Consider the following 50,438-nt stretch of genomic DNA (forward strand, 5'->3'; position numbering starts at 1 on the left):
AATCCGCCCTTTTTAAGGACAACTTATGAATACGAGCGAACGCTTTGCAAGTAGCGAAGATGCATATATCACGCTTCCAAGAAAAGCTTCTAGGGTTAACTATTTGTTTCCAGTACCGAGAACGAACACACGTGGTCAAGGAGAAGATCCTAAGGTTAGCGAGTGAACTATAGCTAAGGAACTCTGCAAATTCATCCCGTAAGTTCGCGAGAAGGGATGCTCAATGTAAAAGTTGAGCCGCAGTGAAGAACGAGGGGGGACTGTTTAACTAAAACACAGCTCTATGCTAAATCGCAAGATGATGTATATGGGGTGACACCTGCCCAGTGCTGGAAGGTTAAAGAAGGGTGTTAGAGCAATCGAAGCTCCCGACTGAAGCCCCAGTGAACGGCGGCCGTAACTATAACGGTCCTAAGGTAGCGAAATTCCTTGTCGGGTAAATTCCGTCCCGCTTGAATGGTGTAACCATCTCTTGACTGTCTCGGCTATAGACTCGGTGAAATCCAGGTACGGGTGAAGACACCCGTTAGGCGCAACGGGACGGAAAGACCCCATGAAGCTTTACTGTAACTTAATATTGGGCAGAGTTTAGACATATAGAGAATAGGTGGGAGACTTTGAAGCAACTTCGCTAGGAGTTGTGGAGTCACCAGTGGAATACCACCTTTGTTTACATTCTTCTCTAACTAGTTGCTGTTATCCAGCAATAGGACAGTGTTAGGCGGGCAGTTTGACTGGGGCGGTCGCCTCCCAAAAGGTAACGGAGGCGTGCAAAGGTACCCTCAGCACGGTTGGAAATCGTGTTAAGAGTGTAATGGTATAAGGGTGCTTGACTGTGAGACTAACAGGTCGAACAGGTAAGAAATTAGGTCATAGTGATCCGGTGGTTCAGTATGGAATGGCCATCGCTCAACGGATAAAAGCTACTCTGGGGATAACAGGCTGATACTGCCCAAGAGTTCACATCGACGGCAGTGTTTGGCACCTCGATGTCGACTCATCTCATCCTCGAGCTGAAGCAGGTTCGAAGGGTTCGGCTGTTCGCCGATTAAAGAGATACGTGAGTTGGGTTCAAACCGTCGCGAGACAGGTTGGTCCCTATCTATTGTGCCCGCAGGAAGATTGAAAAGATTTACTCTTAGTACGAGAGGACCGGAGTGAAGACACCTCTTGTGCTCCAGTTGTAGTGCCAACTGCACCGCTGGGTAGCAACGTGTCGAACGGATAAACGCTGAAAGCATCTAAGTGTGAAACCGACTTTAAGAATAATCTTCCCTTCCAGCAATGGAGTAAGAATCGTTGTAGACTACGACGTTGATAGGCTAAAGGTGTAAGTGCCGCGAGGTATTTAGCTGATTAGTACTAATAATTCGAGGACTTAGATTTGATCAAAAAACATTAGTTGTTTTTTATCTAAAATGATTTGTTGTATTTAGTTTTTCAAAGAGCAATGGTGTGTGTGATATCGATATCGTGATGGAAACACCTGGTCCCATTCCGAACCCAGAAGTTAAGCATCATGGAGCCGAAGGTAGCGCAAGCAAGAATAGGAAAATATCACGCAAACAAAATAATAACACCAGATTCAAACTGGTGTTATTTTTTTATTTTTATCTACGAATTCTACGTTTATTTTTCTTGGTTAATTTCACAATTCCATAGCTTGTTCCTATTATCAGCGCTAATGATATTAATGAAACACTGACAATAAAAATGATTAAGTTTTTCTTATCTTTTAAATCAAAACTAATATTTGTTGCTTTTTTATTATTAATCTGCTCGTTTTGTTGGTTCTTGGATTCTTTTTCATTATTTGTTGATCTTTGGTTATTAGAATTATTTCTTATAATTTCTTCTCTAGAAATATCGCTTTCATCTTCATCTAGTGAAGTAGTAGAAGTGTTAATTAGTTGAATTTCATTAGATGGGTTAGCAATATCAAAGTTGTCTCAAGAGCGAATTACAAAGTTATATTTATTAATCTCGTTCTTAATTAATTCAGTTATCTTATCTTTTGAATTAAGTACAGGAGCAAGATTTAATTGATCAGGATTTAATAATTTTATTAGGATTTTATTGTCAGATATATTGATTTGATAATCTAGATTAAAAATTAAATTATTATTAAATTTACCGTTGATTTTTAAGATATTATTATTTTCTTTTTCAATACTTAAATCAAAATTTGTTATAGGATTAAAAGCAGTTTTTTCAACCTTATCTAACGAATATAAAGTAAAGTTAAGTTGATTAGCTCGTTCATTAACTTGGATTGAATTGTTAAGAATTTTTAACCCTCTAGTTGCTAAAACAGGTTCGATTGCTCTAACTAATTTATTTGCATCATCTTGAGAAATTGAATATTCTTGATTAATCTTTAAATTAATTGTTTGATCAGACAAAAGATTGTTTTCATAATCAGTTAATAATCTAATGCCAAAATTGTTATCTAAATAATTCAGTTTTATCTCTGGAACAATTTCGTGCTCAAAACTTATTCGAGACTTATTAATATCTATTACTTTATTAAATGCTTTAAATTTTACGAGATAGAATTTAGCTTTAATATTTTCGTCATTTTTAAAGAAATAAAGTTTATCAGGAATAAGTTCTGGTTCAGCTTCAGTACCTGGAATAGCAAAATCATTACCATTTAAAACTCTGATTATAGATCAAAACTCACCTGTCACATTATTCGGATCGAAATTAAGATTATATCGATCTGATAGTGCTGGCATTATATTTAGATCATTACCCGTTCATACACTTTGATCAGGTGAGTAAACGCCATCTTGATTAATATAAATACTATTCGAATTCAAGTATATTGATTTATAAGCATCAATTAAGATATCACTAATCTCAATAGATCTATCAACACCGATCTTGTGATTAAAATCACTCGCGTATAGCGGTTCAAATGTTCTGACATTAAAATCGTTCAACTCAGCAATCGAATTTTTATACTTTATGTTTAAAAAATCATAACGATAATTTAGATTTAATCTAATTGAAACTTCGTCTAATTTGAATACTGAGTTTTCATTTTGTATAGTTTGAAAAGTATTGATTTTACCGTTAAAACTATCAATTTCTTCACTATAGAATCGTAAATTATTAACGGTTAATTGAAGTAAATTTCTGTTTAAATCTAACTGCGGTGTTCTATTTCTAATTTCTTCAGAATTAATATCAATTCGTGGTGTTTCATTATTAGCTATTAATACTCGATCAGAAATTTTATTACTTCCAATGTAAATATCTCCAATTAATTTTGTTTGTTGATTAAATTGATCAAAAAGCTCAGGCAAAGCCATTATAAAATCATATTGATAATCATTAATTTCACTTGTAGTTATTCCTAAAAAATAAAACAACTCTCTTTGAAAGTTACTTACATAATTTCGCCCTTTTGCTTGAATTAAATTATTAAAAAATTCAATAGAATTATTTCTTTGTAAACTTACAACGTCAGCATAATCAATTGACAGATTTTTATATTTATTTTGATTCGAATTTACCGTGTATTTTTTAATTTTTCTAATATGATCAATAAGTTTTATAAACTGATCATTATATCAAAATCAAAACGTCAAATTCGTATCAATTTTTGAATAAACATAATTATCTCTTAGCTGAATAGAATCAGATTCGATTTTAATGTTGTTTATGAATAAATTTATTAAATTTCTATAGCCGTTAAATGCAGTTCTATTAGTAATATTAAAATTAATTGTTTTGTAAGTAAAATTATCAGGAAGTACAAAATAGTCGGCAAAAATATCATATTTTGCACTAATCAGTTCAGATCTATTATCAACGTTTATGCTTAAAGTTTTTGGTGAATCCTTAAGTTCATAAAGTTTATTAAAGTATGTTGGATTAGCTTTAATTACTCTATATGATGATGTATCAAATCAATTGTTCATTAAATTTACTAAAACTCTATTATTAATAATGCGCCATTTACCAGAAGGTGATTTTCAGAAATACAGTTTAATCTTGTCAAACTCAACTCTATTATTGCTATCTACTAATATTTCTGCATTTGGAACAATATTAAATTTATCGTATGTAGCTGCACTAACAGGATGAACTTTTCATCTTAAATACTTTACACTCGTAAGATTATTTCTTTTTTCTCTGTTATTGTTTAGTTCATATAACGTTGGATATCATCCAGTGTGCTTCTTTTCTCTAACAGTAAATTTATTACTACCAATATCCACGTTTGTTAAAGCATAATATTGATTGTTTGTATTTGGTATGCGATCAAATATTCCGTGTAAAGAGGTGTCTTTCTTATATTTAATAAAACCGTATTCCAATTGTTTATCAGCTAGAGGTAAATCAAAAACATCATATCTAGGAATTTCGCGTTTCTTTATTACATGGCTATAAGAATGAATAAACTCTACATAATCTTTGTAAATTGGGTCGTAATTACCAGCAAAATTATAGTTAGCACTTGAGTGATTAGAATACGTCCCAAAATCAGTTATTTCACCATAATTAGGTCGAGATATGTTAGTTCGTTCATCTACTGATTTATTTAAGGTTGCATTATCTAAAAGCTGTTGAAACTCAACATCCTGATTAACTGATCAGTAGATATTTTGCTGAACATATTCAACCGAATCAATTCTATAGAGGTCTTTGAATCTCTCCTTAAATTCATCAACTCATCCTTGAACCTCTTGAACATAGTTGTTGAAATGAGTGTCAGCAACTTTAATGATCTGGTTTTTCACAGACTCAACCGTATTTTTAGATCAATCACGGTTTAAAACAAATGTTAGATTAACAGAAGGTGAATCTGTAGATAGACTAACAATTGAGTTGTTAACATGGTTAACTAAAACAGCTTCATTTATTGTGGCTCTGTTAGTAACTCCGCCTTGGAAGCTTGTTGATAGCAGTGTTAGTGCGTTTATTATTGCGTATGCCTTTTTCATCTTATTCAAGATATGTAAAAAGATTGTCAAAAGGCAAAAAATTAAAGAAAATAATTTTTAATATAATAAAAAAGCTATTATTTACAAATAATTATGTCTAGAAAACTTAACGATCAGGAATTAGTTCGTTTAAATAAATTAAACCGTTTAATTGAATCTAAACAAAACCCATACGAAGTAACAAAAGTTGTTAACACGCACAACAGCAAGAGTTTGAAAAAGCAATACGATCAATTTACAAAAGAAGAATTGGCAGCAATTAAATTAGAAAAACAAATTACTGTTAGTGGTCGTGTAGTAGGAATTAGAAGAACTTTTATTTTAATTCAGGACTTCGATTCTCAATTACAACTATATATAAATAAAAACAACCAACCTGAAGTTTTTAATTATTTTCAAGAATATTTAGATTTGGGTGATATTGTAACTGCAACTGGTAAGCCAATGAAGACTAACACTAATGAACTTTCATTAGATATTGATTCATTAAAAATTATTAGTAAATCATTAAGAATTCCACCTGAAAAATTCCATGGAATTGCTGACGAAGAAATTCGCTCACGTAAGCGCTATCTAGACTTAATTCATAATGATGAATCTAAAAAAAGATTCATTTATCGTTCAAAAATTATTACTGCAATGCGCCAATACTTCAATGAAAAAGGTTTTCTAGAAGTAGAAACACCATTTTTACATGCACAAATTGGTGGTGCTGCAGCTAAACCGTTTGCCACACACTACAATGCATTAGATCGAGATTACTATCTAAGAATAGCACCAGAATTGCCACTTAAAAAAATAATTGTAGGTAGTTTTGATAAGATTTATGAAATTGGTAAGTGTTTTAGAAATGAAGGAATGGATTCAACCCATAACCCTGAGTTTACCAGCATGGAGACTTATGTAGCTTATGCTGATTACAATTACATGATCGAGTTAACTGAAGCAATCATTAAATATATTGCTAAAGCAATCAATGTAAATGAAAGTAGCATGAAAGATCAAAAGGTTGATTGAACCAAACCTTTCAAGCGAATTAAAATGACCGATCTAATTAAGGAAGAAACCGGAATTGATTTTACCCAAATTAAGAATTTAGATCAGGCATTAGAGCTAACTAAAAGACATAAAGTTCACGTTAAAGAACACGAAAAAACAATCGGACATATTATTAATCTCTTTTTTGAAGAGTTCTGTGAAAAGAAATTAATTGAACCTACGTTTGTAACACATCACCCAGTAGAGATCTCGCCATTAGCAAAATTAGATTACTCTGATCCAAGATATACTGAAAGATTTGAGCTGTTTGCATTTGGTAAAGAAGTTGCTAATGGTTTCAGTGAGTTGAACGATCCGATTGATCAGCGGCAACGGTTTGAAAAACAATTAGAAGAAAAACAAAAAGGTAATGATGAAGCTTCAGAAATGGATGAAGACTTTTTAGAAGCTTTAGAAAACGGCTTGCCACCTACAGGTGGATTAGGTATTGGGATTGATCGTTTAGTGATGATGTTAACAGGGACAACATCAATAAGAGATGTGTTGTTTTTCCCACATGTACGTGAAGAATAAGAAAGATTGGATAGTTGCTTATAATTAATGTATAAAACACAAAAAACCAGAGGTGGTGAGTGAAAGAACAAAATTATTATGAAATATTAGGTGTTAGTGTTAAGGCTTCGTCTAGTGAAATTAAAAAAGCGTTCCGTAAACTTGCAAAAAAATACCACCCTGATGTCAATAGTGATCCAAAATCGATTGAACTCTTCCAAAAGATTAATGAAGCTTATGAAGTCCTAAGTGATGAAGCGTCACGTAAGGATTATGATGAGTTTGAACTTGATCTTTATGACGACGATGACGACGATGATGACTCAACTGAATTTGTTGATACTAAAGATGTCTTTAGTAAAATTTTCACCAACATCAAAAGCGGTCAACAGAACAATCAAGCAAATAATAAGCAATCTTCAAGTGCACAAACAGGTGCGCAACAACAAGCAGCTGCAAGCAAAACTGCAGTCAAACCCGATCCTTATGCACCCAAAAATCTTTACACGATTTTAGGAGCAAATAAGAAAACCAGTTTGGATGAATTGAAAAGGTTATATAGCGTTTTAAAGTTAAAATACTCAACCGATCCAAAAACTGAAGCAAATGAATGATTAAAGAAAGAAATCAAATGTGCTTATACAGTTTTATCTAATCACGAAAGTAAAACAAAATACGATAAAACTGGCATCTTTACTTTTGAAGGTGTAAGTCATCTTGGTGGTGTTTTTTCACGTACAAGACACTTACAAGAATTAGAAAAACGCAGTAAAAAATCTAAAGCAACTCAAACTCAAACAACAAGCGATCGGAAAGTTAATAATAAGAAAAGTCAAACACCCAACGTACCGTTTACTAACGCTAAAAATCAAGCCGGTTATTCTAAATTTAACCAAGCTCAGGGGCAACAAAAACAAGGTTGGCGACCCGCTGATATGGATATCAACATTGATGATTACATCAACAATCTTGACGTTCCAGAAGAAGAGCTAAGACTGCTACGTAAAGAAGTTTTAGATCAAAAACGAAAAAACAAAGAAGACAGCGACGACTCTAATGCTAAGAAGCAAAATCCAATTACTCGATTTAGAAACAAACACCCAGTTTTAAGTTCGGTAATTACCGGTTTATTTATAGCTGTCGTTTTAACGATTATTATCGTTGTTATTATTGCTAAAATTGGTATAACTAAGTAAAAAAAGTTAACCAATGTATGAATAAACAAGATATTATCGAACACGTAAATTACGATCATCTAGACATTTTAAATATCATTTATCGTCATTACGTTAAAAATGAACCTGTCTAGTCAATCAAATTGCTTGATTTGGATCTAGAAAAGATGACGGTTTTAGTTAACAATAAAACCGTCAATATTCCTTTTGAAAGACAAGCTAAAGATTTAGGCGATATTAAATACGTAATGATTGAGATGCACGAACGAGCACAATATTTACTTAATATGGATAGCGTTCAAGAAGAATACAATGAGTTTTTTAAATATAACTTTAGAAGTATTCATTTAGCAACAAAAAATAAGGATAACGAATTATTATGTAGCACTACCGTGCTTTATCGTAAGAATGATCGTTTGTATGTTTATTTAGCCAAGGTTGCACAGCACTATGAAAACATCATGTACAATAATAAAAATCAAGGTGTTTTATTGATTGAAGTCGGTGCTGTGGACAAACCAGAATATTTAAGAAAAACAGCGCAAAATGTTACAGATTTTGAACAAATTAATGATCAAAATCTAGTTAACGAATTACTAGATAACTTAGCCAAAAATCCGGTTGAAAGTCGAATTGCTAATATGCTTAAAAAATTTCATGGATTTGTGCTACTTGAAGTTAAGTTAAAAAAGGGTAGAACCAATTCAGGTTTTGGCAAAGCTTATGATGTAATAGATCATAAACTGGTGCCAATTAAGATGAAAGAAGAACACAAGATTGTTTATTAGCAATCGATTTGTGTGAGAAATATCTCCAAAAATTTTTGGAGATATTTTTTGTTTTATTGATAAAAAACAGAGATAAATTCAATAAGAAATATCATTTTTTTATAAAAACCAGCCGATTTTGCATGCAATCCAACATCAGTTTATTTAAAATTTTTATAAATAAGCATAATAATTGTGTATAATTTTTTTGTTAGGATTAATCAATAATCGAATGAACAGAATATTTATTTCGCCACAAGCAGTAGGCGATAACATAAACTTGGCAATCTTTATTAATTTATTAATATATGTTGTTTTTTTATTAACAGTTCCAACCATATTAATCTTGTGTTTAACTTTTATTAAGCCAAAGTTAAAACAAAATCAATTATTTAATCTTTACGCGTTTTCATCAGCGTTATTATTAAGTATTGGAACGTTGGGATTATTATTTGAAGCAACGGATGGTGTGACTGGTTTTGTAAGTAGTGCGCTAGCTGCTTACAGTGAAACTAATCAAACATTAATTAAGATCGCCATTATAGTTGGTGGAGCCATCTTAGGATTAACATTAGTAATCTCATTTAGATTTTTATACATTCATTTTACTAAGCAAGATCACTGTAACCACACGCATGATCACTCATTGCACATTATGAATGAAGGTGAAGATGTGCAACATAAAATAAAAGAACACAAACCTAATCTAAAAGCAGCTTGATTAGTAATCATCTTGTTATTATCTCACCGAACTATTGATGGTTTTATTCTAGGGGGAACAGTTTCGTTATTAACTCTAGATCCAGCTCAAATCAATATCGGATTTATTGTTACATTCAACATTCACATTCTTGTTGAAGTTCTAATTATTCATTATCGTCAAATCCAGTATGGAGAAAGACGTTTTAAAGCTGCACTATATAATTTTTATACAACTCTTTTAATCGTTCCCGTAATGATCGTAGGGGCTTACTTAAACCGATTCTTAAGAAACGTTGGATGAATCATCCCGTTAGTTAACGCAAGTGGTGGTGTGATTATCACCTTCTTAGCAGTGATTGAACTAGTTCCTGAGTTTATTCACAACCGATCAATGAAAACAGCTGATTGATACAAAGTGTTAATCTCATTCGCAGTCGGCTTAGTTTTTGCGATCCTAATTTTATCAGTACACAACGCATCACACGCAGAACATGATCATGGTACAACAATGACGCCAAACGACGGCCATGTTCATGATCATACTCACGATCATACCCATGATCATTTACATGTGATGCAGTTGGTTCGGCAAGTTAAAGATTTATTTGTTTACCAATTTAAATAGTTGCTTATATTTGGTAGTTAGTTTATAAAAAGTTAATGGATTTTTATTCATTATTCTAAAAAAGGACATCTTACGATTTATCTCAAATCGTAAGTTTCTTTTTACTATACGTTTGACAAACTCTAAGTTGTTTTCAAAATAATATAAAAGATACTCTTGCTTATTGTTATCAATCATCTTATTTAAAAAAGCAATATTCTGATCTTCAAGATCAGTTTTATATCTTCTTAAGTTCATGTCGAACAATTCAGGTTCGTTAACAGAAGTTAATTCTTTAAGATATTGATAACCATTATCATTATTTAAGTGTTGAAACAATAAATCAAAATAAGCTAATTCACCATGATATGAAACACTTAAAGGTTGAAGATCTTTTTTATAAAAAATGGTGTTGATAAAATCTAGGTTCTCACAAATGAGATTTTTAAACTTAGTTGGTTTGTAAACTTGATCATATCTTTTGATATTTCAAAAATATAACTTCTTATAGACTAAGTTTTGCTTTAATGAACTAATTAAGTGCTCATTCAATTGATTACGCACATCAACAATATAATAAAAATCTGTCGTAATTAAATTGTGTTTAAAAAGATAATTTAATGCGTTTGAGATGTTATCAAACTTTTGTTTATGAACGATCGTTTTATCTAGATTGTTTTGAGCAACTATATCATTTGTTAAATCAACAGATTGATCGAGCAAAACGATTATTTTCTCATTTTTTAAGTAATTTAATGTGCGTTGTAAATTGTTTGCGCAATTTCTTAAATACAAAACTGTTGTTAGTGTCATTTATATTAGTTCATTTTTGATTATTTTAGCTTAAAATATAATAAAAAAATATAATACTAATATTAATTAAATAATAGATTTTGATATGAAAAAATACGAAGGTATTGGTGCTTCTAACGGAGTAGCGATAGCTAAAGCTTACGTGCTTAAGGCTCCTGTTTTTGATTTTGATAACAACAAGATTAAAGAAAGTGAAGTAGAAAGCACAATTAGTAAAATTAAGCAGGCTTTTGATAAAAGTTCTGAGCAATTAAGAGAATTAAGAGCAATTGCTCTTAAGAATTTGGGTGAAGATATTGCGATCGTTTTTGATGGTCACATTAATATTGTTAACGACCCAATGTTATTTGATCAAATCTCACAAGAAGTAAAAGGAAATTTAGCAAACGCACCAACCGCGATTTCTAAAGTTTATGATCAAACTAAAGCGATGTTTGAAGCAATTGAAGATGCTTATCTTAAAGAACGTGCTTCAGATATTGGTGACGTGAAAAAACGCATTTTATCTAACCTTTTAAATGTTCCGTTACCAGATTTATTAGCAATCAATCACGAAGTGATTATTATTGCTGATGACTTAACACCATCTGAAACTTCGTTATTAGATAAGAAATACGTTAAGGGATTTGCTACTAACATCGGGGGAAGAACATCTCACTCTGCGATCATGGCAAGAACACTTGAAATTCCCGCAGTATTAAGCTTAAAAGATGTTACTGAAACAATTAAACACGATCAATTAATTTGTATTGATGGAATTAAAGGTGTTTTATACAGCGATTTAAGCGAAAGTGATGTTTCAGTTCTTAAGCAAGAACAAACTAAATACGAAGAAAGTCAAGCTAAACTTAAGAAATACTTGCCGCCAAAGGCTGTTACACTTGATGGTCATGAAGTAATTGTTGCAGTTAATATTGGTAAACCAATCGACCTACTAAAAGGTAATGAATATGGTGCTAAAGGTGTAGGTTTATTTAGAACTGAGTTCTTGTACATGGACTCACCAAACTGGCCAGATGAAGAAACCCAATTTGATGCTTATAAGCAAGCATTAGATTATGCGAACAACGAAACAGTTGTAATTCGTACTTTAGATATTGGTGGTGATAAGAAATTAAATTATTACCAATTCCCACATGAAATGAATCCGTTCCTAGGATTTAGAGCAATTCGTTTTACTAATCAACACCCCGATATTTTCAAGGCGCAATTAAGAGCATTATTGCGTGCATCTAAATTTGGTAGTTTAGGTATCATGTTCCCTATGATTGCTAACCTTGAAGAATTATTTAAGGCTAAAGAAATTTTAGAAGAAGCTAGACGAGAATTAGACGAACGTAAAGTTGAATACGGTAAACCACTAGTTGGTATTATGATCGAAATTCCTTCAGCAGCAATTATGAGTGATGTATTAGCTAAATACGTTGATTTCTTCTCAATTGGAACGAATGATATGATTCAATACTCATTTGCAGTTGACCGTATGTCTAAAGATGTTAACTACTTATACCAACCACTTAACCCGGCTTTATTAAGAATTGTTAAGATGACTATTGATGGTGGTTTAAAACACAAAGTTTGAACTGGTATGTGTGGTGAAATGGCGGGTGAACCATTAGCAATTCCAATCTTATTAGGTATGGGCTTAAAAGAGTTTTCAATGTCAGCTTCATCAATGCTTAAGGCAAAAGAACTGATAAACAACTTAAAATATTCTGATTGTAAAGAACTGGTTAACCAAGTAATTAACTTAGAAAACCAAGATCAAGTAATTCAAAAAGTTAAGGAATTTTTAACTAAAAACAAACTATCAGTTTCTTAATAAAATCTAGATCAAAACTAGAGAACTACAAAACTTAGAATTAATCATAATTAACTTGTTAGTTTAGCAGGTAATTATGATTAATTTATTCGATATAAACAAAGTATTAGATAAATATTATTGATACGCATTCAAAGTAGCTTCTAAAGTTTTTTATAACTACTACTCTAGTTTGCCGTTTGAATCATCTGATTTACATCAGATCTCAGCATTAGCAATCATTGATGGTTATAACCGATTCGATTCTAAGAAAAATGATAATTTCGATGGTTACATCAAGAAATATGTTTCTCTATATATTATTAGTATCTTCAAAAAAGAAACTACAAATAAAAGAAAGATCTTAAATCATAGTACAGAAAAAGAAAACTCCGCTCCAGTTTGCCATAAAACACCAGAGTATTATTTAAAACTAGATGAGTTTAGAGAAGAGATTAAAAAAGTTTTAAAGAAATTTCAACCCAAGCAGCGGAAGATCATTATTGAGTTTTTACAAGGTAGTCGGATTTGTGATATCGTTAAGGAATTAAGAATCAACAAGCATAAAGTAAGCTACGTGATCACCAAGTTTAAAAATGAAATCATTAATAATGATTTAATAAACAACAGCTTAAATTTTTAATTATCTCGATTACAATAAAAATGATCTATGAAAACTAGCGATAATTAGTTTTTGTTGACTAATGGGTAATAAAATTATTGATGATCAATAGTTATTATCTAGTTCTTAATAAAGAGCAAATTTACCAAAAACGGTTTTTGTATAATTATTAATCAATTAATAAGCAATTGTTGAATCCATTAATAAATAATAAAAGCCGATTAGATTAATAAACCTAGTTATTTAAGGTTATAGTAGATTATCTTAATTGATCAATTAATCCGGGGTCTTTGGTCAGCTGAGATCATTAAAAAGATACTTTTTATTAATAAAAATAGGGGTGTGTTCCCTATTTTTACTTTTATGAGCTATTTTTTAGCAGATAGAATAACTTGCAAAAGTAATTCTTGTGGTATAATTTTAATGATGTTCTCAATATCATACTAATTTTTTCGGAGTAATAAATGGCATTATCAAAAGATAAAAAGACTGAAATCATCAAGAAATTCCAAAAAAATGACGCAGATGTTGGCAGTGTTTTTGTTCAAGTAGCTGTTTTAACAGAAGAAATTAAGTTATTAACTGAACACCTACTTAAAAACAAAAAAGACTTCATTTCAAAGCGCGGTCTTTACACTAAAGTATCAAAGCGTAAGAACTTATTAAATTATTTAAAAGAAAACGATTTGAATGCTTATAGAAACTTGATTTCAGAACTAGAATTAAGACATTCTTAATTTGCTAAAAAGAAATAAAGCACACAAATTTGTGTGCCTTTTTTGTTTTTATTGATATATTCATATTAATTATTAACAAATATGGCTAAGATTAATTTTTTCACTCTAGGCGGTCAAGATGAACAGGGAAAGAACTGTTCAGTACTTGAAGTCAATGATGATATTTACTTATTTAATGCAGGGAGCTTAGTACCAATCAACAGCTTATTAGGTGTTGAACAGCTTATCCCTGATTATTCATATATTGCCAATCACAAAAAGAAGGTGAAAGGCTTATTTATTGGTTACCCTTCACAATCTAACTTAGGTTCACTACTATACTTATTAAAGTCGTTGAAACCTGAAGTTTTAACTGTTTATACTTCATTAGTTGGAAAAACAATTATTGAAAGTATTATGGATAAACAACGTGATTTTGAGCCATATAAAAAATACGTAAATATCGTTGTTTTAAACCCATTAAAAGAATTCAAGATTAACGAACACGTAAGCGTGATTCCTTTTAGGGTATTTTCATCAATTCCTTACAGTTATGGTTTTTGTTTATCAACTCAAGATGGGATGATCGTGCATATTGACGATTTTATTTTGGTCAATGATAAGAATAAAACCTTTAGTTCAGATCTAATGGATCTGAGAATGTTAATTAATAATAAAAAGGTTTTACTATTAATTGTTGGTGCAGGGCAAGTTGGTAAAAACATTAGTAATACCAGTCCAAATCATCGCTCAAAACAAGCAATTGAAAAGTTTATGAACGACTGCAAAGGTCGTAGCATTATTGCTTGTTATGATGACAATGTTTATGCAATGTTTACCGCGGCTACAATTGCAAGAAAGCAACAAAAGCCATTCATCGTATACAGTCAAGCATCAATTAACTTATTTAATACAATTATCAAAAAAAACATGTTCAATTCACGTGATTTGCAAACAATGCCTATCAGTGAAATGAACAACGTTAAAGATGCAATTATCGTTGTAAGTAACACGCCACACAACCTGTATAATCAGTTAGCAAAAATAGCAACTGGAGAAGATAAGCGTCTAAAACTAGAGCCTCAAGATCGTTTTATCTTATTGACTCCTAAGATTGCTGGGTTTGAAAGCTATGAAGCTAAGATCTTGGATGAAATCGCACGTTGCGATGTGATTTACAAGCGGCTTAACTCAGAAGTCTTACCAATCAAGGCTTCAAATGAAGATCACAAATTCTTAGTAAACTTACTAAAACCTCAATACGCAATTCCAACTCAAGGTTTATATAAGGAATTTGTTAAACACCTTGAAGTAGTTAACCAAACTGGTAATTTCAAAGAACACCAAAAACCAATTTTACTTTACAATGGTGAGATCTTAAGTTTTATCAACGGCAAACTAACTAACAAGCACGAAGAACTACACCTAAATTCTAAGTGTATTGATACTGCAGGTGTTCAAGATGTTAAGTCAATGATCTTATCAGAGCGTTTTCAAATGGGATGCAATGGTGTTGTAGTATTATCAATGTACTTCTCAACCAAAAAGATGGAATTCTTAGATGCGATTGACATTGAAACTCACGGTGTTAGTGATGAAGTTCAAAAGCTAAACGAAGCTATTGAAAAATGTAAGAGCCAAATTAAAACCGTGCAGATTACTTTTATTTCAGATATCAAAAATCTAATTGAAAAGAATATGAAAAAACGGATCACAATTAGTGATTACAGTCAGTTCAAAAAAACAATTCGTAAATTGATAGGTAAGATCTTTGAGAAGACCTTATTTAAAAACGCAGCGGTAATAACAAGTGTTGTTGAATTAGAAAACTAAAAACAATATGAATGCTGAATTAAAAAATAAAAAAACTAATCTAAAACTAGTGTTATCTGATAAGAGTTATGTTATCAGACTAACAATAGTTTTATTTTTAATTCTAACTTTAATCTTAAGTTTTTTAAGAGCTCCCTACTTTGGAGAATTCTTAGATGGTCTAGTGCTAGATTTAATGTTCTTTGGTACTGCTAAGTACATTTTTTATCTAGCGAGTTTTATTGTCTTAATTATCTTGGTTTTTCCCCAACCAGTCGTTTTTAAGATTCATAGATCCAAAATATTTTGATTATTCATTTTGCTGATTGACATTTTTATCTTATTGATTTTTGGTTTAGTTCATTATTCAATTTATCTAAAAAATATAAGTCAGATCACTTTAACTAATTACGTTGATGATTTTTTTGCAAAATGAAGAAGTTCGTTGTGAATTCATGGTAAGTGATTATGACAAAATACTTCACCACTATTAATTTCGGGTGGATTAATTAACAGTTTGTTTATCGCGGTTAATGCGTTTTTCCCTGTACTTATCGCGGTTGAATTAGCTTTAATAATCTTAACGATCATAATTTTATTCATTGGAATTTATTACAACGTTAAGGGTTTTGTTAAGTTTAAAAATAAATTAATTATGTTGCTTGGAGGAATGATTAATAAAAACTTCATTCCATTTTATGAACGATGAAGAAATAATAATAATTCAGTAGCAATCACGAATAAAGTTGAAGATAATAAAGAAAACTTCGTAAAACAAAAACAGATCGATGATCTGTATTATGGAAACCAAAATCTTCAAACAAACCAAGAAGGATTTTCAAATTCAAATAAAGCAAATTATCACGATCAAAAACTTCCTGAAATCAGACAACAATCAGTTAATGAGCGCAAGTTAAATCAATCTTTATTAGAAGTGATCGTTGAAAAACTTGAGCAACTATTTAAAGATCAAAAATTAGATGTTCAGTTAATCGATAAAAAGTGCGGACCTACTGAAGTTTGTCTTGCTTATGAATTTAGTGATCGCAAGCAAATTAAAAAGATCAAGAATTTGGATAAACAATTTGTTGATATATTTGAAAGTAACATCGTTAGCATTAATCAAAAAGGTAATGTAGTTTATTTTTATACCAAAGCATTTAATGAAAGTAAGATTTCATTAGTTGATGTAATGATTAAACCAGATGAAACTACAAAAAACCAACTAAACTGCGCCATTGGGATTGATGAAGATTTTAACCCAATTAATTTTGACCTTAAAAAAGAACGTAGTTTATTATTTATTGGTGGTTTAGGTTCAGGTAAACTAGCTTGTACGGTTTCAACGATCATTTCATTAGCAATTAGCAAATTGCCTAGTGATTTACAATTAACGATTATCGATCTACCAGATTCAAAACTGTCTAAATTAGATTTGCTAAGTCATCTAATTCATCCACCAGTAAATTCTATTGAGGGAGCTAATGCTTTCTTTGAAAAGATCATGACCGAACTAAAATATCGCAACAAGATTTTAGAAGAGAATAAAGTGGATTCAATTGATCAATACAATGCTAAAAATCCAAATAAAAAGATTAAAGATTTAGTGATTTGTATCAATGATTTAAATGATCTTTTAGACCATGATTTTTCAAATATATTTAAAATTATTTCGTATATTTATAAAGTAGCTAATAAGATTAACGTTTACTTAATTCTGGTAGCTAACCAAATAACCAAAGGTCTAGTTGATGAAGAACTATTGACTTATTATGGTAAGATTATCAACCTTAAGGTTGATACTCCAGAAGAGTCTGTTTTATTAGTTAATAATAAACAATTACACAAACTTTATAAGAATGGTGATTTCTATATCGTTGATCCGAAATCGATAGAGATAGTTAACCGAGGTTTATCTTGCTTTGTTGAAGATTACGTATTAGAAGATCTAAGAAGACATTACATTAATTATGAAAAGCATTAGTTTAAAAGAATTAGAACAGCTAATTCAAACAAACAATAAACCAATTTTTGTGCGATTTAGTTGGGCTGATTGTGGGGTTTGTAAGATGAATGCACCAATTATTGATAAGGTAGCAAACCAACGCAAAAACCAATATGATTGATACGAAATTGATGTGGACAAAGAACAGATCTGAGCTGAAGATGATCCCAACCACCAATGAGCAATTAAGATCGTACCAGTTTATATGATCTTTAAGAATAAACAAAAGGTTTTTGAACATGTTAACTTTTTAGCAGAAGATAAATTAAACACAGAACTTGATAAGCACATATAGGTAACTAGATGGACTTAATGAATGGATTTTTTAGTTTCGAACACGAGCCGGTTTTTTTTCAAATCCATTACCTTTTTTATTACACATGAACTAAAGAAGGCTTAAAAAAACTCGAAGAAATTAATCAAATTTCTTTTCACGAATACGACAAGATCCAGATCCAAGAAGACAAGGCTAATTCGTGATATCAACTGTTTTTAATCCTTAATAAAACTAATAAACCAATTTCGGGACAAGTATATTTAGATGGTCTAAAATACTTATCGAACAAAACGGCTTTTTCTAAGAAAAAAGCAAAACTTTTAGTTGTTAATGTTCACCAAGATGATTATGAAGAGTTTTTAAGAAGTAATAAAAATATTATTACAACACTATTTAATAACTTTTATAATGGTCTGTTGATTAAAGATGTTAAAGAGAAGTTTGTTAGCAGATGAAAATCTAAATTTAGTTTTCATAAAAAAGTTTTAGCAGACCGATTGTTTGATGCTTTTGTTGAAAAAAACAACAAGTTTTTAGAATTACAAAAAAGTATCAAACTGTATAATGATCAGTTTTATAATGCTAAAGACATTAACTTAAGTCACTTTAATTTATTAAAACGTAACTATGATGAATTAGTTGATTCATTAACTAATTACGACGAAGATTTTAAAGCAATCAACGAAAAAAACGTTGAGCTGATTAATGCTAAGAAAACTTCAGAGCATATCTCAAATATTTATTTTGTTCAAGAACAGATTAAAAACTTAAAGGACCGTATTTTTAATTTAAAAATCAATAAAAAATACGGACCTTATTCTGTAGAACAGTTAGCAGAGATCAAAAGAGTTAATGCTGAAATTAAGCAATTAGTTAGTCAGAACAAGAAACAAAGAAGTGATCTTAATAATATTTTAAAAAGTTATATCAAGGGCTTAAAAAAGCAGTTTACTTTTAATAAATCTAGAACATTTATTGAGTTTAATTACGCGGATAAGATTTATTATCTTGTTGAATGATTTAAAGCTAAAGAATTAGCCAAAGTAATTAAAAAAATCCGTTGAATCAGATATCTTGATATTAATAATATCAATAACTTTATCAATAAAGTTAAAAAGATTATTAATAAAAAAACAGAACACATTAATGATTTTCAAAGAGTTATTAATTTAAAAGAAAAAAAACAAATAACTTTTTTATATTCAGATTTAAGGTATAAATTTAAGAAAATTGCCAAAATTTCCTTACATAAAAGTGATCAAGAAATTAATAATTTAATCGTTGATTTAGTTGAAAAAAACAAATTAAATTACGGAAGATATTTGAATGAACTATTCGAAAAAAGATTGTATCTTTCTCGATTAAAACTTAATTTTAAAGAATCAATCAAGTTGTATCGATCACAGCTAAGCGGGTATGATTTTTATAAGTTGTTTGATAACAAATATCAAGCTAAAGTTTTTGCTAATGATACAAAAAAATCATTTAATAAAAATGTTTTAGAAAAGATTTATAAATTATCGATTAACAGTTATCAAAAACTGTATCATTATTATTTCAACTTATCTAAAACTTCACGCAACGATATTCAAGCAACGATCTTTTATATTAACGCGTTTAGTTTCAAACTAACTTTAGCTTTCATGCGATCTTATCAAATGAATCCATTAGTAAGTTTTTATAGCAACTTAATGAATATTCACTGAGCAACAAGATTGATTTGAAACCAAACTAAACATTTTATTGACGAAATTGAGATTGAAACAGATAGCTTAACTAATTTCCCTAAAATTAACTTTGACATTAAAAAATATAGCCAAACCTTAAAAGCAAGGTTCGAATTACAATATAAAAACTATTTAGATAACAACAACAAAATTAACACAACAATCAATTCTCGTTATGATGAATATATTGTTCAACATTCAACCGATGTTAAACATGATTTAAATACTGATGCTTACATTAAATTTAATTCAGAATCTTACAAAAAAGACGTCGAACAAAAAATTAATGAAATTAAAGAACTAATCAGAATAAATAAAGCTAGACAAGAGCAATACAAAGCCGATTACTTATTGCATAATGCAATCGATGAAGAACGATTGCATTTTGATCGGTTTAACAAGTTAAAAAACACGATTAAAACGTTATATTGTAACTTAAAATTAGTTAATAAGATCTTATATAAAAAGAAGTTATTAAAAACTAAGAACGCGATTGATATTCGCACGATTAGTTCAAAACTAAATTATTATTTAGCGATTATCAATCGTTGGGAATGTTTATATAACTTGTTTATGGATTGAAAACCAATTAAATATCGATCAAAAAAACTAAGGAAGATTTTAACCGAATTGTATTTATACCGATCTTATAAAGATGTAGGAATTAGCGAAGAGATTAACTATAGTTATCTTTCATTCTTATCAGGCTCAGATGCAATTACAGTATATTTATTATCTAAGTTTGCCAAATCACCCAAGTTATTATTTGTCGAACAATTTAACTTGAAAAATAAACATGAATATAATGTCTTTAAGGGGTTGTTATTAAAATACCAAAACCAATCACAAACAGCGATCATTCTTAATGATTCTGACAATAAACTAATGAACGATTTAGGGATTAAGAAATTCTAATGAAAAAATTAAAAAAAGATTCAACTAACTACATAAGCATCGTTGGTGCTAGACAAAACAACCTAAAAAATATTAGTATAGATATTCCCAAAAACCAACTAGTGGTAATCACCGGTTTATCTGGTAGTGGAAAATCATCTTTGGCGTTTAAAACAATTTATGCCGAAGGTCAAAGAAGATATCTAGAATCATTATCACCTTATGCGCGTCAGTTCTTAGGGAATAATGACAAACCTGATGTAGATTCAATTGAAGGTTTATCACCTTCAATTTCGATCGATCAAAAATCGACATCACACAACCCAAGATCGACCGTGGGTACGGTTACAGAAGTTTATGACTTTTTAAGATTATTGTGATCTCGTGTTGGTGATGCTTATTGTATTAATGGTCACGGAAAGATTAAAACCACAACGATTAAACAGATCATCGATCAAGTTTTAGAACTTGATGAGAATAGCAAACTACAAGTGTTAGCTCCCGTAATTAAGTTACAAAAAGGAACATTTAAAAACGAGTTTGAAAAGTTTCACAAACAAGGGTTTATGCGCGTGTTAGTTGATGGGGTGATCTATAGTTTGGATGATAAGATTGAACTAGACAAGAACCAAAAACATAATATTAGTATCGTAATTGACCGATTGATTTTAAATAAGGATAACCAAACCAAATTAAGAATTACCGATGCGATTGAAACCGCATTAACAGTAAGTAATGGTTTGATACAGATCATTGCTAATGATGACCAAACTTATGAGTTTTCTTTAAACCACTCATGTGATCAATGTGGATTTTTTATTCCCGAATTAGAACCAAGATTATTTTCATTTAATAGCCCAATTGGTGCTTGTGATTATTGTAAAGGTTTAGGGTTTACTTTTGAACCTGATGTGGATAAGATTATCCCTAATAAAGACTTAACGATTAATGAAGGTGGTATCGATTATTTTAAAAATCGAATCGGCACATCATCTCAAGATTGACAAAGATTTTATTCAATTATCAGACACTATAACATTGATCTAGATACCCCGATTAAAAACTTATCTAAGAAAGAGATCAATTATTTACTAGAAGGTTCAGATGAACCGATTGAGATTGTGATTGAATCTGCCAATCGCAACGGAATTAGCTCACGCCTTGATTATGTTGAAGGGATTGCTAAATTAATCCAAAGACGTCATTTAGAAACTAAGAGTTCGGCTGCACGTGATAACTATTCAAAATACACATCTGAACAAAAGTGTAAAACGTGTGATGGGAAAAAGCTATCACCAGCAGCACTTAGTGTTAAGATCGGTGTACTTGATATTATCGAATTTACCAATTTAAATGTTAATAAAGCTTTAGATTTTATCTTAGGACTGGAATTTAATGAAGAAAAAACTAAGATTGCTAAATTCGTTTTAAAAGAGATTTTAGATCGTTTAAACTTCTTGGTTAATGTGGGATTAGAATATTTAACCTTATCAAGAAATGCATCAACGCTATCGGGTGGGGAATCACAAAGAATTAGATTAGCCACCCAAATCGGATCACGATTATCTGGGGTATTATATGTTTTAGATGAACCTTCAATCGGTTTACACCAAAAAGATAATGATAAGTTGATCAAAACCTTATTATCAATGCGCGATCTTGGTAATAGTTTAATCGTTGTTGAACACGATGAAGAAACAATGATGTCAGCTGATTATCTAATTGATATTGGACCTGGTGCGGGTACATATGGTGGTAAGGTTGTAGCCGCTGGTACAGTTGAAGAAGTGATGAAAAACCCCGCATCACTTACAGGTCAGTATTTATCAAAAAAACAACAGATCGAATTACCTAAAAAACTTCATCCAGGAAACGGTCAAAAGATCATTTTAAAAGGTGCAAGCGCAAACAATTTAAAAAATATTAATGTTGAATTTCCGCTTAATAAATTAGTCGTTGTTACTGGTGTTTCTGGTAGTGGAAAATCCACATTAATTAACCAAACATTGGTTAATGGAATTGAGAAAGCTTTATTCAATAAGCACGTCGAAGTTGGTAAATACAAATCACTAATCGGAATTAATAATATCGATAAAGTGATCAAGGTTTCTCAAGATCCCATCGGTCGAACTCCAAGATCAAACCCGGCAACTTATGTAAGTGTATTTGATGATATTCGCGAAGTTTTTGCTAACGTTTTTGAAGCAAAAGCGCGTGGATATACCAAGTCACGTTTCTCGTTTAACGTTTCTGGTGGTCGTTGTGATGATTGTCAAGGTGATGGAGTGAAATGTATTGAAATGCACTTTTTACCAGACGTATATGTGAAGTGTTCAAGTTGTAATGGTAAGAAGTACAATGAAGCAACTCTTGAGATTAAATATAAAAACAAGTCAATTTATGATGTATTAGAGATGTCTTGTGAAGAAGCACTTGAATTTTTTAAAGTGATTCCCGCAATCAATCGTAAGTTGCAACTGATGTGTGATGTTGGTCTTGGTTATATGAAATTATCAACTAATGCTACTGAACTATCAGGTGGTGAAGCGCAAAGAATTAAGTTAGCAAAATATCTTCAAAGAAAAGCAACTGGTAACACAATCTACGTACTAGATGAACCAACAACCGGATTACATGCTCACGATATCAAGAAATTATTATCTGTGCTTAATCGATTAGTTGATAATGGAGATTCAGTTATCGTAATCGAACATAACCTTGAATTGATCAAGGTTGCCGACCACATTATTGACTTAGGTCCAAATGGTGGAGATGATGGTGGTTATTTAATCTGTGCTGGCACGCCTAAAGAGTTGGTAGAAAACTACACAAACAGTTCATACACAGCACGTTATTTAGCAAAAATAATAAAGAACTAAACTACATAAAAAGTAAATAAAATGGTATAATACATAATTGAAAATATGGCATCAATTACAGAATTAATTAAACAATTAAGAGCTAGTACTCAAGCTGGCTTCATGGATTGTAAAAAAGCTCTAGAAGCAACAAATAACGACATTGATCAAGCGATTAAATGATTAAGAGAAAACGGAATTGCAAAAGCAGCTAAAAAAGTTGACAACGTTGCATCTGAAGGAATCATTAAATTAAAATTAGCTGATCAAAAAGCAACTATTTTAGAAATTAACTCACAAACAGACTTCGTTACTAAAAACGATCAATTCATCGCTTTTTCTAACGAATTAGTAGATTTAGTTCATAAGAACCAAATCGATGATGTTGCTAAGATCGAACAACTTAAATTAGCAAGTGGTTCAACAGTAGCTGAAACCCAAATTCATTTAACAGCAATTATTGGTGAAAAGATCTCATTAAGAAGAGTGGCTTTTGCTAAAGAAGATGCAAACAGTTCATTAGCAACTTACTTACACTCAAACAGCCGCATCGGGGTAATTGTTAAGACATCAAAAACTGATGATAAAGAATTCTTAAAACACGTTGCAATGCACATTGCTGCATCTAACCCGAAATTCTTATCTCAAAAAGATGTATCAGCTGAATTCATCGCTAAAGAAAGAGAAATTGCAGCTGCTCAAGCTCTATCTGAAAACAAACCTAAAGATTTTATTGATCGTATTGTTGATGGAAGAATCAACAAGATTCTTGAAGAAGTTTGTCTAGTTAACCAAAAATTCTTAGTAAACCAAGAGCAAACTGTATTACAAGCTGCTCAAGCTAAGAAGGTTGAAATCTTAAGCTTTATTAGATTCGAAGTTGGTGAAGGTATTGAAAAACAAGTAACTAACTTTGCTGATGAAGTTAAAGCTCAAATGAAATAAAGTACATAAGGTTAAACAAGATGCAAAAGCCAAATATTATCATCAAAATTAGTGGTGCTTCATTACAAGAAAAGAATAGCAACGATTGCTATTCTTATCAAAAAATTAATAATTTGGCCGAACAACTAAAGACCTTATCAAAAAAATACAACATTGGATTAATTGTTGGTGGAGGAAATATCTTCCGTGGTAAGTTAGCCAAGGATTTTGGTGTTGAAATTAATAAAGCTGATTACATTGGAATGTTAGCCACCGTAATTAATTCAACCCTTTTAGAGTCTAAACTGCAATCGTTAGGATTAAAAACTAAAGTTTTATCAGCCTTAGAAGTAAAAGGTCTAACCAACGAAATTAACCCCAAGAGCTTAAGTGAAGTTTTTAATGATTGCCAAGTTGCTTTCTTTTCAGGAGGAACAGGTAACTCACACTTTACTACAGATACAGCAACCGTATTAAGAGCAATTCAGATTAATGCTCAATTAGTATTAATTGGTAAAGATGGTGTTGATGGGGTATATACTGATGATCCTAATAAGAATAAGAAGGCTAAATTTATTGAAAAAATTACCTACCAACAAGCTTTAACTGATCAGTTGCGCGTGATGGATCTAACCGCATTTAGTTTAGCAATGGATCATAATTTAAAACTGTTAATTTTTAATATTGAAGCTGATAAATCAATTATTAAAACAATTGAAGATAAAAACAAACACACAAAAATAACCAATTAATTAAACGATTATGGAATTTAAAACCTATTCAGATTTTTTTGAAAAAAATAGCGATCCAATTATTAGCTGATTTGAAAGCGAATTAGCTAAGGTTAGAAGTGGAAGAGCTAACCTTAAGATCTTAGATGATGTTCGCGCAGAATATTATGGTGAACAAACACCATTAATTGAAATGGCCAGCTTATCAATTCCTGAACCTAGAGAAATTTTAATTAAGCCATATGAAAAATCATCTGTAAATCCGATCCAAGCAGCTTTATTAAAGGCTAACTTAAACCTAACTCCAGTTGTTGATGGAGATAAGATTCGTATTAAGTTACCTCAACTAACTGAAGAAAACCGTAAAGAAAATGTTAAAAAAGTTAAAGCTATCGGTGAAAAAGCTAAGCAAGAAGTGCGTTTTATTCGTCGCGACACTTTAAACAAGATTAAATCAGATAAGATTGCTGATAAAGACTTAAATAAGTATTTTGAAGAACAAGTTGATAAGATTACAAAAAAATATATTGATCAGATCGACAGTATTCTAGCCAAAAAAGAGAAGGATTTATTAAGCCTATAATGCAAATAGGAATACAATCAAAAGATAAACAACCAACTAACAAGAATGATCGATTAGTATCAACTATTGTAATAGTTGGTGTTTATCTTTTATTGTTTGTTTTTAATTTTTTATCAGATTTTAGCAATAATTGATCACCGCTAAAACCCAAATTTAATCAAGGTGTGTTAACAGACACGATCGTTAATGCAAGTGTTAGAACGTTGTTTAGTGTGATCGTATTGATTATTGTTTCAACCGTTTTTTTCTTAGGATTAAAAGAGATTGCTCGTTTATTTTTCAATCTTAAAAAATGAACCAGATGAAGATTTATTTCTTTTAATTTAATCTATTTTTTTGGTAGTAGTTTAGCAAACACAGTAGTTGTTCAGTTTGGAATTATCAAACCTGAAATCAATCTTTTTGGTAATGCTGAAAAATGACCACCTAACATCATTTTTTTAATTGTTATTAGCGCAATGATAGCTTTAAATTTAATATTAAACCTAATTTATTTAAAGTTAAATAACCGCTTAAATAAAAAAGACTTCACACATCTATCTGGTTTATTATTTATCTTTGCCTTAGGTTTTTATGGCATAAACTATGTTTTATTAAACAAAAGTTGAACAACTTTTTTATATTTAATTGCAATTATCGTGATGACCGATTCGTTTGCTTATATTTTTGGTAAGCGATTTGGTAAAACTAAAATGGTTCCTCAAATCAGCCCAAATAAAACTTGAGCTGGAGCAATCTATGGGATTATTACCACGATTGTTTCGATGTTAATAATTACCGTTCTTTATGCAATTCCAATTTTTATTGGAATAACAAATAAAAGCACGCAACCACTTGATCTGATTGATCCGCATAACTTATTAGTTAATATTTATTACATTACTTTTTATCAAACAACGAATAATTTTATTATTTTCTGATGATTCTTCTGTGGGTTTTCAATTCTGGTATTAGCAACAATTGCCATCTTAGGAGATCTGTACTTTTCATACGTGAAAAGACAGTACCAAATTAAAGACTATTCAAATATCTTAAGAGGTCACGGTGGAATCTTAGATCGCTTTGATGCTTTTTGTTTTGTTTTTATAGCGTTTACTGTTTATCAAGTAATTATTAGTTCAGTTAGATAACTTTATGAAAGTTTTAGTACTCGGAGCCACAGGGTCAATTGGCAAGCAGGCAATAGATGTCATCTGTCAATTAAATTACCAATTGGTAGGTTTTTCTTATAATCAAAACCACAAAGAAGCCAAAAACATTATCAATCAATTAAATCCCAACTATGTTTTATGCCATAGTGATCCTAAATACAATAAAAACATTAGTAGTGACCTAATCGAATTAATTGATAAGACCAAACCTAAAGTAATTATTAATGCGATTAATGGTTATCACGGGATAGAGGCTTCTTTAATTAGTTTAAGCAAGAAAAAAGATCTTTTATTAGCTAATAAAGAATCATTGGTAATCGCAGGTTCGCAATTAGAATCGATTAGAAAAAACACCAAAACGCAAATCTATCCAATCGATTCAGAACACAGCGCACTTTATGATTTGTTAAAAGATAAACCTAAAAAACAAATTAAACAGTTGATTATTACAGCTTCTGGTGCTGGTTATTTTAATAAGGATAAAAACGAGTTAAAAAAATTAACATACAATGATCTATTAAACCACCCGAATTGAAAAATGGGAGCAGAGATATCAATCAATTCAGCTACGTTCATAAACAAAGTTTATGAAATCGTGGAAGCTTACCATCTATTCAAAATTAAAGATATAATCCCAGTTGTTGAAAAAACCTCAACAATACACGCAGGGGTGATCTACCAGGATAACTCAGTTCATTTTCATGCAACAACCAATGATATGCGTTGAGCAATACAATCAGCGCTTAGTAAATTTGATAACAAATCAAATGTTATTCAAACACTTGATATTTATCAAAAAACAATTCAATTTGAAAAAATAGATTTTGAACAATATCCAATATTTAAAATTGCTTATGATATATTAAAAAATCCGAACAGTACAAGAGGGGCTGTGCTTACTTGTATTAATGAATATGTCATTAAGTTGTTTAAAAAACAAGAAATTAATTTTTTACAGATAACTGAGTTAATTAATGATTTTTATTGAAGTTATCCCCATAAAAAAATTGATGATATCTGACAAATTAATGATTTAATATTTAAAATTAAAACAGCGATATCAACTAAATATGCGCATTTAGATAAATAACAATGATCTCTTATTACGGCAATCTAACTCTGTTAATCCTCATATTAGTATTTTCAATTATAACGACCTTAACCGTTCACGAGTTTGGTCATTATATTTTTGCACGGATTTACAAGGTGCATGTTAAGGAATTTTCAATCGGGATAGGACCAACTCTGTTCTCATTTTATTTACATAAAAAGAAAATGATTGTTAGTTTCCGAGCAATTTTAGCAGGAGCGTTTGTGATGCTTGAAAGCACCAAACTACGTCAGGTTTATATTGATGAACCTAATGCAAAGAATTATAACTTTTATCTGATGCCAAAACCGAAGGATACGCACGCTTTAGAACAAGTTGGGTATTTGAAACAGATGTTGATCATGATTGGTGGGATTTTAGCCAATTTTATTGCCTTTGGGATCTTTTTAGGAATCTATGCTGGGGTTTATTCAAATACGGTTATTGATTTATCAAGATTTTTCAAAGACATATTTGTTAATTTAGGTAAAGGATTTGTTTTATACGAAGCATGAAGACCCAAAGGCATGGGCGGTGGTGGAGGCGGTGGTGGAGTTAAATTCGCCTCAAGAGTTGCTTCAATTCAGCAACTACTAATTACGTTAATTTCAATCAATGGAGCTACGGCAATCTTTAACTTTATTCCGATAGCGCCATTAGATGGTTCTAAGATCGTTCAATATACATATGAACGTATAACTAAAAAACAGATTAACGAAAAGTTATGAACATGGACGACAATTATTGGTGTTGTTTTAGTATTGTGAGTTTCACTTGGCAGTGTAATTAATACAATAATTATCGGTTAGATAAAATTTAAAAAAGGGGAATAGAATGAATAAAAAAGAAATAAAAAGTTTTTTAGACAATCTTAATGACAAATTAGCTATTCCCCCTTCTTTACTAACGTTTTTAAGAAAAAGCGTTGTAAGCACGATAAAAAAGTTTGGTAAGAATAAAAAAACGTTAGAAATCAGTTTTATTCTTAACCAACCTTTATCTATTAAGTTGCATGAAACTTACCTTAATTTTGTTAAGCAGTTTAAAAACAAAAGTAAAGAACCTTATTTTAAGTTTAATTTTGTAGTTGAAGATTCGTTATGAAAAAACGAGTTGATTAGCAACTCAATTCAAGAGATTTATAAAAAAGATAAAAACTCTGTTTTTTATGCTGAAGCTATTGAACTAGTAAACGACAAGTTTTATCAGATGGTTTTTAGTAACCAAGATAATAAAGATCAATTTGATCAAGAGCTAAGTTGGTTAGCAAACCGGTTAGAAAGTCTTGGTTTTTATCATATTAATTTAACTAGCAAATTAGACTTAAATTTAGTTAGTGTTACTAGTATCAAGCAAGAAGCAAAAAGAACAAAACCAAAAGCTAATAAAGTTGCTAAAGAAGAAGGTTTAGGTTTAGAAGAATGTAAAGAAGAAAATAAGATTTTATCATCATCTCAGATAACAGAAATCAAAGATTTTGATCCTAATAAAACTACTTCTTTAACAACTTTATGAGCTAAGATTTATCATTTTGATTACAAGAAAAATGGAACAAACAAAATCTTAAAAATAGGTTTAGCAGATAAAGACAACGCTGTTACGATTATTAGTTGGATCTCAAGAGCTAAACATTTAACTAGTGAATACTTAGAAGGTTTCAAGATTGGTAATTGAATTAAGATTCAATTAAGAATTACCTCTGGTAAAGAAGATCGAAAATATATTGAGATCTTAAGAATGGATCGTGCTGATCAACCAGAATGACTAAAACCAAGCCCAGAAGATTTTTTAAATCGCCACGAATTCTTTTTTCACACCAAGATGAGTATTCACGATGGACTTAATGTTGTCGATGATTTAAAAGCATTTTGTGAACAAAACAAGATTAAAAATATTGCAATCACTGATACTGGTGTGGTTCAAGCGTTTGCTGATCTATCTTCATGGAAAGCCAAAACTGATAGTGAATCAAAAGTTCATTATGGTTTAGAAGTAGATCTTTTTGATGATCGTGATTTTATTGTTAAAAACAATAAAGATTTGCGATTGGATCAATTATCTTTTGTTGTGTTCGATATTGAAACAACCGGTCTTAATGCTTATTATGAACAAATTATTGAAATTGGAGCAATTCGCATAAAAGCAGAACTTAACCAAACCAATAACCAATTAGAATTTGTTCAAATTGATAAGTTTGAAAAGTTTATCAAAAATGAAAAACCATTATCAGAATTTACTAAAAAGTTAACCGGAATTAAGGACAGCGACCTAAAAGACGCTCAAGATGAAAAAACTGTATTAACAGAATTCGCTAACTTTATTAAAGATGATGATGTCTTAGTTGCGCATAACGGGATTGATTTCGACTTCATCTGAATTAATACCAAATTAGATAAATACAAACTAAAAAAACTTAATAATCCGATGTTGGATACTTTAAGATTGGCTTACCAACTTTATTTAATGAAAAGCTATACTTTGAAAAAAGTATCAGATAAACTTGGGTATGATTATGATGATAATTTAGCTCACCGTGCTACTTATGATGCTGAACTTTTAGCTAAATGTTTGATGAAAATGTTATCGCAAGTTTACGCTAAAAAATGAAGATCATTATTAGATCTAAATGATCAAGAAAAGTTGTTAAATGATTTAAGCGAAAAACAAAGAAAAAATGCGGCAAATTTAGATAAAAATGATGAAGAAGCAAACGAAAATTTAACACTATTTAACGAAAATTTATTCAACCGTATTCGATTAAGAAAAGCGCTTGTTTATGCAAGAAATTCTAAAGGTTTAAAAGCGCTGTATAAGCTTGTAAGTTTATCTTCAACTGAACAGTTTTATGGATCACCAAAGTTGTTTTGAAGCGATCTTGAAAAGTATAAAGATGATATTTTAGTATCTTCTCACCCGCTTAATGGGCAAATTGTACATGCTGCTAAGTATGATACAAATGATAATTTAAGAAAAATCATTAAAAAACACAATTTTGTTTTAGTTCCACTACCTTCATTATTTAAACAAGATATTTATAAGAAAAACATCGAAATAAGTCACGTTCACGACATTGTTAATCGAATTATTTCGATCTGTGAACAAGAAGGTGTTTTATATACTTTTAGTTCAGCTGCACATTACTTAAAAAAAGAACAAAAGCGTTTTTACGAATGTTTAATTACTGCTGAAATAACCGGTAAAAAGCTACATCACTTTTATGATCGTGACCTTTCAACAAACCAATGCGTTCCAGATTTACACATACGTAAAAATAATGAAGTCTATAGCGATTTTGGTTTTATAAAAGATTCGGAAATTTTAGCAAAACTAACCTATCGTAATGGTGAAGAAATTGCTAAGCTGTTTGATGATGAAGGGCTATTGCCTTTTCCCAAAAAATTACATCCGCCAAAAATTGAAGGTTCAGATGATAAACTCGTTGAATTAGTATGAAATAGAGCTAATGAATTATTTGGTGATGAGATCGACCCAATTATTAAATCAAGAATAGAATACGAACTAGATGCGATTATTAAAAACGGTTATGGAATCGTTTATTGATTGGCGCACTTATTAGTTAAGAAATCTAATGATGATGGTTATATTGTAGGATCAAGAGGTTCTGTAGGTTCGTCTGTAGTTGCTTTACTAGCAGGAATTTCAGAGGTTAACCCCTTAGAACCGTATTATTACTGTAATAAGTGTAAGAAAACTAAATTTGTTGATAATATCGATGACGGACACGATTTAGTTAATAAGCCATGTGAGTTTACACCATGTGATGGTGAAATGAAGGGTGAAGGTCATAATATTCCGTTTGCTTCATTTATGGGATTCAAAGGTGAAAAAACGCCAGATATTGATTTAAATTTCTCAAGTTTTTATCAATCTAAAGCCCATGATTATGTTCGTGAATTATTTGGCGAATCACACACAACTAGATGTGGAACGATCACAACGATGCAAGATAAAACCGCATTTCGAATTGCTAAAGATTATCTTGAACAAAGTCTAGGTGAAGAAGCTTCTGAACGTTTAGCAGGGTGATATGCTTCTGAAATGAGCGAAATTAAAAGAACAACAGGGCAACACCCTGGTGGAATTTTGGTATTCCCTAAAGATAAAGAAATCGAAGATTTCTGCCCTGTAAACTACCCCGCAGATGATAAAACATCAAAGTGAAAAACTTCTCACTTTAAGTTTGAATACCTACATGATACTTTATTAAAACTAGATATTCTAGCCCAAGAAGATCCGACTATCTTAAAGTATCTTTATGAAACAACTAATGTTAAACCTGAAGATATTCCTAATAATGATCGAGATGTTTTATCGTTGTTTAATATCGATCACTGTCTTGAAAGCGTTAATAAAAACCCAATTCTTAAAGGAGCTACAGGAGCATTAGGAATTCCTGAATTTGGTACAAAAACCACCCGTGATATTTTAAAAATTGCTCAACCCGCTTCAGTTGCAGACTTAATCCGTGTTTCAGGATTAAGTCATGGGACTGACGTATGAAGTAATAATGCGGCTGATTTGATTGTAGATAAGAACTACAAACTAAATGAAGTGATTGCTTGTCGTGATGATATCATGACCTATTTAAGCTCAATAGGGATTGAGAAACAAATTGCATTTAACATTATGGAAGATGTAAGAAAAGGCAAAAAACTAAAGCCTGAGTACGAAAAGATTATGAATGAATTTAATGTTTCTCAAGACTATATTGATTCATGTAATAAAATTAAATACATGTTCCCCAAAGCTCATGCAACCGCTTACGTTTTAATGGCTTGAAAAATTGCTTGATTTAAAGTACATTATCCTCAAGCATTTTATGCTGCTATCTTTTCTTTCAAAGCGAAAGAACATGATATTGAAACTTGTATTAACGGCGGAATTGAAGCCATTACCAGACGTTATAACGATATCAAAAGTTTAATTAACAAATCCAAGTATTCAAAAACTAAAACTGAACAAGCATTATCTAAAAAAGATGAAGACCTTATCCCGACATACGAACTTTATTTAGAGATGTTAGAACGCGGAATAAAGTTAGAACAAGTTAGTCTTGAACACTCAGACGCACTACACTTTGTTGTTAAAAACAACAAGATCTATCCACCATTTAATGCGATTAATGGTTTAGGGGATGAAATTGCAAAATTAATCGTGAAAAAACGTAATGAGGAAGGATTTAGATCTCAAGCAGATTTAAAACTAAAATGTAAGCTTAACAAGAATATTTGAAACTACTTTACCACTTATAAAGTGTTTGGTGATTTGAAGGCAGATGAAAAAATTCGCTTATACTAAAATATATAAAGTACATAATTTATGGCTAACGATTGAACTTGATTAAAAAACCGGTTAATTAATAATAAAACCCAATCTAACACCTTTTGAATCCGTACTAGAGGAAGCTCTGTAATGGATATAGGTTTACTGTTAAAGATGACTTCAAACATCTTTGATTTATCAATCAAAGGGATTTTATCTTACTTTAATAGTAATGATACTTTAGAGTTAGATTTAAGAAAATTACGCGAATTAAGCGATCTTGAAGCTTTTAATCTTTTTGGAATAGAAACTGCTAAGGAACTTTATAAAGAATACACTGATCAGTTTAGTAAGATTTATTCAAAATTAATCAAGCAAGAACATGAAACAGGGGATACTTCTTTATTTATAGGTCTACCAATAATTGAAGGTTGTAACCAATGAGGGGATAGTTACCGAGCACCACTTTTATATGTTGAAGTCGTTTTATATCCGGTTAATCAGTATCAAAAAATCGTTTTTAAAATCAACCGTTCAGAGTTTTCGATTAACACCACAATTTTAGCTGTAGAAGCAAGTAAACGTGGAATTTTATTTGAAAATAAATACGATAGTTCAAAATTAGATTTTGATAAAGCGTTAGAAATCTTTAGAACATTTGACATTGGGTTTAAAAAACCACCGACAAATGAATTAATCAAATTTGAAGAAATGACTAAAAAAGTTTTTCTTGAAAAATGAGAACAGAATGGTGGTATCAACAGCATAGTTAACAATGTTGTGTTGGGAAACTTTGATATTAAAGGCGATAAATTATTAAAGGACTTTACAGAAATTTTAGATAAAGATCCTGATATGGTTGATGAAGTCTTTAATAATAAGAAAGACTTATTATTCAATTACGAAAAGTTTGCTAACGAATATTCTCTAAGTGATATTTATCTAACTTCACATTTAGATTTTTTTCAACAACTTGCTGTTAAACACGCTCTTGAAGGAGATGTGGTAATCGAGGGACCACCAGGGACTGGTAAGTCTGAGACGATTCTTAACATTTTGATCAACGTTGCACTTAAAGGCAAAACCGCTTTATTCGTAAGTGAAAAAGCCACTGCAACCGAAGTAGTGTACAACCGCCTAGGTAAATTCAAACACCTAGCACTATACATCCCAAGTTTAAACAAAGAACCAGGGAAGTTCTATCGTCAATTCTCAGATTACGAGAATTATTTTAGTCAAAACTACTATGATCAAGTTCACAAAACACCAAATGCGACTTTTGATCCTGACTATTTAAAACAATATTTAGAACAATCTTATATCATCCATAAGATCTACAACTACGAAATCACTTCTGGTGAGAATATATATTCATTTTTAAACTTGATTCTTAATTACAAACCAATGGATGTAGATCATATTAATATTGATGATTACACACGGTTTGACGAATGATTAAAGATCTATACAAACCAAGATTGGATGGCTAAACACCAAGAGTATATTGCTTTATTTAATGAAATTGATACGAAATGAAAAGCAAGTACTTTTGCTACTTTTTTAAAGATCTATCGAAACGATCCGAATGATGTTAAGACATTATTATATGCAATTCATTTATATGCTAAAAAAGGAATCGTTAAAGATGAATATCGTGTTCCGTTCTTTTTCAGACCACATGAAAAAGTTATCGAATCAGCTAAACTAGTTACTCAACAGATTAACAAGTTTATTGAATTAGAGCAATACAAATCTGAGACCAAAAAGCGCACAATTTTAAAAAACTTAGAGACTGATATCAAGCGATATCACAAACAATACTTTAATTCATGGTTTGTGCAAAACCACTCTGGTGCATTCTTAAGTAAATTAAATAATGCGCAAAGTGCGTTAGATAATCTAACTGATAATTATTGTTCGGATGTGGATGTTTATATCCAATCATGTAAACGTAATCTAAAAGCAGAAATCATTAAAAATTTCTACGAACTTTATCGACAAGATAAAAGAGGTTTATTAGACGTTTGTCGTCAGGGGCGCAACAAATCATTTAAGAATATCGCATGATGGTTTAAACTTAATCGAGAGATCATTAAAAAGATGTTTAAGATCCACATTATGTCTTTTGAAACCGCATCTATCTTATTAGAAAATAAGAAAGATCTTTATGATTATGTAATTGTGGATGAAGCTAGCCAAGTATTTTTAGAACGTGCGATTCCAGCGCTTTACCGTGCTAAAAAATACATTATTGCAGGTGATACTAAACAGTTACAACCTTCTAGTTTTTTCTCGTCACGATCAGAGTATGATGATGTAGCTTTAGATAAGATTGCTGATGAAGAACTATTAGAGGTAGATGAATCTGTAAATGCAGTAAGTTTAATTCATTATCTTAAAGAACGCAGCCGAATTAATGTTGTATTAAGATATCACTATCGTTCTAACTTTGGAGATCTGATAGCGTTTACTAACGATCATGTTTATGATAATGAATTAATCTTCATGAACAAAGCAATCAAACAAAAAGAATCATTTGTTGTTCATGAGATTACTGATGGTAAATGAAAGGATCGCAAAAATATTCCCGAAGCTCAAGCAATCGTTTCAAGAATTCAACGTTTGACCAAGACGCCAGATTATAAAAAGAGTTTAGGAATTGTTGCATTTAATCGCAGTCAAGCTGATCTGATTGAATTAATGTTAGATAAACTTAACGATCCGTTAGTTAACGAATGGCGAGAACGAAACAACGATAATGGTGAGTACATCGGAATGTTTGTTAAATCCGTAGAAAACGTTCAAGGAGATGAACGTGACATTATCATCTTCTCAGTTGCTTATGATAAGAGTGTTGTAAGTTATGGTCCAATTAGTAGCACTACCAATGGTGTTAATCGTTTAAATGTAGCAATCACTCGAGCTAAAGACCGAATCGAACTGTTTAAAACCAACAAGGCATCTGAATACAATGGATGAGGATCATCTTCAGCCGGAACACGTTTATTTGTTGAATACTTAAGTTATTGTGAAAGCGTTGCTAACCATAGCGACTATACAACCTACGATCGTCAAACCACTGAGATTGAAGAAAAACTTAAAGATAAATCTTTAATCTTTGACGATGTAAAAAGCACTCTTGAAAAAGCCTTTGGTCAATATTTTAGTATTAAACGTAACGTAGATAATGGTTCGTATAACTTCGACTTTGTTATCTACCATGATGAGGTTCCTTTTTTAGTAATTGATCTTGACATTAAACCATTTAAGGGAATGGCTGATTTTAATGAAAGTTTTATTTATCGCAACATCTTCTTGAAAAACCGTGGATGAAAACATTTCATTATCTGATCTACAGAATGAAAGTTAAACAAACGCAAAGTGTTATTAGCTATCAAAGATATTTTGGATAAGAGAATCCAAATGAACCAAAAATAAGTTAAAAAACATTTTTAACTATCTAATTACTCTCTTAATGTAACAGATGTATAACAACTAAATTAAGTAAGGAGATGAGATTTGAATTGTGATCAAAATCTCATCTCCTTGTTTTTGTAGTTTGGTACAGTTTGAGACTTTGTTAAGTCTAACTTTAAATTCATAAATTTTTGTTATTAGACTAACGAATAAAAACCGAAGAAAAGGTGTGTAAGATAAATTTATTTTGCTAATTCTTTGATATTTGGGGCTATCTGATCGTTTTGTTTTTCTTCACGCGTTCTTTTTATTCTTGTGAAATTTCTTCTTTTCATTACTTAATCTTTTTAGTGTATAAACCGTTTTGATGCTTATTAGCATTTTTTTTCTAAACAACTCTAGTTTAGCAACGCGTTTTCGACCAACCAGAGTCTGTAAAACAGGCTTAGCAATATAATCAGCGATCTTTAATAGTTGATGTCGACTATTTGAACTAAATCGTTTGACAAATTCACAATTAATTTTTGAACCTGTCTAATTTGTTCGCCTTTTGAATTTATTCTTGTTTACCGTTTATAAAATTATATTAACGTTATCTTTTTAAATAAATTAATGGTTTTACATAAAATTCAATTTAGTGCATCTGAGAGAATAAACAAGTTCAGTGCTATATTTGGTGATAACATTAAGTATTCTTATACATTTGTCATAAAAAACCCAGCAAATGATTTGCTGGGTTTTTTATTATTAATAGTTATAGACTTAAATTAAACGCAGTTAAATTTATTAACTTGTTTTCTTTTTTCTATAACGTGTTTAGATACAAAGAATAATGTTGCAAAAGGGATATACATAAAGATTCTTGTTCTCTTAGAAAACATACCAGCTTTTGCATAAATTAAGAATCAACTAAAATATAAAGCTAAAAAGAATAAATTTGTAGTTGAGAACAGATCAGAACTTGAATACAATAAATAAGTGTAATCTGGATTAGTTCTTATTGGATATGGGAATCTCTGTGGCAGAATGCGATTCCCATCTCTTAAGCCTACAAGTTGTGGTTCAGCGTTTGCAACGAAAAATCCTCAAAATAAGATTAAGAACGATCATTGTGCTATTTCAATACCTATTAAACTTAATGATAATCCGATCTTACTTTTTCTAATTGTTTTAGGAAAGACATAAGGATTATCATCTAGAATGATTCCCATACTGAATACGATGAAAATGATCATCATTATGATGAAAGATGATAATCTAAAATATCTTAGTAAATATTCTTCTGAGCTAGGAATTGCTAAAAAATTAATTGAATAAGCATTAATAAATTTCTCAGATAAGATCAGCGTGTATCCGTTTTCGTTAGTTCTTATAATAAGGGTTATTGCTGTAGCCAGAAATGCTAAAACAGCAATTAAAAAGAAGAATGATAAATAAACAACTGTTGAAGTTAATTTAATCTGAAATACTGTTCTATTAGACAATAAGATCTTTTGGTATCATCTTAATCCTGCATCGTTATACTTTAATAACGTCTCATCACCATTTTCTGAATAAAATGGTCTCAAACTAATTAATAGACTACTAAAAGGAACTAATGATAAAATTCTTTCTTCTTTTTTAAATAAACTTAGTTTTAAATAAGGAATGAATAAAGCAATGTATAAAGCAAAGTAAATAATATTTGCAAAACTAAACATATCCTTATTAAAAAAGAAAGGAACTGTTGCTGCGTAGTTTAAAATTGATAACTTAAGGTCAGCAAAGAAATTATTATTAATATGAATGTATGGTAATAGACCAGTTTTGATGCAGCCATTACCAAAGTTTAGACTAGCTAGTTGGTCCTGGTAAACATGACTAAGAGATTTATTAATCGGATAAAAATAACCGATTAGAATTACCAAGAAAAATGCTCACGCAACTACTTGAATAATTTCGATCAAAGTTAATAAAATTCTAAATTTAAATCTTTGTCTAAGTAATTGATCACTAAATCTATATCCTTCTTTACCAGTTAGTAGAATAACCAAACCACTGATTGCAAATGAAATAAAGAAAATTAGTGGTAAAACAAGCGAGGTCTTAAATAGCTTTTCACTATAAACCGTGAAGTTATTTCCACCAGGAGATACAAGTGCATAAGACATTACACTAACAATTCCAGCTGTTGCAAAAAGAATCGTTGCTAAATAAACTAGAAATAGTGCTAACTGTCTTCTAGAAACATTAATGATTTTGAAATATTTTTTCATATTTAAAGTTAGTTTTTACCTGTTGCTCAAGATAGAGCTAACTCCACTTCAGGTTTTAATAGTTGTGTGTTTCTCTTAGAAACAACTAGATCATAAAAGCCATCTTCAGGAATAGTATACTTAATAAATTCATAATTTCTTTCTGTCTCAGAAGAAAATTTAATTTTATTGTCTTTTTTTAAGATTAGATCGTAATTTTCAGATAAATAATTGATCGAATTCACTAAATATGTTGTTTCTTTTTGGTATCTAGATTTTACCCCACCTTGAGTTGGATTAAATAGTCAAGACAATCCCGCTCTTAAAACATCACCCTTTCTTAAAAATACTTTATTCACGGTTAAAGAGTTGTCATCATTTTTACGTCTTCAAATATTATTTACTAACACCTGTCTGTTGTTAGTTCACCTAATGTAACTAAGATTATCAAACGCAGACTTGATCTTTTTATAGTCGAGTCTTCCAGTACCATATTGAGAATTTAATCCCGATTGATTCCTATTTCTATATAATGAAGAAACACCAAGGGCTGCTTTTGCAATAATGGAGTTAATACCCAATTTATATTTTTCTCTGTATTGAATTAATGTGTTGGCTAAGACTCCTGATATAAAAGGAGCTGAAAAGCTAGTTCCATCAGATAAGTCGTTTTTAAAAAGAAATCTTTCACCATTAGCTAAAATTAGTGGGGTGTTAGTATTTTCTGATCCAATAGATGAAAAATCACTTAATGAACCGGATGAATTGTTAGAGCCTACTATTATAGTGTTATAAGCGAGTTGAAAGGAAGATAATTTTCTATATTTTTGATTTAAAGAACTACCGTTGTTTCCCGCAGAGAACACATAAATCATTTCTCGATCGTTTGCTGTTATTAAATCAATATATCTAGAATAAAAATTATAACTGTAAAGAGCGTTTGAAGTACTTGGTCCGTTTCCTAGTGCTCAGGAATTATTTACGATCTTTACATTTTTTAAATTCTTTATATAACTAATTTCGTTTTCTAACCCTGTATAAGCAGAACTTGAATATGCTGCATAGTAATCATTTTGATTGAATTTTATACCGTATAAATCGTGATATAAATTCACTCCGTTATTACCCGAAATTACTGACGCTACTTCTGTAGAATGTTACCATATTTAGGAGATTTAAATAAAAATTCTTCTCAGAAAAGGTCTCATCGATTTCATACATTCGTTGTCTTTTTATCAAAATAGTAGGAATCGGTAGCGTCAATTAAAGCATTTCTACTATTATCTTCCTCTCCAACTTCTAAAACTGCAACACCAATTCTCTTCTGATTGTTATATTTAATTTGGTTTCTTGTATAATTTATTGCTTGAAGACGTTCATCATCTGTATATCCATTTGAAGCGAAATTAAAACCATATCTATTTTGTATTTTCTCTTGAACTAGATTTTTAATATTATCATATTTCAATTGAGAGTTAGCTTGTTCGACTGTTTCACGAGCTTGGTCATTTTCTTTCAGATAAAAATCACCAATTAAATCGTAACTGTTTAAAAATTGATCAAATTTTTCTTTATCATCTGAACCTTTTTTAAAAAAGAAAGTTACTAAATAGTAATCTGAAATAACTTTGCTTTTTCTTGCATCTAGAACTTGTGGCTGCTCTTTTATAACTTCTAGGATACTATTTCTGTCGTAAACAGAAATTTTGTCTTTAAAAGTTATGAACCCTTCATAATAATCGTTGTTTTCAAAATCATAAAGCGGTTGGTGCAACTGAGTAATCACTGCATCATTTGCAGAACTAGGTTGTTCGTTAGTTCCTAAACTATTATTAATTAATCGGTAGTCTGCTTTTTTAGTTAACTTATTATCGTTAAAGCCATTAGTATTGTGAGTATTTAAAATAAAAGGAATAGGAATAACAGCAGATGTTATTCCTAAAGAAACAAGACTAGCAATTTTCTTTATTTTCATCCTGTCTCTCCTAGATGTATTAATTAAATTAAGCCTAAAATCTTTTAATGAAGATTTACTTCAATAAAACCTGCATAATTAAAAAAATATTAAAGTTGTGTACGTCTTATAAGTAAAACACTAAAATTAAAGAATGGTTTATCTTTAAATAAATCATCTTCTTATTGCTTAGTTATAAACCAAACCTTTACAATGTCAAGCTTTTTTAAAACTGTTTTTCAAATTTTGTAAATCAATAATTTCAGCCTTAAAAAAGTTGCTTTTCATGATTGCTAATATAGTTATATTAATTTAAGGAAAAACGATCTAATTAATGGCAAAACATGAATTTTAGTTTTTACAAAACTTATATAAAAATTTAGTCTTATTCTTACTTCATAAGAACAAGAAGTAAACCATAATATTATTACTTAAACAACAAAAATCTATGAAATTCGAAATTTATTTAATTAAAGTATCTGACATTTATAAGAATTTTTTGTTTCTGTTTCTGTATTAAGTGCGTGATGTTTAACAAAAAACAACGAAGCAAAAGGAACGTACATTAATAAACGCGTTTTCTTAGAAAACATACCAGCTTTTGCATAGATCAAGAATCAGCTTAGATATAATGCTACGAAGAATAAATTTGTAGTTGTAAATAAATCTGAGCTAGAATAAATTAAATTAGTTAAATCTGGCTTAACGGGTTCAGGCAGAGGATATACAGCTGGAACAACTGCAACTGACGATATAATTCTTCAGCTTGCATTAGATAAAAAGAAAATTCACACTAATAATAAGAATGCTCATTGTGCAATTTCAATAACAACTAGAGTTAATGATAAAGTATATTTATTCTTTCTGATTGCTTTAGGAAATACTAATGGATTATCATCTAAAATGATTCCCATACTAAATACGATGAAGACGATCAACATTATAATTGCTGCCGCTCATCAAAATAACGATAATAATATTTCCTTTTCTGATATAGAATAATTTAAAAAGTCAATTGAATAAGCCGCAACATAAGTATCAGAAGGGATTAGTGTGTATCCATATCCATCAGTAAGAATAAAATATGAAGCGAATGCTGTGAATGTCAACACGCCAACTAAAAAGAAGAATGACAAGTAAACAACCGTTGAAGTTAATTTAATTTGGAATACTGTCTTGTTTGATAATAAGATTTTTTGATATCACTTTAAGTTTTCATTATTCTCAGTGATTAATCCTTCATGATTAAATCTTGTTGATTTTAGATAACTTAATACCAATCCGCTAAATGGAATTAAAGCTAATGCTCTTTGCTTTGGTTTAAATAAAATAAGTTTTAAGAAAGGAATAAATAAAGCGATGTATAAAGCAAAGTAAATGATATTTGATAATGAAAATACATCTTTGTTAAAGAAATATGGAAGTGTAGCTGCATATTTCAAAACAGATAATTTTAGATCAGCAAAGAAGTTGTTATTAATACTAATGAATGATAACAAACCAGTTTGAATGCTGCGATTAGTAAAATCAGCTGTAGCTATTTGTTCTTGATAAATTTGTGCAATTGTTTTATTAATCGGATAGAAATAAGCGATTAAAATTATCAAGAAAAACAATCATGCAATTAACTGCACAAATTCAATAAAAGCTAATAATGTCTTGAACTTATAAGTTTGTTGAATTAGTTTATTATCAAACTTATAACTTTCTTTACCGGTTAATAAAATTGCTAAACCGGTGATAGCAAAAATAACAAAGAAAACTAACGGTAAAATTAGAGAAATCATGTATAAATTTTCGCTATAAATTACGAAGTTATTTCCACCAGGAGATACAATTGCGTTTGTCATTAAACTGATGATTCCAGCACTTGATAGAAAAATCGTCGCTAAATAAACTAAAAATAACGCCAATTGCCTTCTGGTTACATTGATAATCTTAAAATATTTTTTCATTTTATTTTTTAACTTACTCTATATCAGTTGTTCATGATAAAGCCAATTCTATCTCAGGTTTTACTAGACGGTTTGAGTGTTTTGATACTACCAAATCATAATAACCATCTTCAGAAACAGTATACTTAATGAATTCGTAATTTCTTAAAGTTTTAGAAGAAACCTTTTCAAGTACGTCCTTTTTTAAAATTAAATCATAATTTTGAGATAAATAATTAATAGAACTTGTTAAATTTAAAGTTTCTTTTAGTTGTCTTTTATAAGTTGTTTGTCTTTCGGGGTTAAATAATCATGATAAAGCAACTCTTAAAACGTCGCCTTTTCTTAAAAAGATTTTTTTAACTGTTAAAGAGTTATCAGCGTTTTTATTGCTTCATACATTATTCACTAACACTTGTCTATTATTAGTTCATCTAATATAGTTTAGATTATTAAATGCAGAGCTTAGTTTTTTGTAATCTAATGAACCAGCACCATATTCATAATCTAAACCTTTTTGCACATTAGAATTGTCATATTTTGAAGAAACACCTAAAGCCGCCTTGGCTATTATTGAGTTGATACCAAGTTTGTATTTTTCCTTATATTGGATTAATGTATTAGCCAAGATTCCTGATATAAATGGTGCTGAGAAACTAGTCCCTGATGAGAAATCGTTTTTAAAAGAATAATTACTACCGTTAGCTAAAATCAACGGGACATTAGTGTTATATGAACCGATAGATGAAAGACTACTTTTTTTACCATTATAATCATTAGAGCCAACCACTATAGTATTATAAGCAAGTTGATCGCGCGATAATTTTTTAAATTTTTGTGCTAAGTTACCATTATTTCCAGCAGAAAACACATAAATCATTTCGCGTTCATTTGCTGTTACAAGATCAATATATCTTGAATAAAAATTGTAACTATACCATGCTTCAGGAATGCTATTACTATTTCTCACTCCTCAAGAATTATTCACAATTTTTAAATTATTCAATCTCTTTATGTAATCAATTTCGTTTTCTAACCCACTATATGCTGTTCCAGAATGCACAGCATTAAAATCGAACGGATTATATTTAACACCATATAGATCGTGATATAGATTTACGCCATTTGTACCTGATATTATTGAACCTACCTGAGTAGAGTGATTTCCATATTGTAAAGATCTGAATAAACCGTTTCTTCAGAATTAATCTCAACGATTTCTTACATTTGTTATTTTTGGATCAAAATAGTATGGATCTCTAGCATCGATTAATGTCTTTGAATCATTTTCTCTTTCCCCTACTTCTAAAAATGCTACACCAATTCTTTTTTCGTTATTGTATTTTAATTGATTTCTTGTATAAACAATTGCCTGAGATCGCTCATAATCTGTATATCCGTTAGATTCGAAATTCGAATTGTATCGATTTAGAAATTTTTCTCAAACTCTATTAGTTTTTGGATCATAATTAAATTGAGCAGAACTTTGTTCAACCGTCTCAACAGCTTGATTATTTTCTTTCATATAAAAATCACCCGAAAGATCGTATTTCTCTAAGAAGTGATCGAATTTTTCTTGATCATTAGAATTTTTCTTGAAAAAGAAAGAAACCAAATAATAATTTTCAATAATTTTACTTTTTCTTGCGTCTAAAACTTGAGGTTGCTTTTTAATAAGTTGTAAAATGCTGTTTTGATCATAAACAACAGCATTGCCTTTGAATGTTATAAAACCTTAGTAATATTCATTATTTTCAAAATCGTAGATTGAATTATCAGATCCATAAACAACTTCATTAGGTACCTTTTGTTCTTGTTTGTTAATTTGTACACCATTATTAACTAAACCATAATTTTTCATTTTAGTTAATTGATTAGTGATAGGAACATCAGCTTCCTTTTTTTGCAATGCAGCAGAGAGTGGTACAACAGACGTTGTTATTCCTAACGAAACAACATTAATGAATGTCTTAAGCTTCACAACTTATATCCTTATCTTTATTTTTCAAATATTTTTTTATTCAATTTATTTAATAATTATTGTAACTTATTTGTGCTAATAAAATTCAGGTTTTTATAGAAGTCAAACCAATTATTTGTTGCCAACATATTTATCTTTTTGGTGTTAAATAAATTGTTAATTTAAACATAACATATTAGGCATGAAAACTAAAAAAAAGCAACTTAAAAATAAATAAATATTTTAGTAAATTTTTTGTGAGTATATAAAATTTTCCGTTCACATTTAAGTTAACTAATTTAACGTTTATATTTGCTTTGCTAAAACTAATATTAATTATGGAAGATCATTATTATTGTTACTCTTTGTGTTGTTTTCAACCATATATTTATTAACAAAGAATAGAGAAACAAAAGGAACGATACTTAAAACTCCTGCTCGTTGCGCAAAAACACCTGATTTAATAAAGATTAAGAATCAAATAGAATATAAAACAACTAAAAAACTAATCCCAATCATAAACGTGTCTTGCGCTGATAAAAGTGGATTAACAGGTTGTTGCAGAAGAACCGCTGGTCGAATTACAGCAAATGTTGCTAAATTAGGGGTAGCGGCTATAAGGTATGGGTAGGCAACTATAAATAGGAGTTGGATAATCTCCATTATTATTAATAATAGTGATAAGTTAAGCTTATTTTTAGTTAATTTAGCACTAAAAACATATGGATTTTTGTTTAAAACAAGAAAGATGATAGATCCAATAAAGACAGGTATTGGAATTAAAAAAAGAATAGTTCCTTGAATTGTTGCTAACGTCTCTTGGTCTATAGAAACTTCAGATCTTAAATCAATTACATATCTTTTATTATTTTCAAGCGATCAATTAAGTTTATATTCGCCCTGATTTAAAAATGTGATTGATGCCGCAGATATCGTAAATACAACAATTCAAAAGGTGTAGAATATTAACAATTTGAACAGTTGTTTAGTTAATTTAATTTCAAATACACTCTTGTTTGATTCTAGGATTTTTTGATATCATTTTAGATTCACTTGTGAATCGTTATCAAGTGCTTGTTCGTTTAAGTTATTAGCAGATTTTAAAGAAATAACTAATCCAACAAAGGGAATTAAAGCTAATACTCTTTGTTTTGATTTAAATAGAGCTAATTTAATATAGGATAAGAATAAACCAAGACAAAAAACTAAATAAACTACGTTATAAAAGATAAATGCATTCTTATTGTAAAAGTATGGAAGAATTGCAGCATAATCAATGATCGATCTTTTAAGATCGACAAAGAAATTATTATCTATTTTTATAAACGCTAATAGACCTGAATAAATCTGATCATTAGCAAAATCTACAGTCGTGGTTTTTGTTTGATAAATCTGATCTACTGATTGGTTTATTGGAAAGAAATAGATGATTAATATTAATAAGAAAAATACCCATAAGATTAATTGAGCTATCTCAATAAATGTTATTGCTGTATAGATTTTCTTAGGACTATTAATTACTCTTGCACTAAACTGATATTTTTCTTTACCGGTAAGCAAAATTGGCAGCGTAATTCCAACTAGTAAAATGAAGAAAATCAGTGGTAAAAATAATGAAATATTAAATTTTGATTGATCATAAAAGAAATATGATAACAAGTCATTTGATACTGCTTGACTCATTAAAATCAGCATGCCAATACTAGCAGCTAAAGCAATTAATAGATAGACTATGAATAAGGTTAATTGTCTTTCGGTTACATGGATGGTTCGGAAGTTTCGGTTCATAGTGATGCAGTTTTTATTTGTTATCGATCGTTCAAGATACTGCTAAATCATTATTTACTGATTTAGATGTTTTAGATCCTTTGGAAATTATAATTTGGTAATAACCACTGTTTTTAATTTGATATCTTATGAATTCAAAATTATTAAGAGTTCTCGAAGAAGCAATATCGTTTCCGTTCATATCTCTTAAGATTAAATCATAATCCTGTGAAATATAATCAATAGAATCATAGTAGTTATTAGTGTATTTTTGAATATTTAAAGCAAAACTGTTTTTTGGTTTAAATAATCATGATAAATCGACTCTTAATACATCATTTTTATTTAAATATATTCTTCCTAAACTTAAATTATCAGAACTATCCTTTGAGTGTCATCCATTATTTACCGAAATATATTTATTATCAGTCCATTTAATATATTTCAAATTGTTGAATGCCGAATGAATTTTTTTATAATCTAAGATTCCTACACCGTAATTTTTATTTATGCCCTCTTGTTTCGATGTTTTGTCGTTAGCTTCATTTAATGAAGAAACACCTAATATAGCTTTAGCAATAATAGAATTAATCCCTAATTTATATTTATCTTTGTATTTTAAAAGAGTATTAGCTATAACACCGGATATAAAAGGAGCTGAAAAACTCGTTCCATATCGATATTTATCATCTTGTGTAGCATAATTTTCTCCATTTGCAAGTATTAGCGGACCACCATAAGTATTTGTTCCTCTTGAAGAAAATGAACTTAAGCTTCGGTTTGAATCATTAGATCCCACGGTTATAGAATTATATGAAAGGTTACTTCATGATAATTTTCTTGCTGATTCTATAGGATTATTACCGTTATTCCCAGCTGAAAAAACATAGATTAATTCTGGTTCGTTTGCAGTTATCAAGTCCATGTATCTTGAATAGAAATTATAGTTATACCATTGTTTTGTAACTGCATTTATAACTTTATTTTCTTGAAAATGTCCTCATGAATTATTAACGATCTTAACATTATCTAATTTCTTAATATATGAAATTTCGTTATCTAAACCTGATAACGCTAAACCGAATAAATTTAAATCATTTAAAAATGGTTGATTATACTTAATGCCATACAAATCGTGATAAGGATTAACACCGTTAACCCCTGAAATAATTGAAGCCACAGCTGTTGCATGACCGCCATAGTTAGGACGTCATATTAGTCCGTGTCAAAAAGGATCTCAGCGATTATATACCCTAGTTATATCTTTGTTGAAATAATAAGTATTTCCAGCGTCAATTAAGGCTTGAGCTTGAAGAAATCCTTCTCCTATTTCTAAAACTGCTACACCAACTCTTTTATTATTAGATGATAGCAATCGTGAAGTTTCATTTATAGCATTTATTCTTTCTGTTTTATCATAGTTATTAGATTCGAAATTGGGTTGGTATCTGTCTAAGTATTTAGTAGTGCCTCCTGATATCTCATTAAATGGACTAAATGGAATGTCGCGCAATATAACATTCGGTTTGTACTCAGGTTCTACATCAATAATATAAAAATCACCCACTAAGTTATTAGTTTTTAAAAATCTTTCAAATTTATTGTAATCATCAGAGCCCTTTTTAAAAACTATTTCAACTAGATAATAACCTTGAATAGCTTTACTGATACTAGCATTTACTACTAGTGGCTGTTTTTTAATGAGCTTTAGAATATTATTATTATCATAAACACGAAAATCACCATTAAAAGTAATGAATCCTTGGTAATAGTCATTGTTTTCAAAGTCATAAAGCTCATCGTAAGAACCGCCAGATAAATCTTCTGACGGATTAATATCTTGTTTATTAATTTCTATACTATTATTAACTAAACCATAATTACGATTATAAGTTCTTTTGGAATCGCTAAGTTTTCCAGTTTTATCATTATTAAAAGCAGCAAAAAGTGGAACAGCAGGAGTTATTATTGCTAATGAAATAATACTTGTAATTTTTTTAATTTTCATATCAATCCTTAAAAAATCTAATAATTATTTAGATAAAACTATACGTAAACAATCCAGGTGGTCATTAGATTTCAGTTATTTTCTCTTTACAACACAAACATAATTATTTAATAATAGAAATGCATTTTCATATCATCATTCAAATAATATGATTTTTTAGTTTAACATATTCAACAGCCGATTCTTTTGTTTCACAAAAAAATAATTCGAAATTTATTAACAGCTATTTTGAGAAATTTACGAAACGAAGCTAATTTTGTTTAATCTGAGTTTTTTTAAACCTCCCGTTTTTCTCAAATAAGTACTAAAATAGATGCATCAATTCTTCATATTTTTTTTAATTGAATTTCCAACTCCGCGACTATTTTTATTTAGTTTTTTATCTCTTGGGCTGTAACCAAAATGTACATAAAGATCTAATAGTTAGTTAGCTTATGTTATTAAAAGATTTTTTTGTAGTTAATAAACTATCAACTACAGTTTTCAACTATGTTGCTGATATAAACTAATCTCCATAAAGTTTTAGAAAAAGAGAAGAGTTTTTCTATGCTGTTTTAGTTCTTTTGACAACTTCACCTGCCTGCTTGGCTAGAACCTACTCACTTATTTTTTTTAATATTAAAGCTGTATTTTGCGTCTTCTCAACTGTCTCCGCTGTATATGTTTTTTTTAAGTTCCTTAAAAAATCTGATCTCGTGGAGTATGATACATATTTCGCGGCATTTCTAATCATATAAAGAGTGTAAGTAATATGCGTTGTTTTTTGGATAAATGTTTTCAATTGCTCCTTTAGGCCATCTGAAACTATAATGCATGTTTCAGACAATACTTGACCCTTCAGATTATCAACAAGGTTTGTTTATTCAGTATCCCATTCAGTGCTATAAGCTCTTTTTGACAGTCAGCATTGATTCCTATCACCAGATAAAGTATTTTATTTTCATACTTTTAACATCCACTTTCTGTGTTTTTTATCTTAAAACTTTGCAGTAATCATTATGGCTGGATAGTTGTTTTCTAATGGTCTTTCATGTCAATCGCACATCTCATTTTGAATAGTTTTTAAGCAATTTTAGATTACGCTAGAACTTACTTTAAAAACATACGTAGTCGTTATTTAATAAACAATTTCATTGTTTGAGAAACGAGCAAAAGCTAAAGAAAGAACATCTAAGATAACTTATTTTGAATGATTATTTGATATTTCGGGGTAATTAGGGAATCTTTCTTTTCGCCACGAATTCTTTTCATTCTTATAGGAATTTTCCTTGCTTACATTTAACATTTCTAGTGTTTGGCTGTTTTGATACTTAACAACATTTTCTCTCAACAATTCTAGTTTACCGATGCGTTAATCATCAACCTGAGCCTGAAAACAGGCTTAACAATATAATGAATGATGTTTAATAGTTACTTTCAATACCAGAACCAAATTGTTTAACAAACTAAATAATTAATTTTCAAATCTGTTTCATTTGCTCGTCGTTTTACTTCTTATTTTTTTTTAACTCTTACCAAATTATATTTAGCTATCTCTTTTAGGTTAATTAACTGTTTTACACAAAATTGATTCGGCGCTATAATTTCCTATAACGACGAATAAAGTTATTAATCATAATTAAATTAGGTAAACAAAAACAAAATCTTAATATTTAAAAATTTGACAGAAAAGTTGATTTTTTATATTAGTATAAGTTATATTAGTTGATTTATAAGATAGTCCAAGCTATCATTTTTAAATCTTTAAAAATGATATTTTAAAAAATCTTTGAATAAATAGATATATCTACTAATTCAAAGTTAGTTTGGATTATTTACATCTATTATTAGGAGATTTTATGAAGTTAAATAAAATTATAAGTGTAATTTCACTAAGGATAATGGAAGAAGGGATTAGAACAAGACAATAAAGATTCAACTAGTTCAATAAATTACGATGAACAAAACTTCAATTTGACCTTTAAAAAAACCGATGGTAGTTTTTTAAAAGAGCAGAATCATTAGATAATTTTGAATTTCTAAAAGTGTCTATTACTGAGGATAAGCTTACGAAATTGTTGTTTCTAAGCCTAGTCAAAAACCATCTAAAACAGAAACAGAACTAGCTTTATCTTGAACAAAAG

General features: G+C 30.0%; 27 protein-coding genes, 2 rRNA genes and 2 pseudogenes. 22 read left to right on the forward strand and 9 right to left on the reverse strand.

Annotation, left to right across the window (positions count from 1 at the left end; translation table 4 throughout):
* Together P690_RS0103685 and rrf are read left to right on the forward strand one after the other, a co-directional pair.
* Window positions 1-1,386 (forward strand): 23S ribosomal RNA (locus P690_RS0103685); the annotation flags it as partial.
* Window positions 1,387-1,458: 72 nt separating this feature from the next.
* Window positions 1,459-1,563, forward strand: a 5S ribosomal RNA gene (rrf, locus tag P690_RS0103690).
* Between the two features lie 47 nt (window positions 1,564-1,610).
* On the opposite strand, the gene P690_RS0103695 is transcribed toward rrf, so the two are convergent.
* Window positions 1,611-4,955, reverse strand: coding sequence for a hypothetical protein (locus tag P690_RS0103695; RefSeq protein WP_051420974.1), 3,345 nt, complete (start codon window positions 4,953-4,955; stop codon window positions 1,611-1,613).
* A gap of 93 nt (window positions 4,956-5,048) precedes the next feature.
* Here P690_RS0103695 and lysS point away from each other — a divergent pair, with 93 nt between their 5' ends.
* The 4 genes from lysS to P690_RS0103715 all read left to right on the forward strand — a co-directional run bounded on the left by lysS (window position 5,049) and on the right by P690_RS0103715 (window position 9,775).
* Entirely contained in the window at window positions 5,049-6,527 is a 1,479-nt protein-coding gene (gene lysS / locus P690_RS0103700; protein WP_027122394.1) for a lysine--tRNA ligase, read from the forward strand.
* Between the two features lie 59 nt (window positions 6,528-6,586).
* Window positions 6,587-7,702: a J domain-containing protein gene (locus P690_RS0103705; protein ID WP_027122395.1), complete on the forward strand. Its 1,116-nt coding sequence runs from the start codon at window positions 6,587-6,589 to the stop codon at window positions 7,700-7,702.
* 131 nt (window positions 7,703-7,833) lie between these two features.
* Window positions 7,834-8,469: a hypothetical protein gene (locus P690_RS04145; RefSeq protein ID WP_394296425.1), complete on the forward strand. Its 636-nt coding sequence runs from the start codon at window positions 7,834-7,836 to the stop codon at window positions 8,467-8,469.
* Between the two features lie 211 nt (window positions 8,470-8,680).
* Complete coding sequence (locus P690_RS0103715; RefSeq protein WP_027122396.1) at window positions 8,681-9,775, forward strand: hypothetical protein; 1,095 nt, start codon at window positions 8,681-8,683, stop codon at window positions 9,773-9,775.
* On the opposite strand, the gene P690_RS0103720 is transcribed toward P690_RS0103715, so the two are convergent.
* On the reverse strand, window positions 9,752-10,567 hold the full coding sequence (locus tag P690_RS0103720; RefSeq protein ID WP_027122397.1) for a hypothetical protein: 816 nt from the start codon (window positions 10,565-10,567) through the stop codon (window positions 9,752-9,754). The genes P690_RS0103715 and P690_RS0103720 overlap by 24 nt on opposite strands.
* Window positions 10,568-10,652: 85 nt before the next feature.
* Here P690_RS0103720 and ptsP point away from each other — a divergent pair, with 85 nt between their 5' ends.
* The 16 genes from ptsP (at window position 10,653) to P690_RS0103800 (ending at window position 36,479) form a co-directional block, all read left to right on the forward strand.
* On the forward strand, window positions 10,653-12,389 hold the full coding sequence (gene ptsP / locus P690_RS0103725) for a phosphoenolpyruvate--protein phosphotransferase (RefSeq protein ID WP_027122398.1): 1,737 nt from the start codon (window positions 10,653-10,655) through the stop codon (window positions 12,387-12,389).
* Between the two features lie 76 nt (window positions 12,390-12,465).
* The gene (locus tag P690_RS0103730) at window positions 12,466-13,011 is read left to right on the forward strand and encodes a sigma-70 family RNA polymerase sigma factor (protein ID WP_027122399.1); all 546 of its coding nucleotides are present in this window, start codon (window positions 12,466-12,468) and stop codon (window positions 13,009-13,011) included.
* A gap of 443 nt (window positions 13,012-13,454) precedes the next feature.
* Window positions 13,455-13,727 (forward strand): 30S ribosomal protein S15, encoded by a 273-nt coding sequence (rpsO, locus tag P690_RS0103735; RefSeq protein WP_027122400.1) that lies wholly within the window; start codon window positions 13,455-13,457, stop codon window positions 13,725-13,727.
* Window positions 13,728-13,808: 81 nt separating this feature from the next.
* Entirely contained in the window at window positions 13,809-15,539 is a 1,731-nt protein-coding gene (locus P690_RS0103740) for a ribonuclease J (RefSeq protein WP_027122401.1), read from the forward strand.
* 7 nt (window positions 15,540-15,546) lie between these two features.
* Window positions 15,547-17,502, forward strand: coding sequence for an FtsK/SpoIIIE domain-containing protein (locus P690_RS0103745; protein ID WP_027122402.1), 1,956 nt, complete (start codon window positions 15,547-15,549; stop codon window positions 17,500-17,502).
* Complete coding sequence (locus tag P690_RS0103750; RefSeq protein ID WP_027122403.1) at window positions 17,489-17,818, forward strand: thioredoxin family protein; 330 nt, start codon at window positions 17,489-17,491, stop codon at window positions 17,816-17,818. The genes P690_RS0103745 and P690_RS0103750 overlap by 14 nt, the downstream gene beginning before the upstream one ends.
* Before the next feature lie 8 nt (window positions 17,819-17,826).
* Window positions 17,827-20,442: a hypothetical protein gene (locus P690_RS0103755; RefSeq protein ID WP_027122404.1), complete on the forward strand. Its 2,616-nt coding sequence runs from the start codon at window positions 17,827-17,829 to the stop codon at window positions 20,440-20,442.
* A complete protein-coding gene (gene uvrA, locus P690_RS0103760; protein WP_027122405.1) occupies window positions 20,442-23,300 on the forward strand; it encodes an excinuclease ABC subunit UvrA in 2,859 nt (952 codons plus the stop codon). Before P690_RS0103755 ends, uvrA begins: the two co-directional genes overlap by 1 nt.
* Window positions 23,301-23,336: 36 nt before the next feature.
* A complete protein-coding gene (gene tsf, locus P690_RS0103765) occupies window positions 23,337-24,224 on the forward strand; it encodes a translation elongation factor Ts (RefSeq protein ID WP_051420977.1) in 888 nt (295 codons plus the stop codon).
* A gap of 20 nt (window positions 24,225-24,244) precedes the next feature.
* Window positions 24,245-24,955, forward strand: coding sequence for a UMP kinase (gene pyrH / locus P690_RS0103770; protein WP_027122407.1), 711 nt, complete (start codon window positions 24,245-24,247; stop codon window positions 24,953-24,955).
* A gap of 10 nt (window positions 24,956-24,965) precedes the next feature.
* Window positions 24,966-25,517: a ribosome recycling factor gene (gene frr / locus P690_RS0103775; protein WP_027122408.1), complete on the forward strand. Its 552-nt coding sequence runs from the start codon at window positions 24,966-24,968 to the stop codon at window positions 25,515-25,517.
* The gene (locus P690_RS0103780; RefSeq protein ID WP_027122409.1) at window positions 25,517-26,647 is read left to right on the forward strand and encodes a phosphatidate cytidylyltransferase; all 1,131 of its coding nucleotides are present in this window, start codon (window positions 25,517-25,519) and stop codon (window positions 26,645-26,647) included. Before frr ends, P690_RS0103780 begins: the two co-directional genes overlap by 1 nt.
* 4 nt (window positions 26,648-26,651) lie before the next feature.
* Window positions 26,652-27,758, forward strand: coding sequence for a 1-deoxy-D-xylulose-5-phosphate reductoisomerase (locus tag P690_RS0103785; RefSeq protein ID WP_027122410.1), 1,107 nt, complete (start codon window positions 26,652-26,654; stop codon window positions 27,756-27,758).
* 2 nt (window positions 27,759-27,760) lie between these two features.
* Window positions 27,761-28,567: a site-2 protease family protein gene (locus P690_RS0103790; RefSeq protein WP_036459715.1), complete on the forward strand. Its 807-nt coding sequence runs from the start codon at window positions 27,761-27,763 to the stop codon at window positions 28,565-28,567.
* 25 nt (window positions 28,568-28,592) lie between these two features.
* Entirely contained in the window at window positions 28,593-33,077 is a 4,485-nt protein-coding gene (locus P690_RS0103795) for a PolC-type DNA polymerase III (RefSeq protein ID WP_027122412.1), read from the forward strand.
* Between the two features lie 21 nt (window positions 33,078-33,098).
* A complete protein-coding gene (locus tag P690_RS0103800) occupies window positions 33,099-36,479 on the forward strand; it encodes an AAA domain-containing protein (RefSeq protein WP_027122413.1) in 3,381 nt (1,126 codons plus the stop codon).
* 746 nt (window positions 36,480-37,225) lie between these two features.
* Here P690_RS0103800 and P690_RS0103815 read toward each other — a convergent pair.
* From P690_RS0103815 to P690_RS04610, 7 genes and pseudogenes are all read right to left on the reverse strand, one after another.
* The gene (locus tag P690_RS0103815) at window positions 37,226-38,713 is read right to left on the reverse strand and encodes a hypothetical protein (protein WP_027122415.1); all 1,488 of its coding nucleotides are present in this window, start codon (window positions 38,711-38,713) and stop codon (window positions 37,226-37,228) included.
* A gap of 8 nt (window positions 38,714-38,721) precedes the next feature.
* Window positions 38,722-40,667: pseudogene (locus P690_RS04665) on the reverse strand (S8 family serine peptidase).
* Window positions 40,668-41,116: 449 nt separating this feature from the next.
* On the reverse strand, window positions 41,117-42,601 hold the full coding sequence (locus tag P690_RS0103825) for a hypothetical protein (protein WP_027122416.1): 1,485 nt from the start codon (window positions 42,599-42,601) through the stop codon (window positions 41,117-41,119).
* Between the two features lie 13 nt (window positions 42,602-42,614).
* Window positions 42,615-44,561, reverse strand: a pseudogene (locus tag P690_RS04645) (S8 family serine peptidase).
* Window positions 44,562-44,876: 315 nt separating this feature from the next.
* Window positions 44,877-46,328, reverse strand: a complete 1,452-nt coding sequence (locus P690_RS0103835; protein WP_027122417.1) for a hypothetical protein — start codon at window positions 46,326-46,328, stop codon at window positions 44,877-44,879.
* A gap of 13 nt (window positions 46,329-46,341) precedes the next feature.
* Window positions 46,342-48,315 carry a S8 family serine peptidase gene (locus tag P690_RS0103840; protein ID WP_027122418.1) on the reverse strand — a complete coding sequence of 658 codons (1,974 nt, stop codon included), beginning with the start codon at window positions 48,313-48,315 and terminating at the stop codon, window positions 46,342-46,344.
* A 595-nt stretch (window positions 48,316-48,910) separates the two neighbouring features.
* A complete protein-coding gene (locus P690_RS04610) occupies window positions 48,911-49,141 on the reverse strand; it encodes a transposase (RefSeq protein WP_245576715.1) in 231 nt (76 codons plus the stop codon).
* Window positions 49,142-50,438 lie beyond the last annotated feature (1,297 nt).

It is taken from the genome of Mycoplasma imitans ATCC 51306, from assembly GCF_000518305.1.
Classification (GTDB): Bacteria; Bacillota_I; Bacilli_A; order Mycoplasmatales; family Mycoplasmoidaceae; genus Mycoplasmoides; species Mycoplasmoides imitans.